This window comes from Bradyrhizobium sp. AUGA SZCCT0431 (genome assembly GCF_018131065.1).
Classification (GTDB): Bacteria; Pseudomonadota; Alphaproteobacteria; order Rhizobiales; family Xanthobacteraceae; genus Bradyrhizobium.
The window spans coordinates 56,243-104,762 of the sequence record NZ_JAFCLR010000027.1; the positions used below are offsets into that span (position 1 = coordinate 56,243).

The 48,520-nt window shown below is 62.0% G+C and carries 42 protein-coding genes; 26 read left to right on the forward strand and 16 right to left on the reverse strand.

Going from position 1 to position 48,520, the window contains the following annotated elements; all coding sequences use genetic code 11:
• Positions 1–50: 50 nt before the first annotated feature.
• The 4 genes from JQ567_RS24570 to JQ567_RS24595 all read right to left on the reverse strand — a co-directional run bounded on the left by JQ567_RS24570 (position 51) and on the right by JQ567_RS24595 (position 9,508).
• The gene (locus JQ567_RS24570) at positions 51–440 is read right to left on the reverse strand and encodes a response regulator (protein WP_212441191.1); all 390 of its coding nucleotides are present in this window, start codon (positions 438–440) and stop codon (positions 51–53) included.
• Positions 437–7,240: a GAF domain-containing protein gene (locus JQ567_RS38290; RefSeq protein WP_249165681.1), complete on the reverse strand. Its 6,804-nt coding sequence runs from the start codon at positions 7,238–7,240 to the stop codon at positions 437–439. The genes JQ567_RS24570 and JQ567_RS38290 overlap by 4 nt, the downstream gene beginning before the upstream one ends.
• Before the next feature lie 195 nt (positions 7,241–7,435).
• Complete coding sequence (locus JQ567_RS24590; RefSeq protein ID WP_212441192.1) at positions 7,436–9,070, reverse strand: thiamine pyrophosphate-requiring protein; 1,635 nt, start codon at positions 9,068–9,070, stop codon at positions 7,436–7,438.
• Between the two features lie 267 nt (positions 9,071–9,337).
• Positions 9,338–9,508, reverse strand: a complete 171-nt coding sequence (locus JQ567_RS24595; RefSeq protein ID WP_212441193.1) for a hypothetical protein — start codon at positions 9,506–9,508, stop codon at positions 9,338–9,340.
• Between the two features lie 220 nt (positions 9,509–9,728).
• On the opposite strand from JQ567_RS24595, the gene JQ567_RS24600 reads away from it, so the two are divergent.
• Complete coding sequence (locus JQ567_RS24600; RefSeq protein ID WP_212265386.1) at positions 9,729–9,893, forward strand: Flp family type IVb pilin; 165 nt, start codon at positions 9,729–9,731, stop codon at positions 9,891–9,893.
• A 21-nt stretch (positions 9,894–9,914) separates the two neighbouring features.
• Positions 9,915–10,130, forward strand: coding sequence for a hypothetical protein (locus JQ567_RS24605; RefSeq protein ID WP_249165682.1), 216 nt, complete (start codon positions 9,915–9,917; stop codon positions 10,128–10,130).
• A gap of 15 nt (positions 10,131–10,145) precedes the next feature.
• On the opposite strand, the gene JQ567_RS24610 is transcribed toward JQ567_RS24605, so the two are convergent.
• Both JQ567_RS24610 and JQ567_RS24615 read right to left on the reverse strand, forming a co-directional pair.
• Positions 10,146–10,382, reverse strand: a complete 237-nt coding sequence (locus tag JQ567_RS24610) for a hypothetical protein (protein WP_212441194.1) — start codon at positions 10,380–10,382, stop codon at positions 10,146–10,148.
• Positions 10,383–10,411: 29 nt separating this feature from the next.
• Positions 10,412–11,389: a Ku protein gene (locus tag JQ567_RS24615; protein ID WP_212441195.1), complete on the reverse strand. Its 978-nt coding sequence runs from the start codon at positions 11,387–11,389 to the stop codon at positions 10,412–10,414.
• Positions 11,390–11,658: 269 nt separating this feature from the next.
• Between JQ567_RS24615 and JQ567_RS24620 the strand changes: the two genes are divergently transcribed.
• From JQ567_RS24620 to JQ567_RS24640, 5 genes are all read left to right on the forward strand, one after another.
• Positions 11,659–11,811, forward strand: coding sequence for a hypothetical protein (locus JQ567_RS24620; RefSeq protein WP_192734298.1), 153 nt, complete (start codon positions 11,659–11,661; stop codon positions 11,809–11,811).
• A 102-nt stretch (positions 11,812–11,913) separates the two neighbouring features.
• Positions 11,914–12,594, forward strand: coding sequence for a metallophosphoesterase (locus JQ567_RS24625; RefSeq protein WP_249165683.1), 681 nt, complete (start codon positions 11,914–11,916; stop codon positions 12,592–12,594).
• A 185-nt stretch (positions 12,595–12,779) separates the two neighbouring features.
• Positions 12,780–13,451: a response regulator transcription factor gene (locus tag JQ567_RS24630; RefSeq protein ID WP_192734300.1), complete on the forward strand. Its 672-nt coding sequence runs from the start codon at positions 12,780–12,782 to the stop codon at positions 13,449–13,451.
• 104 nt (positions 13,452–13,555) lie between these two features.
• A complete protein-coding gene (locus JQ567_RS24635; RefSeq protein ID WP_212441196.1) occupies positions 13,556–14,932 on the forward strand; it encodes a sensor histidine kinase in 1,377 nt (458 codons plus the stop codon).
• A 150-nt stretch (positions 14,933–15,082) separates the two neighbouring features.
• Positions 15,083–16,504, forward strand: a complete 1,422-nt coding sequence (locus tag JQ567_RS24640; RefSeq protein ID WP_212441197.1) for a hypothetical protein — start codon at positions 15,083–15,085, stop codon at positions 16,502–16,504.
• A gap of 21 nt (positions 16,505–16,525) precedes the next feature.
• Here JQ567_RS24640 and mntR read toward each other — a convergent pair whose 3' ends face one another.
• Positions 16,526–17,002, reverse strand: coding sequence for a manganese-binding transcriptional regulator MntR (gene mntR / locus JQ567_RS24645; protein WP_312010846.1), 477 nt, complete (start codon positions 17,000–17,002; stop codon positions 16,526–16,528).
• A gap of 495 nt (positions 17,003–17,497) precedes the next feature.
• Between mntR and JQ567_RS24650 the strand changes: the two genes are divergently transcribed.
• Positions 17,498–20,422 carry a TonB-dependent receptor domain-containing protein gene (locus tag JQ567_RS24650; protein WP_212441198.1) on the forward strand — a complete coding sequence of 975 codons (2,925 nt, stop codon included), beginning with the start codon at positions 17,498–17,500 and terminating at the stop codon, positions 20,420–20,422.
• Between the two features lie 308 nt (positions 20,423–20,730).
• Here the strand turns inward: JQ567_RS24650 and JQ567_RS24655 are convergent, their stop codons facing one another.
• The 3 genes from JQ567_RS24655 to exbB are packed head-to-tail and all read right to left on the reverse strand — an operon-like array spanning position 20,731 to position 22,627.
• Positions 20,731–21,477 (reverse strand): energy transducer TonB, encoded by a 747-nt coding sequence (locus JQ567_RS24655; RefSeq protein WP_212441199.1) that lies wholly within the window; start codon positions 21,475–21,477, stop codon positions 20,731–20,733.
• Positions 21,474–21,899 (reverse strand): TonB system transport protein ExbD, encoded by a 426-nt coding sequence (exbD, locus tag JQ567_RS24660; RefSeq protein WP_212441200.1) that lies wholly within the window; start codon positions 21,897–21,899, stop codon positions 21,474–21,476. The genes JQ567_RS24655 and exbD overlap by 4 nt, the downstream gene beginning before the upstream one ends.
• Before the next feature lie 5 nt (positions 21,900–21,904).
• Positions 21,905–22,627 carry a tonB-system energizer ExbB gene (gene exbB / locus JQ567_RS24665; RefSeq protein WP_312017461.1) on the reverse strand — a complete coding sequence of 241 codons (723 nt, stop codon included), beginning with the start codon at positions 22,625–22,627 and terminating at the stop codon, positions 21,905–21,907.
• A 613-nt stretch (positions 22,628–23,240) separates the two neighbouring features.
• On the opposite strand from exbB, the gene ccmI reads away from it, so the two are divergent.
• The 9 genes from ccmI (at position 23,241) to JQ567_RS24710 (ending at position 32,366) form a co-directional block, all read left to right on the forward strand.
• Complete coding sequence (gene ccmI, locus JQ567_RS24670) at positions 23,241–24,344, forward strand: c-type cytochrome biogenesis protein CcmI (RefSeq protein ID WP_212441202.1); 1,104 nt, start codon at positions 23,241–23,243, stop codon at positions 24,342–24,344.
• Positions 24,345–24,378: 34 nt separating this feature from the next.
• Positions 24,379–24,864 carry a cytochrome c maturation protein CcmE gene (gene ccmE, locus JQ567_RS24675; RefSeq protein WP_212441203.1) on the forward strand — a complete coding sequence of 162 codons (486 nt, stop codon included), beginning with the start codon at positions 24,379–24,381 and terminating at the stop codon, positions 24,862–24,864.
• Positions 24,861–26,843 carry a heme lyase CcmF/NrfE family subunit gene (locus JQ567_RS24680; RefSeq protein WP_212441204.1) on the forward strand — a complete coding sequence of 661 codons (1,983 nt, stop codon included), beginning with the start codon at positions 24,861–24,863 and terminating at the stop codon, positions 26,841–26,843. Before ccmE ends, JQ567_RS24680 begins: the two co-directional genes overlap by 4 nt.
• A 4-nt stretch (positions 26,844–26,847) precedes the next feature.
• Positions 26,848–27,348 (forward strand): cytochrome c-type biogenesis protein, encoded by a 501-nt coding sequence (locus tag JQ567_RS24685; protein WP_212441205.1) that lies wholly within the window; start codon positions 26,848–26,850, stop codon positions 27,346–27,348.
• Between the two features lie 276 nt (positions 27,349–27,624).
• Complete coding sequence (locus JQ567_RS24690; RefSeq protein ID WP_249165684.1) at positions 27,625–28,641, forward strand: PAS domain-containing protein; 1,017 nt, start codon at positions 27,625–27,627, stop codon at positions 28,639–28,641.
• 164 nt (positions 28,642–28,805) lie between these two features.
• Entirely contained in the window at positions 28,806–29,135 is a 330-nt protein-coding gene (locus JQ567_RS24695) for a hypothetical protein (protein ID WP_212441206.1), read from the forward strand.
• A complete protein-coding gene (locus tag JQ567_RS24700; protein ID WP_212441207.1) occupies positions 29,135–31,243 on the forward strand; it encodes a methyl-accepting chemotaxis protein in 2,109 nt (702 codons plus the stop codon). The genes JQ567_RS24695 and JQ567_RS24700 overlap by 1 nt, the downstream gene beginning before the upstream one ends.
• On the forward strand, positions 31,243–31,647 hold the full coding sequence (locus tag JQ567_RS24705; RefSeq protein WP_212441208.1) for a hypothetical protein: 405 nt from the start codon (positions 31,243–31,245) through the stop codon (positions 31,645–31,647). The genes JQ567_RS24700 and JQ567_RS24705 overlap by 1 nt, the downstream gene beginning before the upstream one ends.
• A 197-nt stretch (positions 31,648–31,844) precedes the next feature.
• Positions 31,845–32,366 (forward strand): DUF1993 family protein, encoded by a 522-nt coding sequence (locus JQ567_RS24710; protein WP_212441209.1) that lies wholly within the window; start codon positions 31,845–31,847, stop codon positions 32,364–32,366.
• A gap of 12 nt (positions 32,367–32,378) precedes the next feature.
• On the opposite strand, the gene JQ567_RS24715 is transcribed toward JQ567_RS24710, so the two are convergent.
• Both JQ567_RS24715 and JQ567_RS24720 read right to left on the reverse strand, forming a co-directional pair.
• Entirely contained in the window at positions 32,379–32,894 is a 516-nt protein-coding gene (locus tag JQ567_RS24715) for an MAPEG family protein (protein ID WP_212441210.1), read from the reverse strand.
• A 43-nt stretch (positions 32,895–32,937) separates the two neighbouring features.
• Positions 32,938–33,351 carry a hypothetical protein gene (locus JQ567_RS24720; RefSeq protein ID WP_212441211.1) on the reverse strand — a complete coding sequence of 138 codons (414 nt, stop codon included), beginning with the start codon at positions 33,349–33,351 and terminating at the stop codon, positions 32,938–32,940.
• 164 nt (positions 33,352–33,515) lie between these two features.
• Here JQ567_RS24720 and JQ567_RS24725 point away from each other — a divergent pair, with 164 nt between their 5' ends.
• The 3 genes from JQ567_RS24725 (at position 33,516) to JQ567_RS24735 (ending at position 37,153) form a co-directional block, all read left to right on the forward strand.
• The gene (locus JQ567_RS24725; RefSeq protein ID WP_212441212.1) at positions 33,516–34,235 is read left to right on the forward strand and encodes a TetR/AcrR family transcriptional regulator; all 720 of its coding nucleotides are present in this window, start codon (positions 33,516–33,518) and stop codon (positions 34,233–34,235) included.
• A gap of 230 nt (positions 34,236–34,465) precedes the next feature.
• Positions 34,466–36,070 carry a Do family serine endopeptidase gene (locus JQ567_RS24730; RefSeq protein ID WP_212441213.1) on the forward strand — a complete coding sequence of 535 codons (1,605 nt, stop codon included), beginning with the start codon at positions 34,466–34,468 and terminating at the stop codon, positions 36,068–36,070.
• 402 nt (positions 36,071–36,472) lie between these two features.
• Positions 36,473–37,153 carry a response regulator transcription factor gene (locus tag JQ567_RS24735; protein WP_212441214.1) on the forward strand — a complete coding sequence of 227 codons (681 nt, stop codon included), beginning with the start codon at positions 36,473–36,475 and terminating at the stop codon, positions 37,151–37,153.
• A 115-nt stretch (positions 37,154–37,268) separates the two neighbouring features.
• Here the strand turns inward: JQ567_RS24735 and JQ567_RS24740 are convergent, their stop codons facing one another.
• Both JQ567_RS24740 and JQ567_RS24745 read right to left on the reverse strand, forming a co-directional pair.
• Positions 37,269–37,505, reverse strand: a complete 237-nt coding sequence (locus tag JQ567_RS24740; protein WP_212441215.1) for a helix-turn-helix domain-containing protein — start codon at positions 37,503–37,505, stop codon at positions 37,269–37,271.
• A 585-nt stretch (positions 37,506–38,090) separates the two neighbouring features.
• Positions 38,091–38,528, reverse strand: a complete 438-nt coding sequence (locus JQ567_RS24745; protein ID WP_212441216.1) for a hypothetical protein — start codon at positions 38,526–38,528, stop codon at positions 38,091–38,093.
• Between JQ567_RS24745 and JQ567_RS24750 the strand changes: the two genes are divergently transcribed.
• Positions 38,527–41,631 carry a DEAD/DEAH box helicase gene (locus JQ567_RS24750; protein WP_212441217.1) on the forward strand — a complete coding sequence of 1,035 codons (3,105 nt, stop codon included), beginning with the start codon at positions 38,527–38,529 and terminating at the stop codon, positions 41,629–41,631. The two genes, JQ567_RS24745 and JQ567_RS24750, sit on opposite strands and share 2 nt — an antisense overlap.
• Before the next feature lie 184 nt (positions 41,632–41,815).
• Here the strand turns inward: JQ567_RS24750 and JQ567_RS24755 are convergent, their stop codons facing one another.
• Complete coding sequence (locus JQ567_RS24755; protein ID WP_212441218.1) at positions 41,816–42,502, reverse strand: DUF6064 family protein; 687 nt, start codon at positions 42,500–42,502, stop codon at positions 41,816–41,818.
• Positions 42,502–43,419, reverse strand: a complete 918-nt coding sequence (locus tag JQ567_RS24760) for an aldo/keto reductase (protein ID WP_212441219.1) — start codon at positions 43,417–43,419, stop codon at positions 42,502–42,504. Before JQ567_RS24760 ends, JQ567_RS24755 begins: the two co-directional genes overlap by 1 nt.
• 757 nt (positions 43,420–44,176) lie before the next feature.
• Between JQ567_RS24760 and JQ567_RS24765 the strand changes: the two genes are divergently transcribed.
• The 5 genes from JQ567_RS24765 (at position 44,177) to JQ567_RS24785 (ending at position 47,641) form a co-directional block, all read left to right on the forward strand.
• The gene (locus JQ567_RS24765) at positions 44,177–44,887 is read left to right on the forward strand and encodes a Crp/Fnr family transcriptional regulator (protein ID WP_212441220.1); all 711 of its coding nucleotides are present in this window, start codon (positions 44,177–44,179) and stop codon (positions 44,885–44,887) included.
• A 655-nt stretch (positions 44,888–45,542) separates the two neighbouring features.
• On the forward strand, positions 45,543–45,785 hold the full coding sequence (locus tag JQ567_RS24770; protein ID WP_212441221.1) for a hypothetical protein: 243 nt from the start codon (positions 45,543–45,545) through the stop codon (positions 45,783–45,785).
• 233 nt (positions 45,786–46,018) lie between these two features.
• Positions 46,019–46,663, forward strand: a complete 645-nt coding sequence (locus JQ567_RS38915; protein ID WP_212441222.1) for a DNA-directed RNA polymerase subunit alpha C-terminal domain-containing protein — start codon at positions 46,019–46,021, stop codon at positions 46,661–46,663.
• 68 nt (positions 46,664–46,731) lie between these two features.
• A complete protein-coding gene (locus JQ567_RS24780) occupies positions 46,732–47,034 on the forward strand; it encodes a hypothetical protein (RefSeq protein WP_212441223.1) in 303 nt (100 codons plus the stop codon).
• Positions 47,035–47,461: 427 nt separating this feature from the next.
• Entirely contained in the window at positions 47,462–47,641 is a 180-nt protein-coding gene (locus tag JQ567_RS24785) for a hypothetical protein (RefSeq protein ID WP_212441224.1), read from the forward strand.
• Positions 47,642–48,520: the final 879 nt, after the last annotated feature.

The following is a 48,520-nucleotide window of genomic DNA, read 5'->3' on the forward strand; positions in this document are numbered from 1 at the left end:
TTGACGCGTTTTCCTCACGCGAACCGGTACCCACTTCGCTCGAAAAAGCTTTAGCCCGCCTGTGCCAGCCGCGTGTCGATTTCGTCCCGGAGCAGGGCGAAGTCGATCGGCTTGGTCAACAGACCTATCGCGCCGCCGGCGATCGCCTTGCGCCTGGTCTCCGCATCGCCATAGGCGGTGATCATGATGACGGGAACGTCGGGCCGGATCTCCTTGACCCTGGGCAGCATCTCGATCCCGGTCATCCCGGGCATGTTGATATCCGACAGGATCAGGATCAGCGAGTGCTCGATGGTGGAGCCGATGCGGGCGAGCGCGTCGGCTGCCGAACTGGCGAAATCCATCACAAAGCGTTGCGCGCGCAAATCCTTGCGAAATTGCTGGCGAAACAGCGCCTCGACGTCGGGCTCGTCATCGACCACAAGCACCAGAACACTCACGTCGAACCTCGGGTCTTGTTGAGAGGATTGCTGGTCCTCGGCAGAACAATGCGAAACTCGGTGAATTGTCCGGGCTCGGTATCGACGTCGATGGTGCCACCGTGTTGTTTCACGATGATGTCATGGCTCATCGACAGACCAAGGCCGGTGCCTTCGCCCGCGGGTTTTGTGGTGAAGAACGGGTTGAACATCTTGTCCTTGACCTCGGGCGGGATGCCGATCCCGTTATCGCGGATGCGAATCTCGACGGCGTCGCCGAGATCGCGGGTGGCGGCGATCAGCACGGGATCGAAGCCGGGCTGCCCGGCCTCGATCCTGCGTCGGTTCACGGCATAAAAGCCGTTCGAGATCAGGTTCAGGAACACGCGGCTGATTTCCTGCGGAAACACCTCGACCATGCCGGCATTGGCATCGAAGTCGCGCTGCAGCGTGACGTTGAAGTCGGGCCGCTCGGCGCGGGCGCCGTGATAGGCGAGGTTGAGGCTCTCGTCGATCAGCGCGTTGATGTCCGCGGGCCGGTGGTCGCCGCTTCCCTCGCGCGAATGCAGCAGCATGTTCTTGACGATGGAATCGGCGCGCTGGCCATGCTGGACCACCTTCTGCAAATTGTCCTTGAGCAGGCCGGTCAGTTCGTCGACCTCCTCACGGATCTTGTCGCTGATCTCGGCAGGCTTGAGCACGTCGTTCAATTCGTCGGTCAGTTCCGCCGAAAGGGCGGCGAAATTATTGACGAAGTTGAGCGGGTTCTTGATCTCATGCGCGATCCCGGCCGTGAGCTGGCCGAGCGAGGCCAGCTTCTCGGTCTGGATCAGCCGGTCCTGCGCGGTGCGCAGATCGTCGAGCGAGGCAGCCAGTTCCTTGGTGCGCGCCTGCAATTGCTCAAACAGGCGGACATTGCCGATCGCGATCACGGCCTGATCCGCAAAAGTCTGCAGCAGGCTGATCTGCTTGTCGCCGAATGGGTTCACTTCGAGGCGCCGGAGAGTGATCGCCCCTATGCTTTCACCCTCCCGCAGCAAGGGAATGCTCAAAATGGTGCGATGACCTTGTTGGCGCGCCAGTTCCTGTGCCTCAGGAAATTCGGCGCCCTCGCGGGAAAGCAGATCAGTTATCTGGATCGCCTTCTGGTCAATCACCGCCCGCCCCGCGGTCCAGTTTCGACTGATCGGCCAGTTATTCAGAAACGTTGTTATTGGGCCATGGTGCGCACTGAAACAGAGGTCGTTGCCTGACTTCAGTCGCAATACGGCATCATAGGCATCGCACAGTTCGCAAGCGCTTTCGACGATGGCGTCGAGAACCGGTCCGACTTCAGTTGGCGAAGAGGCGATCACCCGGAGGATGTTGCTGCTCCCGGTCTGGTAGGTCAGCGCCTCGGAGAGGTCGCGGGTCTTGGCCTGCACCTCGTCGAACAGCCGCACATTTTCGATAGCGATCACCGCCTGGTCGGCGAAGGTCGAAACGAGTTCGATCTGCTTTTCGCTAAACGGACGCACGACCTGCCGTGTCAGCGTAAAAACTCCGATCGTCTCACCTTTGCTCCTTAGGGGAACGCCGAGATTGGTTCGGTGACCGCCGAGCCGCTGGTACTCGCGGGCGAGCTCGCCCTGGGTCTCGTCGTTGAGCACGTCGACGGCCTGAACCGCAACGCCGGATGCCGCGGCGCGCGCCGTGGTACTCGCACTGTTGATCGAAAAGGGATGCGCCCGCGCGAATGCATCGAGTTCAGGCGAGAAGCCGTAGTTGGTCACCATGTGAAACTGATCGTCTTGCCGCCGGAGAAAGATCAAGCCCCTTTCGGCTTCACACAGCGTGGCGGCGGACTCGACCAGTGTCGCAAGCACTGAGTCAAGGTCGAACGCTGAGCGGCTGATGACCTTGAGCACGTCGGCGGTCGCAGTCTGCTGTTGCAGGGCTTCCGAGAGATCGCGGGTGCGCTGCTGCACCTCTTCGAACAGGCGGACGTTGCCTATCGCGATCACGGCCTGATTGGCAAAGGTCTGCAGCAGCGCGATCTGCTTGTCGTTGAACGGCTGCACTTCGGTGCGCCGAAGCAGGATCGCGCCGATGCTTTCGTTCTCGCGCAGCATCGGCACGCACAAGATGCTGCGAATGCCCAGGCTTCGCGACAATTCCCGCGCTTCCGGAAACTCCGCGCCTTCCTCCGAAAATACGTCGTGCACATGGACCGGCGTCCTGTCGACAACCGATCGTCCGGCGACATAGTCGCGGTTGATGGCGCGCTTCTCGCCGAAGACCACGGGTATCGGGCCATGATGCGCTTCGTAGCTAAGCTGATCGCCTTCCTTCAGGTAAACGATGGCATCATTGGCGTCGCAAAGCTCGCAGGCACTCTCCACGATGGCAGTAAGGACGGGAGCGACGTCGGTCGGCGAGGAGGCAATCACCCTCAGGATGTTGCCGCTTCCGGTCTGGTAGGTCAGCGCCTCGGAGAGATCGCGGGTCTTGGCCTGCACCTCGTCGAACAGGCGGACGTTCTCGATCGCGATCACGGCCTGGTCGGCGAAGGTCCGAACCAACTCAATCTGCCGGTCGGTAAAGGGCTCCACCCGCTGCCGTCCGAGAATGATGGTGCCGACCACGACCCCCTCGCGCAGCAGAGGTACGCCGAGCATGGTGCGAATTTTTTGAAGCACCACCGTCTCGCGCATAATGTATTCCGGGTCGGAAGCGATGTCGGCGATGTGGACGACCTGTCTCTCGATCGCGACCCGCCCCGCAACACTCCCGCGCCCCACGGGCAATGCGCGACCTCGCATGAACGCGTCATACTCCGGCGAGAAGGAAAAGGTTGCGGCCACCCGAAAAGTTTCGGCGTCGCGATTGGCGATCAGCGCGGCATCGGCCTCGCACAGTCGGGTGGCGGATTCGGTAAGCGTATCCAGCACCGTCTGCAGATCGAACGCCGAGCGGCTGATGACCTTGAGTACGTCGGCGGTCGCGGTTTGCTGCTGCAAAGATTCGCTTAAGTCGTCAGTGCGCTGGCGGACCTCATCGAACAGGCGGACATTCTCGATCGCGATGACGGCCTGGTCGGCAAAGGTGGTAACGAGGTCGATCTGCTTCTGCGTGAATGCCTCCACCCGCTGTCGCGCCAGCACGATGGTTCCGATCGGCTCATTCTCGCGCAGCAACGGCACGCACAACGTGGTGTGCTGATGGCCGAGTGTGGTGGACTCGCGCAACCTGTATTCGGGATCGGCAGCGACGTCGAGAATTTGAATCGTACGCCGCTCGAGCACGGCGCGCCCGGTGATCGAGCCTCTGTCAACCTTCAGGGGGTGGGTCTCGAGGAATTCAATGTATTCACGGCTGTAGCCGACGGCGGCGCCGGCCCGATACTCGTCGCCTTCGCGCCGCATGATGAAAGCCATTTCGGCGTCGCATAAAAGAGCGGCGGTGTTCACCAGCGTATCGAGTACCGGTTGCAGGTCGAAGGTCGACCGACTGATGGTCTTGAGAACGTCGCCAACCGCGGTCTGCTGCTGCAGCGACTCGCTCAAATCGTTTGTCCGTTGCTGGACCTCGTTGAACAGCCGCGCGTTCTGGATCGCGATCACCGCCTGGTCGGCGAAGGTCTGCAGCAGCGCCAGTTCCTTGTCGCGGAACCCACCTTTGAGCCGGGAGACGCCGATCGCGCCGATACCGCGCTCGTTCCACATCATCGGCGCGTAGGCCATCGCCTCATATCCGGCTACTTGCGCCACGTGCCGTACCGCGCGCGTAAGCCGCGTATCGTTGGCCGCGTCGGTGTAATGCACGACACGTCGCTCGCGAATGGCATGACCTGCCGGCGACTTGTCCACCGGCGCCGGGAAGGTGGCGGCCACCGCGTCATGCTGCTTGCCGACATAGGCGCCGAGCGTGACAATGCTTTCGTCATCGACCAGCAGCACGGCGGTCTCGTCGCTGCCGAACAGATGCTTACAACTGTCGAGGATCTTGTCGAACGCCGGCTGGGTGTCGGCCACGGAGTTGCTGATCACGTGCAGGATGTCGGCAGAAGCTTTCTGTTGCTCCAGCGCCTCCTTGGTCTCGTTGAACAGCCGCGCGTTCTGGATCGCGATGACAGCCTGATCGGCGAAGCTGCGCAGCAGGCTGCACTCCTTTTCGCTGAACGGCTTCATCGAAGTGCGGCCTACGAAGATCGAGCCAATGGCACGGTCCTCCCACAGCATGGGCGCGAGCGCCATCGAATAGTTTTTGCCGATACGGCGGGCGATCTCGCGCAGGGGCGAAGGCACGTCCGGATCGTTGAATACGTCGGCGTAATGGATCAGGCGGCGCTCGCGGAAGGCCACCTCGCTCGCGGTACCCTCCAGCGGCACCGGGTACAGTGCGCGCACGCGCTCGGCGTTGGCGCCGTGCGCCGCGCCGATATGGAGCAGTCCATCTTCGCCTGCGAGGTAGATGAACCGGTCATCGCCGCCGAACAGATGCTCGATGCTGCGCAAGATCTCGTCGAATACGGGCTGGGCATCGGCGACCGAGCTGCTGACGACCCGGAGGATGTCCGCCGACGCCTTTTGCTGTTCCAGCGCCTCCCGCGTCTCGTTGAACAGCCGCACATTTTCCATCGCGATCACCGACTGCGCGGCGAACATTTGCAGCAGCCGGACGTGCGGCTCGTCGAACGAGCCCGGCGCCCGGCGCGTGACCGTGATGATGCCGACGGCCTTGCCCTCGTTCATGAGCGGCGCGAACAGCATGCTGCGATATCCCCGTGCACGCGCGATGTCGCGTGCGGCCGGCTCGAGTTCGGTATCGACGAGTTCCGCCGGTGCACCATTGCGGACCAGCTGGTAGGGCGGGAACCGGCCAAGCGGCATCGGGAACGAGGATTGCAGCACCGCATCGCCCTCAGGGTCCGTCGGAGTGAACGCGGACAGATGGATCTGGTCGTCGACGTAGCGAAACATCGCGGTGGAAAATCCGCCGATCAGCCGGTTCGCGCTGGCCACGATGGCCTCGAACACCGGCTGCACATCCGACGGCGAGCCGGCGATCACCTTGAGGACATCAGCCGTCGCGGTCTGTCGCTCCAGGGCCTGCCTGGTTTCGTTGAACAGGCGTGCGTTCTCGATCGCGATCACCGCCTGGTCGGCGAATGTCTGCAGCAATTGCACGTGGTCGGCGGCAAAGGCGCCCGGCTCCGCGCGGGTGACGCTGATCATGCCGACCGGCACGCCCTGGTTCATCAGGGGCGTGAACAATACACTGCGGAAGCCGCGCAGCCGCGCCAATTCCCGGTTCAACTTCGGGACGTGCTCGGCTTCGCTGTCGGGAAACTGAACGGTCTCGCCATTGCGCACCAGCGCGAATGTCGGGAATTCCGAGATTGATCTTGGAAACGAGGCCTTCAGGCCTTCATCGGCGGCGGGGTTGGTCGGCGTGTACGCCACCAGATGCAGTTCGTCGCCGAGAAAGCGCAGCACCGTGGCGGAGAACCCGCCGAGCAGTCGCTTGGCGCTGGCAGCGATGGCTTCAAACACCGGCTGCGCGTCGGAGGGAGAGGCGGCAATGACTTTGAGGATTTCGGCCGTGGCTGTCTGTCGCTCCAGCGCTTCCCTTGTCTCGCGAAACAGCCGCGTGTTTTCGATGGCGATCACAGCCTGGTCCGCAAAGGTCTGCAGCAGGGCTGTCTGTCTGGCTGTGAAGGCCACCGGTTCCAGGCGACGGAGGACGATCGCACCAATGGCTTCTCCGTCCCGCAGGAGAGGTATGCTGAGGGTGCAGCGGTGTCCCTGTTCGCGCGATTGCCGTTGCCCCTCGGGAAAATCGGCAGCCTCGGGCGCCCAAAAGTCAGACACCTGCACAGGTACCTTGTCGACAACCGAGCGACCCGTGACCCACTCCCTGTTGATCGGACGACTGTGTTGACCTGTCGGTATCGGCCCGTGATGGGCGCTGAAATGCAGATGGTCGCCAATCCTGAGCAGGACGTTGGCATCATAGGCGTCACAAAGGGCGCAGGCGCTTTCGACAATTGCCTTGAGCGCCGGTTCGACATCGGCCGGCGAGGACGCGATCACCCTGAGCACGTCGGCGGTCGCGGTCTGCTGACGGAGGGATTCGCTCAGATCGTTGGCGCGTTGGCGCCGTTCGTTGAACAGCCGCGAATTCTCGATCGCGATTGCGGCCTGGTCGGCAAAACTTTGCTGAAGCGCGAGCTCATCCTCGGTGAACGGCGCAAGCTGATCGCGGTAGACGATCAGCGCGCCGATCGCTTTGCCTTCGCACCGCAGCGGTGAGCCGGACATCGAGCGCGTACCGGCCTCGCGAACATATGGCAATCCCGGCCAATCGGCGATCTCGGGATCGACATTGTCGACATCGGGCACGTGAACCTGGCGGTTCTCGCCTACGATGGTTCCGGGCATATTGCGGCCGCCGATCTTGAGCTGCGTTTCCGGAACGCCGGCGCCGACGCGCTTCGAGCTTTCGCCGACGCGGATGGTCTTGGCCCAGCCGTCGCCCTCGGCAATATGGATGGTGGCGCTGGACGCATCGAACAGGCGGGCGCTGGTTTCGGCGATCTGGTAAAGCGCGTGTTCGGCATCGCCGGATACGCTGGCAATGGTTCGCAGGATATCGGCGCTGGCGTTCTGGCGCTCGCGGGCGATGCTCAGTTCATGGATCAGCCGGCCGTTCTCCGCGTCCATCGCCGCCTGGCGGGCGATCGCCGCGTCGTGGGCGGCGAAGCTGGATTCGAGCCTCTGCTCGAGCTCGGCAACGAGCTTGTAGAGATCGGCCACGGCGTCCGGGGGGAGCGCGGTCATTCACTCAATCCATTTCACGGCAAGCCATTTCATAGCAAGCCTTGCAGGCCGATGGCGTCAAGCCATCAGCGCTCGCACCAATGTGGCAGATAATTCCATTCCGGGCGCGGCCAGGCCAGCGCCATCCCGGCCTTTTCTTAAGGCCGGGGCGTCAAAATGTGAAGCAGGCTAAGCGGTTATCCGCCGGGTTGGTGATCAGGTTCCGGGCCGGGAGACCTCGGTCTCCTTGCTGGTGATGAATTCCAGCAGCACCGGGATGCCTTCCTTGGTTTTGGCGATGCCGCGCTGGATCGCTGGAATGATGTCTTCCGGCTTGGTGACCCGTTCGCCATAGCCGCCGAAGGCGCGCGCCATCGCGGCGTAGTCGCCGGAAATGTCGGTCGAGCGGTATTTCTCGGTCGAGATCGGCATCACCTTCAGCTCGATCGCCATGGAAAAATTGTTCAACAGGATCGACATGATCGGAATCCGCTCGCGCACGGCGGTCTCGAAATCCATGCCGGTGAAGCCGATCGCAGCATCGCCCCAGACATTGATGCAGAGCTTGTCAGGCTTTGCCAGTTTGGCGCCCATGGCGAGCCCAAGCCCGTAGCCGAGCTGCGTGGTCTTGCCCCAGCCGATATAGGACAACGGCTCGACCGATTTCCAGAACGGCGAGAGCTGGTCGCGCGGACTGCCGGCATCATGGGTGATGATGGTGTTCTTGATGTCGACGGTGTGCTGCAGGTCCCACAATACGCGATAGGGATTGAGCGGCGCGTCGTTGTGGGTGAGTTTCGGCATCCACTTCGCCAGCCATTCCTTGTGCGAGGCGGCGATCTCGGCGGCGACGGCAGTGGCGTCACGATCGCTGGTGACGCTTCTGCCGATCTCTTCCAGCAGCGCATCGAGCACCAGGCCGGCATCGCCGACCAGGCCGATCTTGGCCTCGACATCCTTGTTGAGATGGTTGGGGTCCAGCGTCGAATGAATGATGGTCTTGCCCTTCGGCATCGCGATGCCGAACGAGGTTTCGGTGAACGAGCAGCCGATGCCGAAGATAACGTCGGCCTCGCCGAGGAATTTTGGCACCGCGCGGGGCACGGCAAGGCCGCCCGAACCCAGCGACAGCGGATGCGTCTCCGGAAACGACGATTTTCCGCCGAGGCTCGTGGTGACGGGGATGGCGAGACGCTCGGCCAGCCGCTTCAGTTGCGGCCAGGCCCTGGCGTAGTGCACGCCTTGTCCGGCGTAGATCACCGGCCGCTTGGCGCCGACCAATAGCGCGGCCGCTTCCTTGATGTGGATGGGATCGGCGCCGTAACGGGTCCGCAGCACCGGCGTGTAGTTCAGCGGCTCCGGCACTTCCTCGTTCCACATGTCGGCCGGGATTTCGACGATCACCGGCCCGCCGCGGCCGTTCTTCAGTTTTGTAAACGCCCGCCGGAAAATATTGCAGACTTCGGCCGCAAGAATGATCGGCTCGGAGGATTTTGAGAACGCCCGCATCGCCTGGCTGGAGTTGAAGTTCGGGTCGATGTTGGCGAGCCGCCGCGCATAACCCATCGGCAGCACCAGCACCGGGACGGATTCGCCGTAGCACTGCGCGACGCCGCCCATGGCGTTTTCGGCGCCGGGGCCGTGCTGCATGCAAAACGCGCCGATCGAATGGCCCGAGGTGACGCGGGAGATCGCATCCGCCATGTGGACGCCGATGCGTTCCTGGCGAACCATCACGGGGCGGATATCGGCATTGGCGGCATATTCGATCAGATGATTGACGGGATAGCCGCAGAGGATCTCGATCCCCTCGCGCTTCATGATTTCTGCAATCGCGGCGCCGAGTTTCATGACGGTCTCCCCCTTGTGTGCAGGCCGGTTCGTTCGGCCGATTTCTCACAGTTGGAACAGGAATTTTCCGTCCGGTAAAGCGCGGGCGGCGTCTGCTCCGGGAAGTGCTGATATGCGTTTGCCGCCGGAACGGTTGCTGCAGACTAATACCGGCGTCAAACCGATGAGTCCGAAGTCCAGCGCTTCCCACTCGATCGGAAGGTGTCGGGCGGTGTTCGCCGCGGCGGCCTCGAAGCCGGCCGCGCTCTACGGGCGAGACGAGGGCAACTATCTCGCCTCGTTGCGGCGATGGTTGAACATCGCCGCCATCAGGCCGAGGACATACGCCGTCAGACGGCGATCGTTGCCGGATCGCACCTCGGCGGCGCGCTGCTCTTCCAACTCATCGTTCAAGAGGCCGATGTAGTTTTTTCCTGTTTCGCGCTTCAGCGTGGACATGTGCGCTCGCTCCGGAATACGCCGATCCGCCGACCATGGCGGGGCGTTGGACAATTCAGAGTAAATTTTTGGTACCGTAGGAATACCGGTGCAGTCGGGGCTCCGGCTTAATCAGTCGTTCATCCTGTTCGTCAAAACGCCGTCAATCATTCCAATCTAGGGTTCCATTTGGGGCACGACGCGGGAAGAATCCCGGCGGCGTCGACAGGAGCTTTTTTTCATGCGTCGATTGTTGAGGAATTTTGTCGAGGATGAGTCCGGCGCGACCGCGATCGAGTATTGTCTCATTGCGATGGGCATCGGCATCGTGATCGTTGGTGCCGTCAACGGCGTCGGCACTGCGCTCAGCACCAAATTCGAGACTGTCAGCACATCGCTCAAATAGGACGCACCGGCAGCGCGCACCATGCAAGAGCTGCTGTTCGGGACCTGGGGTCCAACAATCGCCAGCTTCGGCCGGCAGGTCATCGCCTACAGCCTGCAACATCCATGGCGCGTATTCGCCGCCATACTGGTTGTGGCCCTGCTCACGGATCTGATGTTCCGCAATCGACCAACCGGCGACGGCATCGACGGATTTGATTTTGGCGGAGGAGATGGTGACGGCGGCGGCGGCGACTAGCGCCATAAGACCGCGTTACCGGTTGTTTTCATCCGCATATAGCGCCTGCATTATTGCGATCCGCGCGAACATCAGCCACCCGCCGCCGGTCTCCGCAGCCCTGATCAAATGCTCGACCGCGGTTTGCCAGCGCGCTTCCTGCTGTTCGGCTTTTGGCAGTTTCATGACGTAGTCGGCGGCCTGCTGCAGCGTCGTGAGCGTGCGGCCGCCCCGCAGCGCGATCGGCTCATCGAACGGCGTCGACCACGGCATCGTGCGCTACCGGCCGAATGCCTGCGCGATCAACTGGCCTTCTTGGTGCGGGCGGACGTACGAACCGGCTTCTCGGCCTTCTTCGGCGGTTCCTTGACTGTCTCCTTGGCGGCGCGCTTGCCGCTGCCACTGATCGGCAGCAGCATTTCGCGCTGGCCGGCGGCTGCCTTGCGCGGCTTTTTGCCTTTGGCTTTGCCATTTTCCTTGGCTACAGCGGGGGCGGCCTGTTTCTCGTTGGCGAGGCTGCGTTTCAGTGCGTCCATCAGATTGATGACGTTGCCGCCGGATTTCGGCGCCGCCTTCGCTGTGGTCTTCAGGCCGTTGCGCTTCTGGTTGATCAGGTCGATCAGCGCCTGCTCGTAGCGATCCTCGAACTGCTCGGGTTCAAACGATCCGGATTTCTGCTCGACGATATGCTTGGCCAGATCCAGCATATCCTTGGTGATCTTCACGTCCTGGATGTCGTCGAAATATTCCTTCTCGCTGCGGACCTCATAGGGGTAGCGCAGCAGGGTCCCCATCAGGCCGTTGTCGAGCGGCTCCAGTGCGATGATGTGTTCACGGTTGGTCAGCACCACGCGGCCGATCGCGACCTTGTCCATGCTGCGGATGGTTTCGCGGATCACCGCAAACGCGTCGTGGCCGACCTTGCCGTCCGGCACGAGATAATAGGGACGGATCACGTAGCGGCTGTCGATATCTGTTCGCGGTACGAACTCATCAATCTCGATGGTGCGGGTCGATTCCAGCGCGAGATCGTCAAGCTCGTCCTTCGACACCTCGATATAGGTGTCGGTGTCGATCTTGTAGCCCTTCATGATGTCTTCGTTGGCGACTTCCTCGCCGGTGTCGGCATCGACCTTGGCATATTTGATGCGATGGCCGGTCTTGCGGTTGATCTGGTTGAACGAGACCTTCTCGGTATCCGAGGTCGCCGGATACAGGGCGACCGGGCAGGTCACGAGGGAAAGGCGCAAAAAGCCCTTCCAGTTGGCACGGGGGGCCATGGGAAACTCCGAACAGACGCAACAGACGACCGTGAAGAATACCATCGGCAGACCCGGTTTCAAACACGGCCGGGAAGGGAATCTGCCAACGGCGTTAACCGAGACCGCGCGATATGTTCCGCCGTTCGGCTGCGACCTTTTGGACGACCTGACCGCAAAAATGCCGGGTGCAAGGCCCCGGAACATGATCTGCCATCATGCGTTGCTTTTGACAGGTGGTGTCGAAGCAATAGCTGGCATTACAGGCACTTACGCAAATGAGGTCCCCCATGGCAACGCGTCGACATGGCCAGATTATCGAAACCCCGACCGAGGCACGTCAGGCCGAACCCGGCCCGTCGGTGCTGGCCCTCCTGACCGTCTCGACTGGACTGGCGATCCTGATCCTGGGCGTGGTCTGGTTCGTGTTCTTCCGGACGTAAGGGACGGCGCAAATGAGGGCCGCCGGCGGCTCGGCCGGACGATGCACGCCGGTTGCCGGTGGCGTGCGGTTGGAATAGCACCGTGGCGTCCCAGAGCCGGAAATGCGCACGCGGATGAGCTTCACCTACGTCATTCCGGATATTCACGGCCGTGATGATCTGCTGAGCCGCGCGCTGTTGGATATCGACGCACATGCGTCCGGCAAAGCCGGCGTCATCGTCACCATCGGCGACTACGTCAACAAGGGCCCGCAGAGCAGGCAGGTAATCGAGCGGCTGCTGCCAGGTGTTGGCGGCGGCTGGCGGTTTGTTGCGCTGAAGGGCAATCACGACGCGATGATGGTCGAAGGGCTGCGCGATCCGGCGAAGCAGGCCTTTTGGCTGGAGCGGGGCGGCGACACGGCGCTGGCGTCCTATGGCGGCGATCCCGCCGCGGTGCCGCAGGCCCATATCGCGTGGCTCGATCAATTGCGGCTGCTGTATGTCGATGCGCATCGCCTCTATGTGCACGCGGGCGTCGAGGCTGGGACGCCGCTGGAGAAGCAGAGCGAAAAAACCCTGTTATGGAAACGCTACCCGAAGGACGATTCGAGCGGTTTCGGCGAACTCCACGTCGTACACGGCCACGACAATGATCCCGAAGGTCCACTGTTGTACGAGGGCCGCACCAATCTCGACACCGCCGCCTGGAAAACCGGGCGGCTGACGGTTGGGGTGTTCGACGATGGCCGGCCGGGCGGCCCTGTCGATTTGATCGTGGTCCGCGGGGCAGACGGTCGTTAGCCGCGCTTTTGGGCGCTTTGGGCGGCCGATCGGCATGCCAGGCGTTGCCTGCGACTGAGGGCCGCGCCGTTGCGGGCCGCCATGAAGAAAAAGTAACCTAGCGCGGAGTAACCGTTCATTGGCCGTTCACGCCCGTGAGCCTCATCTTGTGGCAGGTTTCGTGAAGCACACCATTGGAGGCCAGCGTGCGCCTGCTTGTCGTCGAAGATGACCCCGATCTCAACCGTCAACTGACGACGGCGCTGACGGATGCCGGTTATGTGGTCGATCGCGCGTTCGACGGCGAAGAGGGGCACTACCTCGGTGACAGTGAACCCTATGACGCCGTCGTTCTCGACATCGGCCTGCCGAAGATGGACGGCATCTCGGTGCTGGAGTCCTGGCGCCGCAACGGACGGGCGATGCCGGTGCTGATCCTCACCGCCCGCGACCGCTGGAGCGACAAGGTGCAGGGCTTCGACGCCGGCGCCGACGACTATGTCGCAAAGCCCTTTCACCTCGAAGAAGTCCTGGCGCGGATCCGCGCGCTGCTCCGCCGTTCGACCGGTCACGCCCAGTCGGAACTGACCTGCGGCCCGGTTTCGCTGGACACCCGCACCGGCCGGGTCAGCGTATCCGGCAATCCGATCAAGATGACGTCGCACGAATACCGTTTGCTCGCCTATCTCATGCATCATACCGGGCGCGTGGTGTCGCGCACCGAACTGGTCGAACATCTCTATGACCAGGATTTTGACCGCGATTCCAACACCATCGAAGTGTTCGTCGGCCGGATCCGCAAGAAGCTCGACGTCGATATCATCCAGACCGTGCGCGGGCTCGGCTATCTCCTGACGCCGCCGGCCCCCGGCGCATGACGACCGGCGCGTGATAAAGGTCTTGAAGAAGTAGCGCGCTTACTCTTTTGTCCGGGCATGATCAGTTCCGAAAGCCGGCCCCTCTTGTTCGGGATCGCGTCCTGATGCGCGGCTCCTCGCTCGCCACACGGTTGTTCCTGTCGGCGACCGCGTGGGTGGTGGTGATCCTCGTCATCACCGGGTTCGTGCTGTCGTCGGTCTATCGCGATGCCACCGAGCGCGCCTTCGACCGCCGCCTCAATCTTTATCTGCGTACCCTGATCGCCGAGGTCGCCACGCCGGACGAGCCGCCCGACCACCCGTTCCAGTCGCTTGGCGAGCCGTTGTTCGAGCTGCCGCTGTCGGGCTGGTACTGGCAGGTCGTGCGCACCGACGGCGACAAGCCCGAAGCGCGGGTGTCGCGTTCGCTGTGGGACAAGAAGCTGCCGAAACTCGAGGAGCACGGCGCCGAACTGACCGCGGCCGGCATCCGTCTCGGCTATGTCGACGGCCCCGAGGGGCAGACTTTGCGGATGGTGGAGCGGCCGGTCGACCTCGGCGCGGACGGCAAATTCCTGATCGGCGTCGCCGGCGATGCCGGCGAGATCTTCGACGAGACGCGCAGCTTCGACTATTACCTCGGCGGCACCTTCGCGGCGCTCGGCATCGTGCTGCTGCTGACCACGATCTTCCAGGTCCGCTTCGGGCTTGCGCCGCTCAAGCGCATTTCCGAATCGATCGCCGATATCCGCTCCGGCCGTGCCGAACGGCTGGAGGGCGAGTTTCCGGTCGAGATCGCGCCGCTGGCGCGCGAGACCAATGCGCTGATCGACGCCAACCGGGAAATCGTCGAGCGCGCCCGCACCCATGTCGGCAATCTCGCCCACGCCATCAAGACGCCGTTATCGGTCATCGTCAACGAGGCCGCCGCGCACCCCGTCGATGCCTTTGCCAGCAAGGTGCTGGAGCAGGCCGACGTGATGCGCGATCAGGTGGCGCATCATCTGGAGCGCGCGCGCATCGCCGCGCGCGTCACGGTGGTCGGCACCGTCACCGAGGTCGCGCCCGCGATCGAGGCGTTGCGGCGGACCATGGAAAAGATCCATCGCGATCGCGCCATCGCGATCAATCTGAAAGCCGATCCTCGCGCGAAATTTCGCGGCGAACGCCAGGACCTCGAGGAGATGGCCGGCAACCTGGTCGACAACGCCTGCAAATGGGCTGCCGCACAGGTCCTGATCGAGGTGCTGGTCGAGCCGGCGGCGGAGCCTAGCGCTGGGCCGCGGCTGCGGATCATCGTCGATGATGACGGCCGCGGGCTGTCGGCCGACGAGCGCGCGCAGGTCTCGCGGCGCGGACAGCGGCTGGACGAATCCAAGCCGGGCTCTGGCCTCGGGCTCTCGATCGTGGTCGATCTCGCCGCCCTCTATGGCGGCAGCCTTGCGCTCGGCGATGCCCCGATCGGCGGGTTGCGGGCCGAGCTGGTGCTGCCGGGGGTTTGAGCGCGGAAAGCGATTGAATCCGGTCGGGGGACCGGCCATGCCGCCCTTGATTTCATCATTCCTAAACGACTTCTTAACGCGCGCACTTTTATGATGGCGGTTGGACGCACTTTGCCGTCCGGACGACACACGCATATCCACACCGGGCGCATGAGCCAGACATCGACCGAGCGGCTGAGGGACTATCTCGCCCAGCTCCCGCCTCAGGCGCAGGCGCTGCTGATGCGCTCGTTCGAGCGCGCGATCGAGCGCGGCGAGGAAGTTGCGGTCGCCACCCTCGTGCTCGAGCAATTGCGCAAGGTGGTGCGCGGAACCGAGGAAGACGAAGAAATACGGCCGCGGACCGACGATCCGGCGCGCCTGCTGTTTCGTCCCATCGAGCCGTTTCTGGTCGAAAGCAATTTTCCGATGCGGCAGGGCCAGATCCGCCGCACCTCGCTGCTGCCGGTCTGGCAATGGCTGGCCCGGGACGGCGCGCCGGAGCAGGCGCGGGCCTTCGAAGCCGCGCTGGCCGAGATCAGGCAGAGCGGTTCGACCGCGGGACTGGAATCCGAGGCACGCAAATTCCAGCTCGCCGCCGCGGAAGCGATCGCCAAGGTCGCGGCGCCGGTGCAGGGCGACGATCGGCAGCGTTCGCTCGCCCGTATCGGCCCGCCCAACGTCGTCGAGGACTTCCTGTCGATCGGGTCGGTTTTGCGCGCCCGCGAGGCGATGGACACGCTGGGCAGCCGCCTTCCCAGCCAATTGCGGGCGTTGTCCGAATCCCAGATCGCGTCGGTGACCTCGGCGCTCAATGTTCCCTCGCTGCAGACGCCGCAACTGCTGCCGTTCGCGCTGTCGCTGATCATGCAGCGGCTGGCGGCGCCGTGGCAGATCATCCGCCTCGCGATCAAGATGGCGGCTTCCGACGATGAAATTCGTGTCGCCGCGACGCCGTACGGCATCGCCGTCACGCTCGCACTGCACGATCTGTCCTTTCTCGCGGCCTGCCTGCGCACCGACATCAGGCGCGGCCAGTTCGACAATGTCAGCGAACAGCTGAAGACGCTGCATGACGGCGTGCGCGGCCTGCGCACCGAACTCGACCTGCGCAACGATTCCACGTGGGGCAAGCAGCTGACCTCGATCCGCGCCGACATTTCCAATTCGCTGCAGTCGGAAATCGACAGCGTGCCCGGCCGGGTCCGGCGCATCCTGCGCCAGCGCGCCGACAAGGACATTTCGTCGGCTCCCAAAATCGACGCCACGGACGTCGAGGAAACCGCGGCCCTGATCGATTTCGTCGCGGTTTGCCGCACCTATGCCAGCGAGCTTGCGATCAACGAGGTCACGTTGCGGACCTATTCCGACCTGCAGCATTATGTCGAGCACTCGACCGAGGCGCTGGTGCAGGCGCTGCGCGGCGGCGACACCAAGGCGCGCGCCTACCGGCAAATGCAGGCCAAGGCGGCGATCCGCTTCTGCGAAGTCCTGTTCGGACATGATTATGCGTCGCTGATGAGCAGGGCGGCCGAAAACGCCGTCACGGGCGAGCGCAAATCCGCCGAGCGCAAGTCCACCCGCAACGGATAGGACGGCCGGGCCGGCGCGCCCTCACACCTTGCGTCGATCCTTGTTGGCGCGCAGGAATTCGGCGAAAGCCTTCAGCGTCACATCCGACACGTGATGCTCGATGCCCTCGGCATCGCCCTCTGCCGCTTCCTGCGGGACGCCCAGCGCCAGCAAGACATCCACCACAAGCCGGTGGCGCGCGCGGACACGCTTGGCGAGGGTCTCGCCTTTCTCGGTCAGGAACACCCCGCGATAGGGCCGCGCGGTCACGAGATCTTCCCGCTTCAACCGCGCGATGGTGTCGATGGCCGTCGGGTGCGACACACCCAGCCGGCGCGCGATATCGGTCGGGCGCGCCTCGCCGGTCGTTCCGAGCAGATCGGAGATCAGTTCGACATAATCTTCCAGAACCGCGGTCGAGCGCGCCGACCGCGCTTTTCCAAAGCGGCGCGCCTGCGTTTGCTCCGTCGGGAGCGGCTGCATCGATTTGGCCCGGTCTGTCGAGGGCTTGCGCAACACGGCACCTTTCCAGGCGAATCCATCGAGGGGAGGCAGACCATGGCGCGCTGCCGACCACATTGCAAGTTGGCGGCATGTCGCGAATCCGCAACAGGCCAGCGCGCGCTTGCGACGACCGGCCGCGGCGTCTTGACAGTTAACGGGGCAACATTAACATGTAGCCTTACCTACGTTTTAAGGTCGCAGCTTATCCGGACCGGTTCCTGTAGCGCGATGAAGGTTGGGGACGAGATGCGCGCGACACGAATGGCCCTTCTGGGCACGTCTGCATTTGCAATGGTATGTTTGAGCCAGGCTGCGGCCCTCTCTCAGACGGCAGCGCCTGCGCCATCGGCGTCTCCGGCCGCACCTCAGGCGCCTGCCGAACCATCCGCGCCGGCAGCCCCGGCAACGGGGCAAGCCCCGGCGGATGCCGGTCAATCGCAGACGGCACCGCCGCAACCGGCAACCGCTGCCGGACCGCAAGACAAGCCCGCCGCCCCGGCGGAAATCGACATGCCGCAGGTGACGGTGGAGGGCCGCCAGCCCAAGCCGGCGCGGCGGGCAGGGCGCTCCGAGCCCGGCCGGCCTTCACGGGCCATCGCGGCACCGCTGCCTGGTCCCGCCCCGGCGGCCGCGCCTGCCTCGCCCTTAAATCCGCCCTTTGCGCCATTGTCGACGATTGGCAGCAATCAAATCCAGACCGGCAGCAGCAATGGAGGGTTTGGCAGCCTGTTCTCCAACATGCCCGGCGCGACTTCCGCGGGGCTGGCCACGGAATCGTCCCGCCCCGTTCTGCGTGGCTTGTCGGACGCCAAGGTCCGGATTCAGGAGAACGGCGTCGGTGCGGTCGACGTGTCGGATATCGCGCAGGACCACGCGGTACCGATCGATCCTCTCGCGATCCAGAAGGTCGACGTGGTTCGCGGACCGGGAGCGCTCCGGTTCGGCTCGCAGGCCGTCGGCGGCGTGGTCGACGTCAACAACAACCGGATTCCGACTGTCGCTCCAGTGGGTGGGGTGGCCGCGGAACTGAGATCGGGCGTGACGAGCGTCAACAAAGGATGGGAAAGCGGTCTGTTGCTGGATGCCGGCGGTCGCAACGCCGCCGTTCACGCCGACATCTACGGGCGATCTTCCAGCGATTACAGCATCCCGAGTTATCCCTATCTCGTTCCGCCAAATCCCGCGCCGGTCGGCAACGGACGACAACCGAATTCAGCCTCGCAAAGTGCGGGAGCGGCGGTCGGCGGTTCTTACCTGTTCGACGGCGGCTATGCAGGCATCGCCGTCTCCCGCTTCACCAGCGACTATTTTGTTCCGGGTATCGCGACCGCGGATGCGCGCCAGCACAACGATCTCGAGCAGACCAAGATTACCAGCAAGGGCGAGTATCGACCGGACGCGGCTGCGCTTGCGGCCGTCAGGTACTGGACCGGATATTCGGAGTACCGGCATGACGAGACGGTGCTCGCCGGTCCCGGTTACGAGGGGATCACGGCCACCTTCAAGAACACGCAGACCGAGGGCAAGATCGAGCTTGAATCTGCGGCGTTTGCCACGCCGATCGGTGCGCTGACCAGCATTGTCGGTGCGCAGGGCGCCTACCAGCAACTGGATACGGCAGGCCAGGCCATCCTGCTTCCCGCCCAGACCAGGACCGCGGCGGCGTATTTCCTCAATGAAGTACGGCACACGGACACGCTGCGCACGCAATTGGCGGGACGCATCGAGGGCGTCGATATCGCAGGTACGGCGTTCACCTTCCCGCCGAATTTTCTGCCGCCGCCGGACATCCCGGGCAGGGCCGCAGCCAGGCTCGACTTCATGCCGAAGAGCGTCAGTTTCGGCATCATCAAGGATCTTCCGTCCTATCTGGTCGCGAGCCTGACGCTGCAGCGGATCGAACGCGCGCCGCGCGCGCTTGAATTGTTCGCGCAAGGTCCTGACGGTTCGGAGAAGACCTTCAAGATCGGCAATTCGAACCTGGGAATCGAGACCGCGCAGACGGCGGAAATCGGCCTGAAGCGCACGGCCGGCGATTTCAGGTTCGCCGCCAATGCCTATTACACGTCGTACGACAAGTTCATCTTCTCGCGCGCCACCGGCATCCTTTGCCAGGAAACGTTTGCCACCTGCGGAGCTGGCACCGATTACATCCAGGTCAATTACGATCAGCGCGACGCGACGTTTCGCGGCGGCGAGCTGGCCTGGCAATGGGACGTCGCACCGCTCGCGAGCGGCACGTTCGGTGTGGATGGACAATTCGATGTCGTGCGCGCGACGTTCACCGACGGCAGCAATGTTCCGCGCATCCCGCCGATGCGGCTCGGCGGCGGCGCCTTTTGGCGGAGCGACAGCTGGTTTGCCCGCGTCGGCCTGCTGCACGCATTCGCGCAGAACGACGTTTCGCAGTTCGATACGACGACCGGCGGCTACGATCTGCTCAAGGTGCAGCTGGAGAACCGGCAGTTCTGGAAGGATTCGCCCTGGGGTGCGGTCGAGGTCGTGACCGGACTGGTCGGCGACAATCTGCTCAACGCCAACATCCGCAATGCCGTTCAATTCCACAAGGACGAGATCCTGCAGCCCGGCCGCGGTTTCAAGCTCTTCCTCAACGTCAAATACGGTGTCGATCGGCCGAGCGGAGCGCCGGGTTCGTCCTTCGGGATGGCGCGGGGGCAGGGCGGCAACATGTACTACAAATCGCCGCGGATGCTCGACGCGGCCTGGAACTGGGCCGGCATCTATGCCGGCGGCAATGTCGGGTATGTCGGCGGCAGGGCTGTTACCAGCGCGGTATTCAGTGAGGATGCAACCGGTCTGCCGCTTGATGGAGGCCGCCTGTTCTCCACGCGCGGCACCGCCAGTGTTGGCGGGCAGGCCGGGTACAACTGGATATCCGGCCGGCTAGTCGCCGGCATCGAAGGCGATTTCGAATATCGCAATCAGCGCGGACGCAATGCCATCACGTGTCCCGGCAATGTCTGCAACGCGGCGCTGGCTCCGCTCGACGCGCCGGTGACGGCAAGCCTGGATTACCGTCTGGGATGGGTTGCCTCGGTTCGCGGGCGCGTCGGAGCGCTCGTTACACCTGGCCTGCTTGCCTATGTCACCGCAGGCGTTCCGTTCGGCAAGATAACGACGTCGACGTCCGTCACAGGTTTCGACAATGCGGGTGCGGCAACGATTGCAGCCCTGAATACCGACACCTACCGTTTCGGCTGGGCCGTCGGCGGCGGTCTGGAGACCCGCCTCGCGGGTAACTGGACCGGCAAGCTCGAATATCTTCACATGGATTTCGGTTCGGTGCGTTCCACGCCAGCCACCACCGCCAACACAGCGGTCGCGTTCGACTCCAACACCAGGGTGACCAGTGATGGCGTCAGGGTCGGCGTGAACTACAAGTTCGGCGCCGGCGGTGTCATCGTTGCGGATTAATCCGGCACGATGGCGACGGCCCGGGGAATGGCGGTTGAAGGAGGCCGCCTCCCTGACGGCTCCTGTCATAAGACCTTCAAATGCGTCTGCTCATGTGTTGTTTGGCTGGCTATGGCCTCTGCCGTGGGGCAGGACAATTGATGTAGTCGGCGGGGCCGCCTGAATTTTAGAGCAAGGCAGGCGGCCCACTCAGCTTCACCGCCGCCTGGTTCCTGACGCCGCCGTCGCGGACGTCTGGTCTCTGCAACTCTGCAGCCCGTTCGGACGCGAGACAAGGCCGCCTGGTTAGGCGCTGCTTGCTGACCGCGCTATTTCACGGTGAAGCGGATCGGCAGCCTCACGACAACAGAATCGCCTGCAAAAGTTGCGGGCGGCGCCGGAAAAGGCTCCGCGCGCTTGAGCAGCGCAACCGCTTCCTCGTCGAGCGCGCTGGAGCCCGAACTTTCAATCACGCGCGCGTTGGCCACCATTCCCTTGCGATCGAGCGCAAACGACACGCGTGCCGTCCCTTGCCGCGGCCGCGCGGCTTCCGGATAGCGCTTGTTCTTTTCGATCAAGGCGAGGACTTTGGTCCGCCATGTCACCACCGCTTCCGAATCTTTCGCACTCGGCGCGCCCTGTGTCGGCGCCACCGCTACCGGCGCGATGCGCTCCGGGACCGCTGGTGCCGACGTGGTGGCGGCCGCGGCCTGCTGCTGCGGCGTCACCTCAGGCTGCGGTTTGGTCTGCAGCGCCACGGCCGCATCCGGATTGGGCGCGGGGGGCAGTTCAGGTGTTTCATCGGGTGGCGTCACCTCGGGCTTCGCCATGGGCTGCGCTTCCGACATCACCTGTTCCGGGCCGGGCGCGACATCGGATGGTGTGGTCGAAGGCGCTGCCGGCAACGGTGCCAGGTCGACCACGATCGCGCCGGAAGGCTCGGTCGCCGCGGTGTCGTCCGGATAGCGCCAGGTCGCGAGCGTGGCCGTTACACCGGCATAGACGCACAGCACCGCAACGCCGCTCAACATCCAGCGTTGCAGGTCGGAACGATCTTCGGCCGCAAGCTGCATCATGGCGACGAGGCTTGCTCCAGGCCGACCAGGGCGACTTTCAGATAGCCGGCGGCGCGCAGCATATTCATCACCTGCATCACCTCGCCATACGGGACGAGCTTGTCGGCGCGCAGGAAAATTCGGCTGTCCTTATGGCCGTTGGTGCTCGCATCGAGCACGCCGGGCAGCGCGGTGCGCCCCACGGTCTCGTTCCCGACGGACAAAGAGAGATCCGGTTTGACCGTCAGGTAGACCGGCTTGTCGGGCCGCGGCTGCGGCTCCGCGTTCGACGCCGGAAGATCGACCGCGATATCGACGGTTGCGAGCGGTGCGGCGACCATGAAAATGATGAGCAGCACGAGAATGACATCGATGAACGGTGTCACGTTGATCTCATGGACTTCCGCAAGATCGCCATTGCTCTGGTTAACGCTGACAGCCATCGCCGCTACTCCGCCGCTGCGAGATGTCGCCGGACGAGCATGGCGCCGCCGTCGAGGTCACGGCCAACCAGCCGGGTTATCTCCGACGACCCGTCCCCGAGCAGCGCGCGATACGAGCTGATCTGGCGCGCGAACAGATTGTAGATCATGACGGCGGGAATCGCCGCCACCAGCCCGAGCGCCGTCGCCAGCAGCGCCTCGGCGATCCCCGGCGCGACCACCGCGAGATTGGTGGTTTGCGACTTCGAGATCCCGATAAAGCTGTTCATGATTCCCCACACGGTTCCGAACAGTCCGACAAAGGGACCGGTCGATCCGATGGTTGCCAGCACGCCGGTGCCGAACCCGATCCGCCTGCTGGCCGCCGCCTCGATCTGCTGAAGCCGGGACGCAACCCTGGTCTTGATCCCTTCCTTGTCCATTCGATCGGTGCTCAATTTCAATTCCGCCATCGCGCCTTCGAGCAATTGGGCAACCGCCCCCTCGGGCACGTGCCGCACGGCGTCTTCAACGTTCCTTGCGTTGGCAAGTTCGCGCAAGGCGTTCTTCGCGTTACGGCGCGCCTTGATCAGTTCGATCGTCTTCGACAGCCATACCGTCCAGGTCACCACGGTCGCAAAAGCCAGACCGATCATCACAGCTTTGACGACGATGTCGGCCTGCATGAACATGCCCCAGGGGCTGAGATCGCGGGGCAGCAGCGCGGCCGCGATCGCGGTTCTGTCCACTCCATCTTGTGCCGACGCCGGAAGCGACACGAACAAGAACGAAAGAAGCGCGGCGCCGTGGCGAACCTTCGGGCCATCCAAAACTCCAACAAGGCCAAAAGGGAGGGCGTCGCGTCGAAGAGCTTTCCAGGATCGCATCGGTTTTGCCTTTAAGGGAATTAACGTATTCACCCCATTGTGTAGCATCGCCTACGTCTTGGTGCAAATGCTATAGCTTGCTGCCGCACCCTGCAGCGGCAGCATCGGGAACGTTTTGATCGCACTTGCCAGATTTTCCGTTCGCTTAGATCAAAAGGCAGGCACCTGCGTGTCTTGAGTGTATAATTCTAAGTAATCAATTTTCGATTGAATTGGTGCGGCGAATCCGTCGCTCGGGCTGGGTGGCGTGACTCACGCGTCCCCCTCCGGGTTTTGCAGGAGCTGCGCGAAGTTTCGTGCGGGTTCGCGCGTCGCGCCGGCTGACCCGGCGGCGCCCACGCGATCGAGCCTGCGATCGGACCGGTTTCCCCGGTTTTTCTGCCGCAATTGTCAATTGCCGGGCTTGCCGCCGGTGGTGTAAAGCGGCGCATCGGTGCCTGCGTCGTAGGCGCCGTTTCCGCCCGGGAACCGCTTGATGACGCTGTGGTTTGTGTTCGCGCTGATGACGGTCGCGGCGATCTTTGCCGTGCTCTGGCCGTTGAGTCGCGGTTCGGCGGCGCCGGCCGGTGGCAGCGAGGCTGCCGTCTACAGGGACCAGCTCACCGAGATCGACCGCGATGTCGCCGCCGGCCTGATTGGGCCCTCGGAAGCAGAAGCCGCGCGTGTCGAGATCAGCCGCCGCCTGCTGGCGGCCGCGGATGGCAGGGATGACCTGCCGGCGCAGGCGAACCTCAGGCTGCGCCGGTCCTCGACCGTCCTGGCGCTGGTGGGGCTGCCGGTTGCGGCGGTTGCTTTCTACCTTTCGTTGGGATCGCCGCAGCTCGGTGATTTCCCGCTCGCCAGCCGCAGCCGCGCTCCCGACGCCAACCAGCCGATCGACAATCTGATCGCGCAGGTCGAGGCGCATCTGGAAAAAAATCCGACTGACGGCCGCGGCTGGAGCGTGCTGGCCCCGGCATTGGTGCGGCTCGGCCGCTACGACGATGCGATCCGCGCGCTGCGCAATTCGATCACTTACAATGGCGACAGCGCCGAGCGCCGGTCCGATCTCGGCGAAGCCCTGACCGGTTCGGCGGGCGGGGTCGTGACCTCGCAGGCCAAGGCCGAATTCGAACGCGCGGCGGCGCTGAACGCCGACGAGCCCAAAGCCGGCTATTTCCTTGGGCTTGCTGCCGAGCAGGATGGTCGTCGCACCGACGCCGCCGCGATCTGGCGCGCGATGCTGGCCAAGGCGCCGGCCGATGCGCCGTGGCGGCCGCTGGTTCAGGCCGCATTGGTGCGGGTCGGCGGTCCGACGGCACCCACGCTGTCGAATGATGCGATGGCTGCGGCCAAGGACATGAACGAGGCCGACCGTGGCGCGATGATCCGCGGCATGGTCGACCGCCTTGCCACACGGCTGAAGCAGAACGGCGACGATGTTGAGGGATGGTTGCGGCTGGTGCGGGCCTATATGGTGATGGGCGAGCGCGACAAGGCGGTGAGCGCGCTAGGCGACGCACGTCAGGCGGTTGCCAACGATGCCGAACGCTTGCGCCAGCTCAATGAAGGCCTGAAGAATCTCGGGCTTGACGGATGATGGAACCCATCATGCAGGGAACCAAAGGATTATCATGACGCGCAAGCAGCGGCGTTTGACCATGATCGGCGGTTCGCTCGCGGTGCTCGCGGTGGCGGCGGCGCTGGTGCTGAACGCGATGCGCGATTCCATCGTGTTCTTTTCCACGCCTTCGATGGCGGCCGAGAAGCAGATTCCGGCCGGCAAGCGCTTTCGCCTCGGCGGCCTGGTGCAGCCGGGATCGCTGGTGCGCGGCGACAATCTGGCGGTGAATTTCAGCGTCGCCGACGGCGCCGCGAAGTTGCCCGTTGCCTATAAGGGAATCCTGCCCGACCTGTTCCGTGAGGGGCAGGGCGTCATCGCCGAGGGCGCGATCGACGCAACAGGCGTGTTCAGGGCCGACACCGTGCTCGCCAAGCATGACGAGACCTACATGCCCAAGGACGTCGCCGACGCGCTGAAGAAGCAGGGGCACTGGAAGGACGATTATGGCGCCAAGCCGAGCGCTTCGGCGGCGCCAATGCAGGGGGTGCCTAAGTGATCGCGGAAGCCGGACATTACGCGCTGGTGCTGGCGCTGGCGCTGTCGCTGATCCAGTCGACGGTGCCGATCGCCGGGGCGCGCTGGGGCGATGCCGCCTTGATGAATGTCGCGCGCTCCACGGCGCTGGCGCAATTGCTGTTCGTGGCGGTGTCGTTCACGGCGCTGGTGATGCTCCATGTCAGTTCCGATTTCTCCGTCGCCAACGTGTTCGAGAATTCGCACTCGACCAAACCGCTGCTCTACAAGATCACCGGCGTCTGGGGTAATCACGAAGGCTCGATGCTGCTGTGGGTGGCGATCCTTGCGCTGTTCGGCGGTCTCGTCGCGGCCTTCGGCAACAATCTGCCGCTGTCGCTGCGCGCCCATGTGCTGGCGGTGCAGGGCTGGATCGCGGCCGCGTTCTATCTGTTCATCCTGATGACCTCGAACCCGTTCCTGCGCATCGCCACGCCGCCGATCGAGGGCCGCGATCTCAATCCGGTGCTGCAGGACATCGGCCTCGCCGTGCATCCGCCGATGCTCTATCTCGGCTATGTCGGATTCTCGATTTCGTTCTCGTTTGCGGTCGCAGCCCTTCTAGAAGGGCGGATCGATGCGGCCTGGGCGCGCTGGGTGCGGCCCTGGACGCTGGTGGCGTGGATATTCCTGACGCTCGGCATCGCGATGGGCTCGTACTGGGCCTATTACGAACTCGGCTGGGGCGGCTGGTGGTTCTGGGACCCGGTCGAGAATGCCTCGCTGATGCCGTGGCTTGCGGGCACGGCGCTGCTGCATTCCGCTGTCGTGATGGAGAAGCGCAACGCGCTGAAGGTCTGGACCATACTGCTTTCGATCCTGACCTTCTCGCTGTCGCTGCTCGGCACCTTCCTGGTGCGCTCGGGCGTGCTGACGTCGGTGCATGCGTTCGCGACCGATCCGACGCGCGGTGTGTTCATCCTGCTGATCCTTTGTTTTTTCATCGGCGGCAGCCTGACGCTGTATGCCTGGCGCGCATCGACGCTGAAGCAGGGCGGGTTGTTCGCGCCGATCTCGCGCGAAGGCGCGCTGGTGCTCAACAATCTGTTCCTGACCACGGCTTGCGCGACGGTGTTCGTCGGAACGCTGTATCCGCTGGCGCTGGAAGTTCTGACCGGCGACAAGATTTCGGTCGGCGCGCCGTTCTTCAATCTGACCTTCGGGCCGCTGTTCGTGCCGCTGATGATGGCGATGTCGTTCGGGCCGCTGCTGGCGTGGAAGCGCGGCGATCTGCTCGGCGCGGCGCAGCGGCTGACGGCGGCGGGCATCGCCGCGCTGGTCGCGATTGCGGTGGCGTATGCATGGACCTATGGCGGCAGCACCTTTGCACCGCTCGCGATCGGGCTTGCGATCTTCGTCATCGCCGGTGCGATGTGCGATCTCGCCGAGCGTACGGCGTTGTTTCGCGCCCCCTTTGCGACCGCGATGCAGCGCGCGCGCGGCTTGCCACGGGCGACCTGGGGCACCGCGTTCGCGCATGCCGGCGTCGGCGTGGCCCTGATCGGGATCGTCTGCGAGACCACCTGGAACAGCGAATATATCGGTACCTTGAAGCCGAACGAGGTTGCCAGGGTTGCCGGTTACGAATTGAAGCTCGACGGCGTCACGCAGCGGCAGGGACCGAATTACCGCGAGATGATTGCGCAGTTCACCATCAGTCTCGACGGCGAGAAGCTCAGCGTGATGACGCCGTCGAAGCGTAATTTCACGACGCGGGGATCGTCGACCACCGAGGCCGCGCTGTTGACGCGCGGCGCCAGCCAACTCTATATCTCGCTCGGCGAGAGCACGAACGAAGGCGCGGTCGCGGTGCGCATTTATCACAAGCCGCTGGTGTTGCTGATTTGGTGGGGCCCGGTGCTGATGGCGTTTGGCGGCATGCTGTCGCTGTCGGACCGGCGCCTGCGCGTCGGCGCACCGAAGCCCGCGAAGGCTTCGCGTGCGTTGCAGGCCGCGGAGTGATCCATTGAAAGCGCTCCTGGCCTGCGCATTTGCCGCGTTTCTCTTGATCGGATGCCCGGCGGCCTACGCGGTGCAGCCCGACGAGATCATGGCGGACCCGGGCAAGGAAGCCCGCGCGCGCGATCTGTCGCGCGAGCTGCGCTGCATGGTGTGTCAGAACCAGTCGATCGACGATTCCGAAGCGCCGCTGGCGCGCGACTTGCGGCTGTTGGTGCGCGAGCGGATTGCGGCCGGCGACAGCAATACGCAGGTGATCGATTTCCTGGTGGCGCGCTACGGCGAATTCGTGCTGCTGCGGCCGCGGTTCAACCCGCATACGCTGGTGCTGTGGCTGTTGCCGCCGCTGGCGCTGCTGGGTGGCGGACTGGCGCTATGGATCTACAGCCGGCGCCGTTCGAAATTCCCGGGCAGGGAAGATCAAGGCTTGCTCAAGCTGACGGCCGAGGAAGAGGCCCGCCTGGAGCGACTGATCGCTGCGAATTCCTCACCGGACAAGCCGATTTAGTTGCGGCGAGAGGTGCGTCTGCTGGTCTGGTAAGGGTGCGACATGAGCCCGAATGCAGGTAGACCTCCGCAACCAATTCTGGGTGCCTTCTGTCCGATAGCCGACACATCAAACAAAATATTTTCGCGGTGGCCGGCCCGCGCCCAACTGCAAAGAAGTTCAACTGACCAAATTGCAATCCGACTATGTTCAATTGACGGTAGAGATATGGTGTCGAGGTTCGGATGATTGTGCTATCCTGATACTACTTCGAATAGTTGCAGAGGAATTTTAAGATTGAGCCAGTTCGAGGGCGACCTCGGGGCGACTGACACATTTCGGTTTCTTGAAGAGAAGCTTGGTGCGGGGCTCTGGCGCTATGACGTTTTAACGAGGCAGATGCTTTGGTCGCGCGGCTTCCATGAATTGCTGGGACTGAATCCCGGCGTGATTAGTCCGTCGCTTGAGGAATTCAATCAGAGAATTCATCCCGACGATCGCTCCTTGAGGCGTGACGTCGGCGACATGCTGCTCGACGGCCTGCCGCTCGAGCGTGACCTTCGTATCATCAGGCCGAACGGCCGACTGCGCTGGGTTCACGATCAGGCCGAGATGTTGCTCAACGAGGCCGGTGAGCCCGCCAGGATAATCGGCGTTACGCTCGACATTACCAAGCACTACGAAATGTTGCAGCCACTCCGGGCTGGCATCGAACGCCACGATGCGTTGATTAAGGCGGTAGAAGGTCTGGTGTGGACCGCGAGTTCCGACGGCCGCATCACCTCGCTGCCGAATTGGAAAGCAGCCGGGCAAGACGGGCCGCGGCTGGTTCACGGGAATGGCTGGGTCGACCTGTTGCATGAAGAAGAGCGCGATGCCGCGCTGAAAAGCTGGTCGGTCGCGGTCGAGACCGGGCGGCCTTACAAGGTTGAGCATCGTTTGCTGCAACCCGGCGGTTCTTACCGGTGGTTCAGGTGCAGCGCCGTGCCGATCCTGAATCCGGAGGGCGGCATTCAAGAGTGGATGGGCGTGTCCACCGATGTGCATGACCTGAAAGTGTTGGGTCTCTCCGCCCCGCCGTCCCGACTCACCGGCGCTCAAATGCGCGCAGCCCGGGGAATTCTGAACTGGTCCGTGAGGCGGCTTGCCGAGCAGGCGGGCGTGTCGCCCGGCGTGGTGCGGCGGCTTGAGGAATATGACGGCGCTTTGCCGGTGTCCGACGAATCGCTGGAAGTGTTCCGCAAAGCACTATCGGATGCGGGGGTGGAACTGCTGTTTCCGCAAGTCGGTAAGCCCGGCGTCCGGCCGCGATAATTGCAGGTTCGCATGTGCACGTTCGCGTGCTTACGTCGGCACGCAATTGCGACCACAATTACCTCCACCCGCCGATGGCGGGAGTGAACCAATCCCGTCGCGCGTGCCGCCTCTGTTTGATGCGCGGACGTTCGGAACCGCTGTTCTGATCCTGGGTTCGAGTGTTGAAGTTCGTCGCCGCATTGCGACGCCTTCTTTCCCGTATCGCCAGAGACTTTGAAAAATTTGTAGTTGCACGGCGTGAATCACTCGCCAGATTGCAATTTTTGCATTTTCTTTCGCAGCTGCGTGCGCTTTTTTGTAACGCGCCCCCACCGTTCGGTGAAATTTTGCTTAACGGCATTCCAATTATTTTCGTTAACGATACGCCTTGCGCTTCGATGCACCCGGGAAAGGACATGCAGACGACGACGGAATTTTCGTCGCGAACGGGCAAGTCTGATTTCAAACCCCACGGCGTCGGATTTGAGCATAAATTTGGAGATATCCATTAATGCCATTCATTTCAGGACTTCGCATCCGCGGTCGCCTTATCGCTGGCTTTGCGGCCGTTTGCGCGATCATCGCCACGGCTGTCGGATACACGGTATTTGCCGTCGGCGGGGTCTCCACGATCGTCGATCGCATGGTGAACCTGCGCACCCCGGTGGCCCTCGAAAGCACCGAGATGGTTGGCAATCTTTATTCCACATTGGCGACGTTGCGCGGCTACCTGTTGACGGGCAACCCGCAGGGCAAGCTCGATCGCATGGCGATGTGGAAGGAACTGGACAGCACCGTCGCCGCCTTCGACAACAAGGCTGTGCATTTCACCAACCCCGAGAACAAACGCAAATGGTCCGAGACCAAGGCATTGCTCGCGGAGTTTCGCGCTGCCCAGGACAAGGCCGAAGCCATCGCCTTCACCACCGACGCGCTGCCGGCGACCAAGGTCCTGCTGACTGAAGCGGGTCCTCGTGCCGAGACCATATTCTCGGAGATCACCAGGATGATCAACGAGGAGGACACCCTGGAGGCAACGCCCGAACGGAAGAAATTGCTCAAGGCGATGGCCGATACGCGCGGCAATTTCGCGGCCGCCACGGCCCAGCTTCGCACCTATCTGTTGTCGGGTGACAAAAGCGACAAGGAGAAATTCGTCAAGCCTTGGGAACTGTTCGAAAAGGGCTTTGCCGCCGTCAGTGCCCAAAAAGGCCTTTTGAGCGCCGGTCAGCTGGCTTCGTTCGACAAGATCAGCAAGGCGCGAGCGGAATTTGCACCGCTTTACGAGAAGATCTTCGGGATCCGGGAGTCCGCGCATTGGAACGTGCCCGTCGCAATTCTCGTCACGGAGGCGGCGCCCCGCGCGCTCAAGATTCTCGATTTGCTTGACGGACCCAAGGGCGCTGACGGTACCCGCTCAGGAGGCATCAAGACCAACCAGAAGAAGATGCTCGCCGAAGAGGCGTCCGCGGTACAGGCGAGCATGGCATTCCTGACGGCGGCGCTGTGGGGGCTGCTCGCGGTGGGCCTTGGCGCCGGGGCGATCATTGCACTTTTCACGGCACGCTCGATCGCGACGCCGATCCAGGTGATCACGGGAACGATGGGAAAGCTTGCGACCGGTGATACATCGGTGATCGTGGCAGGGGTTGAACGCACCGACGAGATTGGCCAAATGGCGGGCGCGGTGCAGGTCTTCAAGGACAACATGATCGAGGCCGACCGGCTGCGCTCCGAGCAGGCGGAAGCGGAGAAGCGAGCCGTCGAGCAGCGCAAGGCCGACATGTACAAGCTTGCCGACCAGTTCGAGAATGCAGTCGGCGAGATCATCGAGACGGTGTCGTCGTCGTCGACCGAACTGGAAGCTGCGGCCAATACGCTGACCAGGACCGCGGAGCATACCCAGGAGCTTTCCACCATGGTCGCCGCCGCCTCCGAGGAAGCATCGGCGAACGTTCAATCGGTGGCGTCCGCCAGCGAAGAGATGGCCTCGTCGGTCCACGAGATCAGCCGCCAGGTGCAGGAAGCCGCCAGGATTGCCGGCGATGCCGTCGAACAGGCGCAAACAACCAACGACCGCGTCCATGCGTTGTCCCAGGCTGCAACCCGGATCGGTGATGTCGTCGAACTGATCAATACCATTGCCGGACAGACCAATTTGCTCGCCCTGAACGCCACCATCGAAGCGGCGCGCGCCGGAGAGGCGGGACGCGGCTTTGCGGTGGTCGCATCCGAGGTCAAGGCGCTCGCCGAGCAAACGGCGAAAGCGACCGGCGAGATCAGTCACCAGATTGCCGGCATTCAGGCGGCGACGCAGGACTCCGTGGCAGCGATCAAGGAGATCAGCGGAACGATTGGCCGGATCTCGGAGATCTCGTCGACCATTGCATCCGCGGTCGAAGAGCAGGGTGCGGCGACCCAGGAGATCTCCCGCAACGTTCAGCAGGCGGCGCAGGGCACCACGCAGGTGGCTTCGAATATCACCGACGTGCAACGCGGCGCCAACGAAACCGGCTCTGCCTCATCGCAGGTGCTGGCGTCGGCGCAATCGCTCTCCCTCGAAAGCAACCGCCTCAGGCTGGAGGTCGGTAATTTCCTCAATACAGTGCGGGCGGCGTGATGACCCGTTCGACCCCGAGGGCGGACAATCAGAATATTCTCCGCATGGAAGTGAAGGGAAGGATGCTGCCATCTGCAACTCAATCGTTGGATAGCTCAGCCAACATTACTGACACATCTGCCCATGCCAATGGGACCGACACCGATCCTTTCAAGGAAGCAAAAGCTGAGATTGCCCGGACCGAGAGTACGTGCGAGACGCTACGCCAGGGCATCGATACAATGCAGCGAGGACTGGAGAAACTTGCGGGCATCGTTGGAGGCCTCAAGGATTGTGAGGCGCGTGAAAAGCTTCTGCATCAGTTGGACTCAATGAACAAGTTGCTGTCACTGCGACTGGATCAGCTCAGCAGCATAGACCGTTTGCTGCAGGTCGCACTTGATCGCGCCCGCCGTCCAGAATAGCGCGGGGAGCCTCAGTCCGTCTCGATGACGTGGGTATCGACGGCACAAGCTGAACTCGAGAAGGACGCCTGCCGGGAGCGCCTGATTGCGGCGAAAACCGCGCCGGAAAGCCGGCCTTGGGCATCCTCCGATTGCAAGCGGGGCAGTTTCCGCTAAAACCTCTGGGTAACCAAGAAAATCGCCCAGGGGAAACCGACATGGCTCTTTCGCTCTACGACGCCAGCGTGGCGAACTATCTGCAAACCCTCGGCGCTGTCAGCGGATTCCTCGACCGCGCGCTGAGCCATTTTGAAGAGAACAACATCGATCCGGAAGCGATCGTCGAGACGCGGCTGGCTGCTGACATGCTGCCGTTCCGCTTCCAGATCATTTCCGTCGTCCAGCATTCCCGCGGCGCCATCGAGGGCGTGCAGCAGGGCCTCTTCAATCCGCCGTCGTTCAAGACCCCGTTCAACTTCGCAGGATTGCAGGCGCACGTGACGCAGGCCCGCGAGGCCTTGTCGGCGCTAACCCCGGAGGCGGTCAATGCGCTCGGCGGCAAGGACGTCATCTTCGCGCTCGGCGATCGCAAATTGCCGTTCACGGCGGAGGGCTTCCTGATGTCGTTCTCGCTGCCGAATTTCTATTTCCACGCCACCACCGCTTACGACATCCTGCGCACCAACGGTGTTCCCCTGGGCAAGCGGGATTTCATGGGCCGCTTGAAGTTGAAGACCTGAGGCTGCGTCGGTCTATCCCCACAGGGTCTTCCAGAGCGCCGTGCCGAGAATGCCGACATTGAGGTAGATCGTCGACGACATGCCGAAGGCGCGATACAGCGGGTGGATCCGGTATCCGACCCAGAACGCAAATCGCATGACGAAGAACACGATGGCGGCGGCGGCAATGACCTTGGTCTGCTCTGCCGTCAGGGTAACGCTGAGGGCGAGCGTGCCCGCCAGGAACAGCACGTATTGCTGAAGCGTGTTGTCGAGCACCCGGCCGTTGATCTCGGTCGCGGCGTCTTCCTTGTGCAGCGTCGGATCGATGGCTTCACTGAGAAACCGGTTGTTGCCGACGGTAATGATGCCGACCAGCAGCGGGATCGCCGCAAACGCGTTGGCCTTCAGGGTAAAGGCTAATCGGCCGGCAATATCGGTGAGGGCTGCGGTATCCGGCCAAAGCCGGTAGATGCCGGCAACCGCCAGCACCATGGTCAAAACACCGCTCGCGGCTCCAATCGCAACGGTCTTCTGTTCGCGGGTCACAGTCTAGCTCCATCGTTTTCAAATAGATGCGAAATGGTCTCGCTCAGGCCCGGGCGGGAGCGGTGATTGGGGCTGCCGCGGTGCCGGCGGCAAGCATTTGCAGCAGGACGAACAGCCCGTGCAGCGCCGTCGTCACATAGCCGACGACCAGCATGTCCGCGGCGATGAAGAGTTGCCAGAACACCAGATTGGAGGTGCCGAGCAGGACGTGGATGGCCACGGCGGTGAGATGCCAGGCGCGCGATGGTTCGGCGCGCCACATCTGGATGCCCATCAGGAACGCCAGCCCGTGCGCTTCGATGAAGCCGAGACCGGAATAGGGCGCGGCCGCGACGATCTTGGCGACGGGTCCGCTTGCGAAAAAGATGCCGAGCACGTCGCTGCAGAAGCCGCCGGCCGAAGCGGCAAGCAGGAAGAGGGCGTTGATGCGAAGCAGCGATTGCCGTGATGCGGTCATCGTGATCTCCGTTTGCTGGCAAGTATCGCGGGCGGCGGCGCCTCGGCGCGCTTGCGTAACGACGGCGATGAGTATAGTGAGCACTATACATCAAGTAAAGTAGGCACTATACAAAAAGATAGTGATCACTATACTCTCCTGGAAAAGCGAGAATTCTCAAGGTCATGGATCAAAAACCGGCTCAAAAACCCCGCCTGTCGCTGGCCGATCTCGAACGCGAGACCGAAAAATTCCTCACACCGGCCACGGCCAAGGAGAAGGCGATCATTGACGCCGCGGTCGCCCTGATCGGCGAGCGCGGAGTCGACGGCGCGACGACAGCCGAAATCGCGCGGCGTGCAGGGGTCACCGAGAAGACGATGTTTCGCTACTTCCCCTCAAAGAACGATCTGGTCCGGCGCGTGCTGTTTCCGATCATGCTGCAGCGGGGCCTGACGCGGCAGTGGGAGACGCGCGAAAAGCAGATCAAGGCGATGGCCCCGAGCCTGAAGGACTGGTTCATCGCGGCCGCCAGCGAGGAGATGGCGATGGTGGTCAAGAACCCGGGAATCGCCCGCACCGTCACCGCGGAGATGATTCAGAACGACGACATCAGGGGCGCGATGGGCGAGCTGTGGCAGCGGCATATCTGGGAACCCATGCTCGAAAGCCTGGAGAATCTGCGCGCCGACGGCAGGCTCCGCGAGGACGTCGATGTCGAGGTGCTGGCGCGCGCCGTGCACTGCCTGCATGTCGGGTATTTCCTGACGCGCTGCGTCTTTGCCCCCGACCGCAAATGGGACGACGCCAGCGAAATCGAGAAGATGGCGGATATCCTGGCCAATGGCGCGAGCAGCAAATCCGGGAACAAGTCCAGAAAATCCAGTAAATCCAGGGGCGGTTAGCAGCGCGATTTGCAGCAAATGAGGGAGGCCGCAATACCCCTCAAAACGCCACTTTCGGCCGGCGCTAAGCCCTTGGATTGCCTGCGCTAAACTGCCGCAGCCATAACCGCCTCCATTACAAAAGTTTAATTCCCTCGCCAGCGCGCGGTAAGGCGCCAGACCCCATCTTCCGTCCTGTCAGGTGCCCAGCCCCCCGCACCGTCGAATTCTGGATCTGGAGATTTCCAACAATGACTGAACGTCCCGTCGATCTGTCCTCGCTTCCGTCCTATGGCGCCCCGCGCCGCACGTTGTTCTCGGCGCGCAAATTCGCGCTGATGGCGTCCGTCGTCGCCGGCCTCGGCGCCGCGGTTTATGGTTTCAGCCCTTCGTCGGGCCCGGTCGATGTGTTCACCAGCGCGGCGCACGCGCAGGTCAACAACGAAGTCCGCAAGGTTGAGCGGCCGATCGGCTTTGCCGACATTGTCGAGCGCGTGAAGCCGTCGGTGATTTCGGTCAAGATCAACATCGCCGAGAAGGTTGCCAGCAAGGACAAGGACGACAGCGCCAACCGGGACGACGACTCGCCGTTCCAGCCGGGCTCGCCGATGGAGCGCTTCTTCCGCCGCTTCGGCGGACCGGATGGTTTGCCGCCCGGCCTGCGCGGTGGACCGCGTGGCGGCCGTGGCCCGGTGACCGGCCAGGGCTCGGGCTTCTTCATCTCGCCTGACGGTTATGCCGTGACCAACAATCACGTCGTCGACGGCGCCGACAAGGTCGAAGTCACGATGGACGACGGCAAGAGCTACACCGCCAAGGTGATCGGCACCGATCCGCGCACCGACCTCGCGCTGATCAAGGTCGCTGGCCGCACCGACTTCCCGTTCGCAAAACTGTCCGACTCCAAGCCGCGGATCGGCGACTGGGTGCTCGCGGTCGGTAATCCGTTCGGCCTCGGCGGCACCGTGACCGCCGGCATCGTCTCGGCTTCCGGCCGCGACATCGGCAACGGTCCGTATGACGATTTCATCCAGATCGACGCGCCCGTGAACAAGGGCAACTCGGGTGGGCCGGCATTCGATACCGCCGGCGAGGTGATGGGCGTCAACACCGCGATCTATTCGCCGTCCGGCGGCAGCGTCGGCATCGCGTTCTCGATTCCCGCCTCCACGGTAAAAAGCGTGGTCGCCCAGCTCAAGGACAAGGGCTCGGTCAGCCGCGGCTGGATCGGCGTCCAGATCCAGCCGGTGACTTCGGATATCGCCGACAGCCTCGGCCTGAAAAAGGCGGAAGGCGCGCTGGTGGCGGAACCGCAGGCCAATGGTCCGGCGGCCAAGGCCGGCATCGAATCCGGCGACGTCATCACCGCGGTCAACGGCGAGACGGTCAAGGATGCGCGCGAACTCGCCCGCACCATCGGCGGATTGGCGCCGGGAGCCGCGGTTAAGCTCAACGTGCTGCACAAGGGCCAGGACAAGGTCGTCAACCTCACGCTCGGCCAGTTGCCGAACACGACCGAGGCCAAGGCCAGCATCGACGACGGCGACAAGGCCAAGCCGAACAAGGGAACCGACGTGCCGAAGCTCGGCATGACGGTTGCCCCCGCCAACAGCGTGGCCGGCGCCGGCAAGGAAGGCGTCGTGGTCACCGAGGTCGACCCGAAGAGTGCGGCGGCCGAGCGCGGCTTCAAGGAAGGCGATGTGATCCTGGAAGTGGCCGGCAAGAGCGTCGCTACCGCTGGCGAAGTGCGTGATGCGATCAACGCGGCGCGCACCGACAACAAGAGCAGCGTTCTCATGCGCGTGAAGAGCGGCGGTTCGTCGCGGTTCGTGGCAGTGCCCGTAGCGAAGGGTTAAATACGAGATGGAGGGTTTCGCCGGCAACAGTCGCCCCCGCCGACGGCTCCTTCCGGGGAGCGGGTGCAAAACTCGCTCCCTCCAGCTACCTTTCGATGGAATACGCCCCCCTCTGTCGGAAGGGAAAAGGGCGGCGGGGTCCCCCAGCCTCGCCGCCCGCTTTTTTTGGCCAGAGCGTTTTCGAGCAAAAGCCTGCCCCGCACTTGATGCGGGGTGGATACCGGTTTGCGTGAAGAAAACGCGTCAAAACAAGAATCCAGAGCTTCGGGCAACCGAAGCTCTTCAAACACAAATAATTGCGCGGGTTCCCCGTTGCCTTGCATCGGCATGCGCCACGCGCCATGGTGAGAAAAGGCCCACAACGTGAGCACAACCGCTTCTCAGACCGCAACCGCCTCCCAAATGCGCCTGTTGATCATCGAAGACGACCGCGAGTCCGCCGACTATCTGGTGAAGGCGTTCCGCGAAGTCGGTTATATCGCCGATCTCGCCAGCGATGGCGAGGAAGGGCTGTCGCTCGCCGACAGCGGGGATTACGACGTGCTGGTGGTCGACCGCATGCTGCCGAAGCGCGACGGCCTGTCGCTGATCGGCGCTCTGCGCGAAAAGGGCAACCGCACGCCGGTCTTGATCCTCTCCGCGCTCGGCCAGGTCGATGACCGCATCAAGGGCCTGCGCGCCGGCGGTGACGATTATCTGCCAAAGCCCTATTCATTCGCCGAGCTGCTGGCGCGTGTCGAAGTGCTGTCGCGCCGCCATGGCGGTCCCGCCGAGGAGACCACCTACAAGGTCGGCGATCTCGAACTCGACCGCCTGTCGCATCGCGTCGCCCGCGGCAAGGATGAGCTGACGCTGCAGCCGCGCGAGTTCCGCCTGCTCGAATATCTGATGAAGCATGCAGGGCAGGTGGTGACGCGCACCATGCTCTTGGAAAACGTCTGGGATTATCATTTCGATCCGCAGACCAACGTCATCGACGTGCATATCTCGCGGCTGCGCTCCAAGATCGACAAGGGTTTTGAGCGGCCCTTGCTGCATACGATCCGCGGCGCCGGATACATGATCCGTGATGGGATCAGATAAGGCACTATAATTGTTGTATCTTTTTGAAAATCATTGTTTTGGATTGCCAATTATTTACCGCTTCTCTCAACCGTCGGTCGGCTTCGCAGCACCCTCCGAAAAGCAAAAGCCCCGCCTAAGCGGGGCTTTCTTCAATCGGCTTGCCGGCGTCCGGCAGCATTTTGAGCCAGTCTCTCAAATCGTCTGGCAGGATGACCGTACGCCTCCCGTGCTTCTTGGCCTTGAGATCACCGCCGCTGATCGCCTCGCGAATGGAGGTCAGCCCGATCCCCGTGAGCGCGCTTGCCTCCTCAGGTGACACCGAGAGCCGTTCCGAGAGCGGTACCTTTCCCTTCTGCCCGAACTCGTTCATCAGATAAGCCCCTATCGAATGTGGCCAAGACGATGTGATTAATTTCGTCGCCCTTGTCCTCGATCTGCGATTCCGGCACAGGCGGCAATCTCACGCGCCTTCCTTGGCGTAAGCTTGGTACGGCCAATAAGGAGCGCATCGGAAAACGTGATCATCCCTCACATGATGCAATTGGCCGTGGCGAAGCAAAATGGTCGTCCAACATGCGTGGTACAATTGGATACCAAAGCGAATGAAAGGAGAGGTTCCCTTTTTCCAATTCTTTCGCCCTCACTCAGCGCAACGGCTGCGACGAATTTCTCGAGCCTCGGGCGAAGTCCCTCACCACTGTGAAGGTGATCAGCTATTGATATCGTAAACGGTTCGCCCGGAGTCGAGCCTGCGAGCAGACCGCTATGAGCGGCAGAATGTCCGGCAAAAATCTCCCTTAGACCCTCAATGCATCGGGCGGCGCAATTTGTCGCTGACACGTGGGGCAACGTGATGGAATCGGGCCCAAGCGAAATGTTGTGTAATGCTGAGGCAATGACGGGTCTTGGGTCACGAATGGCGTCGAAACGCCGGAGGCATCTGTGAGACGGTCGATCAGTACGGTGAAGCCGATACCCATTGCAAAGGCAGCGAGATCAACAGCCGCGCGGGCAATATCAAATGCTCGAATGTATAGGGAGTAAAATGCAAGACGGGATCGAATTTCGGCAGAGTGCAGATAAGTTCCACGGCCGATGCAACGATAGCTAGGTCGATGTCGACCTCAAGGCCTATGTTGGGATAATTCCAACTGACACGTGGATGATCGGCAGGATCAAGATTTACTGCGCCCGGATAAATCCAAGGAAGCGTAGAAAGTGGATAGCTAGTATTTTGTTGGCGATTCGCAGCAGCCAGGTTCTCGAATGACGATGGAAGTCTCGTGAAGAAAAGCAGGAAGGTAGGCGCCAGCGATGCGACCAGGAAAAGCGCGACCAAGAAAGGCAAAAAATTCTCGGGTTCGGCGATCTCTACGTCCTCGCCCCTCGGCATGTTGGCGCTCCATCTTCGCGAGCAGTGGAAAAAGTCCGGTCGTGACGGGTTAGTGTTTCTCGCTGAAGACGAGAACAGGGCCGAGCGGCTCGGCGACATCGTCCATGCACTTGATCCATCGCTCGATGTTCTCGTATTCCCTAGATTGAATACGTTGCCCTTCGATGGGCTGGAACCGTCGCGCGAGATCGCTGGCAGGCGGAGTTCGGTCTTGCGCCGTCTTGCCAGAAGAAAGAAGCCGATTCTGCTCGTCTCGACGGCAGAGGCGATCATGGAGCGGCTGCCCTTGCCGGCGAGTTGGTCGCGCATCAGCCTAAGCCTCAAGGTGCGAGCGTCGTATGCCGAGCAGGACCTCGAGGCACGCATTGAGGAATTGGGCTACGATCTCGACGAAGAGGCTGAATATCCGGGCGCCGCGCTCTTTCACGGCGCGACATTCGAGATCTTCCCGGCCGGTGCTCTCGGGCCGTACCGGATCGAGCATTCCGGCGGTGCGATCCGCAGAATTGTTGCCGTCGACCCGAATGAGCATGACGTCATATCCGATTTCAAGGAACTGATTATCGATCCGATGTCGGAACGCCTCGCGCTGGGCGGCGACCGGGCGCAGCGGGCTACCTTCCCGGACTATTACGATCGCGCTCGTTGGATCGCGGATGCAAATGTTCTGGCCCACGCTGACAGCTGGCTGAGTACGATCGAGGAGGCGGCCGGCCGCAGGGATTCGGAACGCGAGTATCTTGGGCGAGGGGACTGGAAGAAGCTGAAGAAGCGCATCAGTGTGCTTCCTGCTAAGACGGCGTTTGTGGCCACGCCCGACTTCTCGAAGGTTGCGGAGCCGAGGAAAGCGCTTCGCGCGTTCGTGGCCAGTGCGGAACGCGCCGGATCTCGTTTGCTCTTCGTCGCCGCGGTCGAAGACGATCTGCGCGCGATGGAGCGCATGAGTGGGATCAGGGCGGAGCGTTTCGCCAACTGGGACGAGGCGGCGGAGGCCAGAAGACGCGAGGGCGCGCTGTTGGCCGACTTCGACGCGGGCTTTTTCGCTCCCGGCAAAAAGCAGACCTTGGTTGTGACCGCGTCTGACGTGCTCGGTAGCCGTGCCCATCATCCGCAACCGATGGCCAAAGCCTGGACAGTCGCCTTCAATCACCCGGATATTCCCGAGCGCGGCGCGGCCGTCGTTCATCTCCAGCGGGGCTTGGCTTTACTGGATCGTTTGCAGACCCTCGACATGGGGAACGGTACAAACCGCGAGATGATCAGGCTCGAATTCGCCGGCGATGATGCTGCGCTTGTTCCGCCTGCCGATCTCGCCTTGATCTGGCCCTACGCTGTAGAGCCCGGTAAGCTCACGTTAGACAAGGCCGATGGCAGTTCGTGGTGGAACAGACGTGGCGAGGCCGAGCAGGAAATCGAAGCAGCGGCCAAACAGCTTGCGAAACATATCGCCCAACGACGGCGCCGGCGTGCTCCCAAGCTGGTCGCTCCGGGGGCGGCCTATGAAAGATTCGTCGCGCGCTTTCCGTATTTCACGACGGTTGATCAGGCCAAGGCGATCCGGGACGTGCTGGACGATCTGGCGGCTGGTCACCCGATGGACCGGGTGGTCTGTGGTGATGTCGGCTTCGGCAAGACTGAGGTCGCCTTGCGGGCGGCGGCGGCTGTCGCGCTGTCAGGAAAACAGGTCGCTGTTGCGGTTCCAACCACCGTCCTGGCTAGACAACATGTCGAGACGTTTCGCAAGCGGTTCGGCCCGCTCGGAATCGAAGTGGCGAATTTGTCGCGTGCTGCGTCGACGGTGGAGATAAGAGATACGAAAGAAAAACTCCGCCGAGCCAAACTGAAAGTCGTTATTGGCACACAAGCTCTCGGCTCGACTGACGTGAGGTTTGCCGACCTCGGCCTTGTCATCATCGATGAGGAGCAGCACTTTGGTGCGGCGGAGAAGGCGAAACTTTCGGGTCTTGCGAAGGGCGTTCATACTCTTTGGATGAGCGCCACGCCGATACCGCGCACGCTGGCGGCGGGTCTTGCAGGGTTCAGGGACCTGAGCGTTATTGCTACGCCACCAGTTCATCGGCTGCCTATCGTCACCAAGGTTGCTCCGCTATCGGACGCCGCGATCGTCGCGGCTTTGCTGCGTGAGCAAAGGCGCCACGGGCAGAGCTTCCTGATTTGCCCCCGTATCCAAGATTTGGAGCCGATGTTGGCAAGGATAAAATTGACTGCTCCGGACCTTCGCATCGTATGTCTTCATGGTCGGTTGCCAGCCGCAGATATCGACGATCGAATGATGAGCTTCGTCGAAGGTGAAGCGGACGTGCTCCTCGCGACCAATATCGTGGAGAGTGGCCTCGACATTCCGCGGGCGAACACCATCGTCATCTGCTGGCCGGAGAAGTTTGGTCTGTCGCAGCTTCATCAGCTAAGGGGCCGCGTCGGACGGGGCGGCACGCGTGCTTTCGCGTATTTGTTAAACGAGTCGAACTCCGAACAATCCGAGAAGCGTTTGGTTGTGCTGGAAGAGTTCAGCAAGCCCGGCGCCGGCTTTGCCATCAGCGAGCGTGATCTGGATCTCCGGGGCGCCGGAGACCTCTTCTCCGAACAGCAGTCTGGCCATCTGCAGGTATTCGGGCCGATGCTCTATAGCCATCTTCTCAAGCGGGCGTCGGAGAAGGACACCGACGGTGGCGCCGAGTTGTGGGTGCCTGATCTGAACCTGCCGATCGCCGACATGCTGCCCACGGGCTACGTACAGTCGGACGCTGTTCGCCTGGAAATCTATGGCCGTATTGCCAGATGCCGCACCGAGGATGATCTCGAGGATTTGGAGGACGAAACCGCACGTCGTTTCGGCAGGCTGCCGCCGGAAGCGCGCGACTTTTTCGCGGCCGCAAGGCTCAGGCTCGATTGCAAGCGGCGCGGCATTATGAGGCTCGACGTCGGCCCCGAGGCTGTTGCGGCGACGTTTCTCCCTGGTCGGCTTCGCAAGTCGAGAGCGAAGTCGCTGGAGCGCGAAGGCGATCGCGTGGTCTATATCGGCAATCGCAATGCGAAGCCGTTCGAACGAATAAGCGACTTCCTTGAGTTGCTGGACGAGTAGTTGGCTAGAGCCGTTCCATAACATTCGATGAGCGAATGGCCGCTGTTGGCGCGAAGCGGACGTTCCGACGAACGGCATTAAAGGCGTAGCCGCCGAGCCCGGCGGTGCCGACGAGTTCGCCGATCGTGGTGTTGCCCGAGCGCTTGCGGACGAGCTTGGCTTCGATCGTCGTCCTTTGTGTGCATCACGCGGTTGGAGGCGATCCGGGCTGACGGATGATCGCCCAGATACAGGCAGTAGCGGCGAGTGTCAGCGTGGCATGAAGAGCCCACGCTTGCGGCTCTCCCATCGTCTGAAGGGTTATTCCGCTCAAGAGGCACCAAAGAGCGGGGATTGGTAGGAGCAATGGCAAAAGCCTGCCGCGGGCGAGGAGCAGAAGGCCGAGCGTCGCGATCGCCGTCGGATCCGGCGCGATGCCAAAAACCTCGGACGAGGCCCAGCCACGTCCCTGTAGCGGCGCGAGCAACGGCTGTCCGGCGAGTGCGAAGGCAAGGATGAAATATCCGATGCAGCCGGCAAGCCCGCGCCGGTCGAAGGCGAGGCCGTCGAGCAAAGGCCCGCAGACGAGCAGCAGCACGCCTTCAACAGCGAAGGCCGGCGCGACATAGGCGGCAGCCCAGTTGATGTCAGCATACCGGTTCCAAAGGAAGGACCATCCGACGAAGATCCAAAGAATCGCGAGGAGGAGTGCGAGCCACCGTGCAGAGCTTCTCGGTCGCCACGCGATCAGCAGGATGATGATGAGGCCGGCGGCAAGCGCGAGCACGTGCAGAGGCCAGAGAGCCGCATTGTGCAATTCGAACATCCGCCAGTAGACGCGCGGCGAAAAGAGCAGGAAATCCTCCGGCCGGTAGGTCCACCACTCCGACATCAAAGAGCCATCACGTAGGCCGAGATGCGCTTCCGCATGGCCAGGTCCGGCATGGGTCCGGCGGCAGCCGAGAGGTTTTCGCGCACGTGGTCGACGCGGGTGGTCGCCGGAATCGCGACGGTGACGGCTGGATGGGAGAGGATGAACTTCAGGATGATCTGCGACCAGCTCGACGCGCCGAGTTCGGCCGCCCATTCGGGGAGTGGCTCACTCCTGAGCCGGTGGGTCAGCGCGCCCTGCCGGAACGGCCGGTTAACAATCACGGCAATGCCGCGCTCCGACGCCAACGGCAGCAGCCGCTCCTCTGCCTCGCGGTCGACGACGTTGTAGGAGAACTGCACAAAATCGATAGGCTCGTTCCGCATTATCTGTTCGAGAAGATCATGGCGGCGCCCTTCGGAAGTGGTGATTCCAACGTAACGCACCGCACCAGCCGCCTTCATCTCGAAAAGCGTTTTCAGATGCGCCTTCCAGGCAAGGAGATTGTGAACCTGAACGAGGTCGAACTTTGGCACTCCCCAGAAGCGACGCGATTGCTCGATCTGGGCCGGGCCTGCCGTTGCCGAGGACGTCCAGACCTTTTCAGCCGAGAATAGCGTGGAGGGTCGCCGGAGCTTTTGAAGGCCGTAGCCTATCACCGGCTGCGACGAGCCATACATGGGGGAGGAATCGATCATGCTGCCGCCCGCCTCGAAGAAGGCCGCCATGACGCTCGCGCATTCGTCCCGTAGCACCGCATCGCCGCCAACGTTGAAGGTAATCCAGGTCCCTAGCCCGACGATCGGCATGGCCTCGCGAGTCGAGGGTATCGGACGGCGGGCGGGCGAGCCTTCCTGGGCATGAAGGGAAATTGGCAAGAGGGCCGCAGCGGCGGTCGCCAAGGAGGCCCGTACGAACGTTCGGCGTGTCGTCCGCATCCGATGCTCCATCATCGTGGCGGCGAAATTTCCCGTGCAAATGCGCAGGGTGATTAGGAACACTCCTGCCGGCTTTCGCGCATGAGGACCCGCGCCGGCCACAGCGTAGCACGTTCTCGAGGGCACCTGACATAATCGGTATTCCGCTTAGGATCAAAAAGCCGAAATCGGGCGAAAGTCCGGTGTTGGCGCAAAGCGGCCAGTCGCCCAGACAAGGTCCGGAAATTGCAATCGCGTCGTTCTGACCAGCCGCCGGTCACTTCCAATCTACCCCGATGGAAGGACATTCTCAGAGCCGGTCGGCATATCTCAATAGGTGCCAAGGGCCTCCGTTCAGTAAGTTCGACTTACAGCAGGTTTGAGACGTGCCGACCAGGCGGACGATGTCCGGTCTCAGGGGAAGATCGGAAGTCGCCGGTCCTTTGTCAAAGTGACGCGTTTGACCCACAACGGACGTCGCGCAAATTAGAGGGCCCACTTTGCTGAGCGGACGTCTGCGGATAACCGCTATGATACAAGGCGGAGATGCTTGTCGCATGGTCAAATGGGCGAAGCACGTCGCCGGACTCTCGGAAGGCCGCCGCAATGACTGACATCAGCGAAGCCGAGCGGCTTGCCCTCATGAGGGAGTTCCGCCCGCCCCCGAGCGGGCTCCCTCTATTCTTGTGACCCGCCCCATTTGGCTCCATTTTGCCGTTCTATTTGAAATGGTGGTGGCGTATAATAGCTGCGCTGCGCACCTTCCACGGGCCACGACATGGCAATTGAGCGCACCAAGAACTCGTTTGACCCTCTGGCGTTTCTCGCCAAAGTTGGGACGGGAAAAACGATATCGGTTTATCGCAAGGATCAGATCATCTTCTCTCAAGGAGAAGTCGCCGATACGATTTTTTACCTTCAGAAGGGCGGCGTCAAAATTGTCGTGCTATCTGACCAAGGCAAGGAAGCGGTCGTCGGTATTTTAGAACCCGGCCAATTCTTCGGCGAAGGGTGTATGAATGGCCACTCGCTACGGATCGCAACGAGCACGGCGACGGAAGAAAGCCTGATCACCTCGATATCAAAGTCTGCAATGATTGCGGTCCTGCATGACGAACCGAAATTTTCGGAGCTATTTGTAGCTTATCTATTGACCCGAAACAGCCGGGTTGAAGACGATTTGATCGACCAACTATTTAATTCGAATGAGAAACGACTTGCGCGGCTGCTGCTTCTGCTCGCGAAATTCGGCAAGGAAGGCAGCCCAACACCTATCAGCCCAAATATCAGTCAGGAAACCTTAGCCGAAATGATCGGCACGACGCGATCTCGCGTAAGTTTCTTCATGAACAAATTCCGCAAGCTGGGCTTGATCAGTTACAACGGAAAAATAGAGGTTCACAATTCGTTGTTGGATGCGGTCCTGCGTGAAAAGCCCCAACTACAAAGGGATGGGGAAGCAGATACCCCTGAGAAACGCGGCGCGTGACCCCGCTACGCGGGCTCTTTCCGGCCCGGCCCAACTGCGAAGTCTCTGCGAGACTTTTTCAAAAATGAGCGTTGGCTGGCGGCTTATACCCGCACACTACAGTCTATCGGGGTGGCGGCTGAGAATGTCTGTTTGTCGGGGAAGACCGGAAGTGGCCGGTAGACAGCCAAAACGGCGCTTTTCGCCGGCTGAGAAGTTCGCAGAATGTGTTGCAGCGATCGGTTGAACTCGCCACCCAACTCGGACATTGCTATGCATAGCCCTAGACACGAAGTTTCGCCTCGACGATGGTCTTGCGGGGCTGGCCGTGGACGCGACCACACGTCACCTGTCATCCTCCGGATGAACCCAAACGTATGGCGTGATTTCGCGCTCCGTCGTCAGCTTGATCATGTGGACCGGCGGCTTATAGCGACGTGTTCCGCAGGATCGGCATCGGACCGACCCTCAAGTTTCCAGACCGGCGTATCGCGCGAGCAGCGGATGGCATCAAGCGGGATGCTCCGGGAACGCTGGTGCGTCTTTCCACCGCGGGAAACGAATCCTGAGGCCCGGTAGCTGGCAAGGATTGGATGTTGCAGCGCGTTGTCTATTGCTGTCGCGGCCTCTCAGGGACAGTCTGCCCAATTGGGGGCCGCGACGAGGGGAGAGCAGCATGAGCAAACCAGGTCTCGACGGACGTCACCGCAACAAGGATGGCGAAATCAGCGGCAAGCACGGCAACACCCTTGTCCGCACGCTGCGTAAAGTTTACGGGCAGGGTTTTGCGGCCGGGTATCCGGAAACCGCGAAACTGAGTGAGGTAATGTTTCATCTCAATGAGACTTCGCTAAGCCAACTCCGCCGCGATCACGAGACGGACCACTTGGAGCACAAGATTGCTCAGGCATCGAAATGAAGGGCCTCGCTGTCGAGCTCGGGCGAAGAAATGACCCCGGTGGTCGGAAGCCCTCCATTGACGCCGGAGGAAGACGAGCACCTTCGAAAGCTAGCGTTGACGGGCATAAGTGTCGCCGCGATGGCAAAGCAGATGCACCGCAGCATGGCAGCGGTCCGCAACCACGACGCCCGGTTGAAGATAGTGGTGGCCAAGTCGCGTAATCAGCGGTTAGGGCTGAAGGCGAAGGGGAGATGAAACAGGTTGGTGCCAGACACGATATCATTCGGGAGTGGCGCTCACTTCCGAAGGAACAGCGACAAACGGACAAGCAGGCCGAAGCGTTCGCGATGCAGATAAAAGACAAATACAAATTCTCTAACGACAGCGCAAACCCATATCAAACCGTCAGGGGTTGGCTGCTGAGTTACCTATCGCTTACCCGCGGGCTTGGAGTGAATGCCAAAGACAAAGGGGAAATGCCCGACGACGAGAAAAGCACCGATCCTGGCCTGTCTGCTGCTGAGCGAAAAGCTCTCAGGGTGCGGGAGGCGCAAGAGGCGATCGCCGACCATGAAGAAGCCCAGACAGCATTCCATGAAAATCAGGAGCGCCTCCGCAAAGAACGCCTGGTTCGAGAGGCGACCGAGGGTCCGATGCTCGCTCCCACTCCAGAACTGCCGGACGATACGCCGATCGAACGCGTATTGTTTTCCACCAGGATCCAGAACGCTCTCCGAGCAACCTACCTGAAAACCGTTGGCGAGGTGCGCGAGATATCGGACGAGACACTGATCAGCCTTCCGGATTTTGGAAAGGGCTCGCTCTCTGATCTCCGTAAGAAATTGGGACTGCCGTCGACCGACGGGGTTAGACCCTTGGGCAAAAAGCCCGCCTGATTTGCTGATTTGACAATTCCCCGCCGGGTAGTTTTGCGCGGTGCCCGCCATGGCAGTTGGAGAGTGCGATGCATAAGGCCACGACCTTCGAACACGGCGGCAAGGTCTACGAAGTTCGCGCGATCCCGACGTTAAACGGTTGGAAGGTTCGCATTTTCGTCGAGGGCATCCCGGCAAATGGCTTCACTTATTCAGTCGATTCCGAAGTCTATCAAGATGCTGCGATCGACGGAGTGCCGGAAGATTTGGTGGCCGGGCTGATGGAAACAGCGGAGCGTGATTTTCGGCGCGGCCTTGCCCAGGAATTGGTGGCCGCCGAAGAGGTTACCGACGACGATATCGCGGCGGAAAACGATAAATTCAAACCATGAGATCACCCCCTGGCGCTCTTGCGAGATCCAGAAGCGGCCAGCTGACGCCGCGAATACCACCGGACGCGCAGTAGCCAAGCCCTCACGAGCGGCTTTCGCAGGTGCAGCATTGCCGTCGACCGCAGGTTGCGGTTGGTCGGTTTGATTGTTGTCGGACGACCGGCTTAAACCGGCGCGCCGTAGGCGCATATTCCCGAGATGTCCGAATACCGACCCGCTTTCGTGGCGCGAAAAGGTAATCCCGGATTTGGCTGGGTGGTCGATGTTCTTTGGCCCGGTGGCGAGACGGAAGTAGTCAAGGGTTGCCTACGCCATTTCTTGGCGGACTTCATCATCTGTATGTGCGAGCTTGATTTCCGACAGGCACACGTATTTGTGCAATTAGCGCGGTGTGGTAAAAACTAATCAGACAATTGCTGGGGCGCGCATGACCATTTCAATGAACATGGTGCCAGAAAAAATGATCGAAGAATGCAAGCGCCACGTTGATGAGTGTGCGGCACTGCTGGAGCGAACTTCTGTTCCGGAGTATCGCGAAGCCATAATTGCCATGGCTAAAGCATGGATGAAAATCGCAGAGCGAGCGAAGATCAAAGCAAGTCGTTGACTAGCTTCGGTGTGCCAAGGTCAAGCAACCGCTCTCGCGCGGGCGTGTGCAAGCCCAAATGAAACCGCTCGAGGGACGGCGCGTTGCTATTGAAATTTGATGTGTCAAAAGCCGGGCTCAAGAACAGGAGCCGACATGGCTAAAAAGGCGAAGAAGAAAGTTGTAAGACGCGAATGGACTAAGAATGACGTTCGCGAATTGAAATCGCTAGCAAAGCAGAAAACCGGCGTTAAAAAAGATCGCTAAGGCGTTGAAGCGCACGCCGGGTGCAACAGGCGTGAAAGCTGCGAAGCTTGGCGTATCGCTCGATACGCGAGGGTAACTGAAGGCAAAGGTCGCGATAATTAGCAAGTGGTCTGCCACATTTGAATTGAACGGCTTTCTTTTTGATTTTCCGGAACGAACCACCGTATGCTCAGTTGTCTTATGTACCCGACCATTAAGGAGACGTGATGACAAACAGAGCGATCCCAACAAGCATGGTCAGCAGAATCGACAGGGCGATAAGTCCGCTAAGTCCGGCCAGAAACCGAATCAGACGCCTGGCCAACAGACGCAAAATCCAAACCAGGGCGGCCAGCAGAGTGGCGGCCAACAAAGAGGTCCGCAACGCTAACGGAAACGAACTGCTCGCTTCGACGAGCAGTTTTGTTTAGCAAAGTTCTTCCGGCTCCCAATCCGCCTTCTTCGACACCTCCCATTCTTAGGCGACGATGCCCTTCGGTCCATGCCCTCAGAGGAGGTAGCTATGGAACATCAATTTTTCATTCGCCAGCAAAACCTTAAGCTCTATCGCAGTCTCGTGAACCTCCTCCGAAAGAGTGGACACCTGTAGTAGGCTGCGAGAGCCAGGAGGTGTCATATGGAAGGACGTCCACG

Excerpts from the sequence above, each read along its gene's own strand:
- JQ567_RS38290 (WP_249165681.1), bottom strand. The coding sequence starts at position 7,240 with ATGACCGCGCTCCCCCCGGACGCCGTGGCCGATCTCTACAAGCTCGTT.
- JQ567_RS24590 (WP_212441192.1), bottom strand. The coding sequence starts at position 9,070 with ATGAAACTCGGCGCCGCGATTGCAGAAATCATGAAGCGCGAGGGGATC.
- JQ567_RS24595 (WP_212441193.1), bottom strand. The coding sequence starts at position 9,508 with ATGTCCACGCTGAAGCGCGAAACAGGAAAAAACTACATCGGCCTCTTG.
- JQ567_RS24600 (WP_212265386.1), top strand. The coding sequence starts at position 9,729 with ATGCGTCGATTGTTGAGGAATTTTGTCGAGGATGAGTCCGGCGCGACC.
- JQ567_RS24605 (WP_249165682.1), top strand. The coding sequence starts at position 9,915 with ATGCAAGAGCTGCTGTTCGGGACCTGGGGTCCAACAATCGCCAGCTTC.
- JQ567_RS24610 (WP_212441194.1), bottom strand. The coding sequence starts at position 10,382 with ATGCCGTGGTCGACGCCGTTCGATGAGCCGATCGCGCTGCGGGGCGGC.
- JQ567_RS24615 (WP_212441195.1), bottom strand. The coding sequence starts at position 11,389 with ATGGCCCCCCGTGCCAACTGGAAGGGCTTTTTGCGCCTTTCCCTCGTG.
- JQ567_RS24620 (WP_192734298.1), top strand. The coding sequence starts at position 11,659 with ATGGCAACGCGTCGACATGGCCAGATTATCGAAACCCCGACCGAGGCA.
- JQ567_RS24625 (WP_249165683.1), top strand. The coding sequence starts at position 11,914 with ATGCGCACGCGGATGAGCTTCACCTACGTCATTCCGGATATTCACGGC.
- JQ567_RS24635 (WP_212441196.1), top strand. The coding sequence starts at position 13,556 with ATGCGCGGCTCCTCGCTCGCCACACGGTTGTTCCTGTCGGCGACCGCG.
- JQ567_RS24640 (WP_212441197.1), top strand. The coding sequence starts at position 15,083 with ATGAGCCAGACATCGACCGAGCGGCTGAGGGACTATCTCGCCCAGCTC.
- JQ567_RS24650 (WP_212441198.1), top strand. The coding sequence starts at position 17,498 with ATGCCGCAGGTGACGGTGGAGGGCCGCCAGCCCAAGCCGGCGCGGCGG.
- JQ567_RS24655 (WP_212441199.1), bottom strand. The coding sequence starts at position 21,477 with ATGATGCAGCTTGCGGCCGAAGATCGTTCCGACCTGCAACGCTGGATG.
- exbD (WP_212441200.1), bottom strand. The coding sequence starts at position 21,899 with ATGGCTGTCAGCGTTAACCAGAGCAATGGCGATCTTGCGGAAGTCCAT.
- ccmI (WP_212441202.1), top strand. The coding sequence starts at position 23,241 with ATGACGCTGTGGTTTGTGTTCGCGCTGATGACGGTCGCGGCGATCTTT.
- ccmE (WP_212441203.1), top strand. The coding sequence starts at position 24,379 with ATGACGCGCAAGCAGCGGCGTTTGACCATGATCGGCGGTTCGCTCGCG.
- JQ567_RS24700 (WP_212441207.1), top strand. The coding sequence starts at position 29,135 with ATGCCATTCATTTCAGGACTTCGCATCCGCGGTCGCCTTATCGCTGGC.
- JQ567_RS24705 (WP_212441208.1), top strand. The coding sequence starts at position 31,243 with ATGACCCGTTCGACCCCGAGGGCGGACAATCAGAATATTCTCCGCATG.
- JQ567_RS24710 (WP_212441209.1), top strand. The coding sequence starts at position 31,845 with ATGGCTCTTTCGCTCTACGACGCCAGCGTGGCGAACTATCTGCAAACC.
- JQ567_RS24720 (WP_212441211.1), bottom strand. The coding sequence starts at position 33,351 with ATGACCGCATCACGGCAATCGCTGCTTCGCATCAACGCCCTCTTCCTG.
- JQ567_RS24725 (WP_212441212.1), top strand. The coding sequence starts at position 33,516 with ATGGATCAAAAACCGGCTCAAAAACCCCGCCTGTCGCTGGCCGATCTC.
- JQ567_RS24730 (WP_212441213.1), top strand. The coding sequence starts at position 34,466 with ATGACTGAACGTCCCGTCGATCTGTCCTCGCTTCCGTCCTATGGCGCC.
- JQ567_RS24735 (WP_212441214.1), top strand. The coding sequence starts at position 36,473 with ATGCGCCTGTTGATCATCGAAGACGACCGCGAGTCCGCCGACTATCTG.
- JQ567_RS24740 (WP_212441215.1), bottom strand. The coding sequence starts at position 37,505 with ATGAACGAGTTCGGGCAGAAGGGAAAGGTACCGCTCTCGGAACGGCTC.
- JQ567_RS24750 (WP_212441217.1), top strand. The coding sequence starts at position 38,527 with ATGTTGGCGCTCCATCTTCGCGAGCAGTGGAAAAAGTCCGGTCGTGAC.
- JQ567_RS24745 (WP_212441216.1), bottom strand. The coding sequence starts at position 38,528 with ATGCCGAGGGGCGAGGACGTAGAGATCGCCGAACCCGAGAATTTTTTG.
- JQ567_RS24755 (WP_212441218.1), bottom strand. The coding sequence starts at position 42,502 with ATGTCGGAGTGGTGGACCTACCGGCCGGAGGATTTCCTGCTCTTTTCG.
- JQ567_RS24760 (WP_212441219.1), bottom strand. The coding sequence starts at position 43,419 with ATGCGGACGACACGCCGAACGTTCGTACGGGCCTCCTTGGCGACCGCC.
- JQ567_RS24765 (WP_212441220.1), top strand. The coding sequence starts at position 44,177 with ATGGCAATTGAGCGCACCAAGAACTCGTTTGACCCTCTGGCGTTTCTC.
- JQ567_RS24770 (WP_212441221.1), top strand. The coding sequence starts at position 45,543 with ATGAGCAAACCAGGTCTCGACGGACGTCACCGCAACAAGGATGGCGAA.
- JQ567_RS38915 (WP_212441222.1), top strand. The coding sequence starts at position 46,019 with ATGAAACAGGTTGGTGCCAGACACGATATCATTCGGGAGTGGCGCTCA.
- JQ567_RS24780 (WP_212441223.1), top strand. The coding sequence starts at position 46,732 with ATGCATAAGGCCACGACCTTCGAACACGGCGGCAAGGTCTACGAAGTT.
- JQ567_RS24785 (WP_212441224.1), top strand. The coding sequence starts at position 47,462 with ATGACCATTTCAATGAACATGGTGCCAGAAAAAATGATCGAAGAATGC.